Raw genomic sequence first — 57671 nt, forward strand, 5'->3', positions numbered from 1 at the left:
GTCTCGGTCTCGGTCTCGGTCTCGGTCTCGGTCTCGGTCTCGGTCTCGGTCTCGGTCTCGGTCTCGGTCTCGGTCTCGGTCTCGGTCTCGGTCTCGGTCTCGCGGGCGGCGTACGCGCCGGACCCCCGAAGGAGTAGCGCGACCCCGGCGCGTGCGGGGGAATAGCGCCCGCACGCGCACCGTTCCGTTACGGGCTGCCGCCGCGCGACAATGGACGGCGGCCACGGCCGTGCGGCGCGGCCCGGAGCAGCCGCCGCCCACCCCCACCGAGACCCGGAGGTGTCCGTTCATGCCCGACTCCCACACGAAGGCGTCCGACCACGGCGGTCAGGCCGACCCCGCGCGGCGTCTGCGTCCGGTGCAGCTGCTGTTCGAGCCGCAGTCCGCCGAACCGGAGCCGGAACGATTCTTCGATCTGGAGTCGATCGACGACCCCGCGGACCTGCTGCGCCGCTCCACCGAGCTGGCCCTGGCCTTCCGGATGGCCGCCGAGCGGGCCACCGACTTCCAGGCGGTCGCCGCCGCGCAGCTGGCGGACCCGCGCCGCTTCGACGCGCTGTCCGACGCCGAGATCGCGCAGCGGGCGGACTGGACCCCCGACTACGCGGCCAAGATGATCGAGTACGGCCGCGGGCTGCTCCAGCCCCGCCGCCACGAGGACTGAGCGCAGCCGGACACGAGGCGCCGGAGCGGCAGGCCCCGGCGCTCCGGCGCCCCGGCATCGGCCGCTGGCATATGCACGAGCGGGGAAGGGTACGCGGTTCCCCGTCGTCCTGTCCGGCAAACCGCGCTTTCCCTCCCACCCGGCCCGCGGACGGCACAGGCTGCTGTCCGTGGACATCTGGACGTATCAGTCGGTGGAGTACGTCACCGTGGCCGGCGAGGCCTGGCTCGCCTCCGCCAGCGAGTACCCGCGCAGCATGCGCGCCCTCTGGGAGACCCGGCCGTGGGCGCCCTCGGTGCTGCCCTGCGGGCGCGCCTTCGACGTGATCAGCATGCCGTCGCTGTTCGGCCGCCGGGTGCTGGACGAGCTGTGGGCCTCCGGGCCGGGCTGCGGGCCGGTCGCCTCCTACCGGGGGCGGACGCTGCTGTTCGTCCAGCCCGGCGCGGGGCCCCGGCTGCGCCGGCTGCTGGCCTGGGAGGAGTGGGCCCGGGACGTGCCGCCCCTGCTGTGCCACGGCAAGGGCGACGCGGTGACCGTGCCGCCGGTGCAGCGGATGGTGAACGGCCCGGACTCCCCCGGGCTGGGCTCCGGCCGGTGGATCGTCGCCCCGGAGGACCGGGAGCCGTGGCTGCCGGGCGCCTCGGTGGTGCTGTGGGCGTGCGTGCGGGCGGCCCGGGAGCCGGCCGCGGCCGTGCCGGCCGGCGCGGCGGCCGTGACCGGAGGGTGAACGGAGGACGGCCGGTATTCGATTTTGGCGCGGACCCCGGGCGCTGCTAAAGTCTTCTCTGTCAGCAGGCGCCGCTAGCTCAGTTGGTTAGAGCAGCTGACTCTTAATCAGCGGGTCCGGGGTTCGAGTCCCTGGCGGCGCACAGACAGCCGGAAGGCCCCTTGCGAAAGCGAGGGGCCTTCCGGCGTTTCCCGTGCGAACCGGCGAACCGGCGAACCGGCGAACAAGGAGGCAGGACCGGGCCGCCCGCCGGAGCGGACGGCCCGACCGGGGCTCAGCGGCCGCGCAGCGCGCGGTAGCGGGCGACCAGCTCGGCGGTGGAGCTGTCCAGCTGCTCGGCGCCCTCGCCGGTCAGCAGCACCGGCTCGATCCGCTTGGCGAGCACCTTGCCCAGCTCGACGCCCCACTGGTCGAAGGAGTCGATGTTCCAGATCGCGCCCTGGACGAAGACCTTGTGCTCGTAGAGCGCGACCAGCTGGCCGAGCACCGAGGGGGTCAGCTCGGCGGCCAGGATGGTGCTGGTCGGGTGGTTGCCCTGGAAGGTCTTGTGCGGGACGAGTTCCGCGGGCACGCCCTCGGCCGCCACCTCCTCCGGGGTCTTGCCGAAGGCCAGCGCCTGGGTCTGGGCGAAGAAGTTGGCCAGCAGCAGGTCGTGCTGGGCGACCAGGCCCGGGAGCAGGTCGGCGACCGGCTTGGCGAAGCCGATGAAGTCGGCCGGGATCAGCTTGGTGCCCTGGTGCAGCAGCTGGTAGTAGGCGTGCTGGCCGTTGGTACCGGGGGTGCCCCAGACCACCGGGCCGGTCTGCCAGGTCACCGGCGAGCCGTCGCGGGTCACCGACTTGCCGTTGGACTCCATGTCCAGCTGCTGGAGGTAGGCGGTGAACTTCGACAGGTAGTGCGAGTAGGGCAGCACGGCGTGCGCCTGGGCGTCGAAGAACGCGCCGTACCAGACGCCGAGCAGGCCGAGCAGCAGCGGGACGTTCTGCTCCGGCGGCGCGGTGCGGAAGTGCTCGTCGACCAGGTGGAAGCCGTCCAGCATCTCGCGGAAGGCGTCCGGGCCGATGGCGATCATCAGCGAGAGGCCGATCGCCGAGTCGTAGGAGTAGCGGCCGCCGACCCAGTCCCAGAACTCGAACATGTTGTCGGTGTCGATGCCGAAGTCCCGCACGCCCTCGGCGTTGGTGGACAGCGCGACGAAGTGCTTGGCCACCGCCTCGGTGCCGGCTCCCAGCCCGGTGAGCAGCCAGTCGCGGGCCGAGACCGCGTTGGTGATGGTCTCGATGGTGGTGAAGGTCTTCGAGGCGACGATGAACAGCGTCTCGGCCGGGTCGAGGTCGCGGACCGCCTCGTGCAGGTCGGCGCCGTCCACGTTGGAGACGAAGCGGACGTCGAGGTCGCGCTTGGCGAACGAGCGGAGCACCTCGTAGGCCATCGCGGGGCCGAGGTCGGAGCCGCCGATGCCGATGTTGACGACGGTGCGGATCGGCTTGCCGGTGTGGCCGCGCCACTCGCCGCCGCGGACCCGCTCGGCGAAGCCGGCCATCTTGTCGAGGACGGCGTGCACGGCGGGCACCACGTTCTCGCCGTCGACCTCGATCACGGCACCGCGCGGGGCGCGCAGCGCGGTGTGCAGGACGGCGCGGTGCTCGGTGTTGTTGATCTTCTCGCCGCGGAACATCGCGTCCCGCAGCTCGGCGACCCCGGTGGCCGCGGCGAGTTCGCGCAGCAGCTCCAGCGTCTCGTCGGTGACCAGGTGCTTGGCGTAGTCCACGTGCAGGTCGCCGACCTGGAGGGTGTAGCGGCGGCCGCGCTCCGGGTCGGCGGCGAACAGCTCGCGCAGGTGCGTCTCGCCCAGCGCGGCCCGGTGCTTGCCGAGGGCGGCCCACTGCGGGGTGCGATCGAGCGGGGTGCGGGCGTCGGCACGGGTCTCCGACATCGGTGGTTCCTCGATTCATCTGGGTGCGGAAACCGGCAGGGCCAGGCGGTGAGGGTCTCGCGAGGTCGTGCGGGTACTGGTGGTGCGCCGACTCCGTTGACGGCCTGCCCGGGCTCAGCCTATGCAACCGCGGAGCAGGTCGCGCACATTCCGCCCGGCGGGGCCGGACAGGCCGTCACTTGCGTTCCGAGCGCAGGTCCAGCCCCCGCAGCACCTGGTCGACCAGCTCCGGGTCGGCGCCGAGTTCGCTACGGGCGGCGAGCATCTCGCGCCGGGAGGCGGCGATCATCTCCTGTTCGACCTCCCGGGCGGCCCGCCACTGGCTGAGCCGCAGCTTGGCCTCGGCGGCCTCCTCCTCGGCGTAGTTCTCCGGGCAGAGCCGGGCCAGCCGGTCGTGCTGACGGTCCCGCAGGCGGTCGGCGACCTCGGCGGGCAGCCGGTCCTGCTCCTCCAGTTCGCCCAGCCGCCTGAGCCCGGCCTTGGCGGCCCGCCACCAGAGCTGGCGGACGGCCTGCTCGTGCTTGTCCTGGTCGATGTCCAGTTCGAACCGCTTGGCCAGCCAGGGCAGGGTGAGGCCCTGCACCAGCAGGGTGAACAGCACCACGCTGAAGGCGATGAAGACCAGGCGGCCGCGCTCGGGGAACTCCTCGCCGGAGTGGAGGGTGAGCGGGATGGCGAGGGCCAGGGCGACGGTGGCCACGCCGCGCATGCCGGACCACCAGAGGATCACGCTCTCCTTCCAGCTGAACGGGGTGTCCTCGTCGTCGCCGCTGCGCAGCTTCTTCGACAGCCAGCCGGCCGGCAGCAGCCAGAGCAGCCGGACCACCACGACCACGCCGATGACCACGGCGGCGTCGCCGATGAAGCCGGTCCAGCCGCGGCCGGCCTCCTTGAGCACGGTGGCCAGCTCCAGGCCGATCAGGCCGAAGGCGACGCCGGTGATCAGGATCTCGACGACCTCCCAGAAGGCGTTGCCGACCAGCCGGAAGGAGACGGCGTCGGCGTCGGAGGCCCGCTCGGCGAGGTAGAGCGCGCAGACCACGACGGCGAGCACGCCGGAGCCGTGGATCTCCTCGGCGATGGCGTAGGCGGCGAAGGGCACCAGCAGGTTGAGCGCGACCTGCTGGGTCGGGTCGTCCAGTCGCTCGGCGAGCTTGGTGTTGACCCAGCCGAGGGCGATGCCGACGACCACGGCGAGCACCGCGGACAGGATGAAGCGCAGCACCGCGTGGCCGACCGAGAAGTCGCCGCTGACCACGGCCTCGATGGCCAGCGAGTAGACGACGATCGCGGTGACGTCGTTGAACAGGCCCTCGCTCTCCAGGATCGACACCAGGCGCCGGGGCAGGCCGACGCTGCCGGCCACCGCGACGGCGGCCACCGGGTCGGGCGGGGAGACCAGCGCGCCGACCGCGATCGCGGCGGCGACCGGCAGGGCGGGCAGCAGCCAGTGCACCGCCCCGGCCACGGCGGCCGTGGTGACCACCACCAGGGCGACGGCCAGCAGCAGGATCGAGCGGACGTTGGCCTTGAAGTAGCGCACCGAGGAGCGCCGGGCGACCGCGAAGATCAGCGGCGGCAGGACCAGCGGGAGGATCAGCTCGGGCTCGATGGTGACGTCCGGGATCTGCGGGACGAGCGCCATGACGATGCCGAGCAGGGTCATCAGGACCGGTTGCGGTACTCCGGTCTTGCGTGCGAGCGGCATGGTCACCACGGAGGCGAGCAGCACCAGGAAGAACAGGGGCAGCTGGCCCACGGAAACGTTCCTCTCCACAACGGACGGCTGAGCGCCGCCCAGGATAAATCTGACAATGCGCCCATCAGTGAAGACACGCCGAACAATGGCTTGACCTCAAGCGGACTTCAGGTCTGAGGATCGGGGGTGGCCGAACAGTTGATTCGAACAGTCAAGCGGTCGGATGTCGAACATTCGAGAGGGCGGGAGCAGACATGAAGGCGGTCACCGTGACGCGGTCCGGCGGTCCGGAGGTCCTGCGGGTCACCGAGGTGTCCGCCCCGGAACCCGGGCCGGGCGAGGTGCGGGTGCGGGTCTTCGCGGCCGGGGTGCAGCCGGTCGACCTCGCGATCCGGGAGGGCTTCCGCCCGCCGGGGGCCGTCGCCGAGCCGCCGTTCGTTCTCGGCAACGAGTTCGCCGGAGTGGTGGACCGGCTCGGACCGGACGGCTCCGGCTGGCAGGTCGGCGACGAGGTGCTGGGCTTCCGTCTCCTGGAGAGCCAGGCCGAGCTCGTCACGGTGGACGCCGCCCAGCTGGTGGCCAAGCCCGCCGGCATGCCCTGGGAGCAGGCCGGCTCGCTCTCCGCCTCCGGCCAGACCGCGCACCTGGCGCTCACCCTGCTCGCGGTCGGCCCCGGCGACACCGTCCTGGTGCACGGCGCCTCCGGCGGGGTCGGCACCGTCGCCGTCCAGCTCGCCCGGGCCTGGGGCGCCACCGTGATCGGCACCGCGAGCGAGCGCAACCACGACTACCTGCGCGGCCTGGGCGCGATCCCGGTCGCGTACGGCGAGGGGCTGGTCGAGCGGGTCCGGGCGGTGGCGCCGCAGGGCGTGGACGCCGCCTTCGACGCCGCCGGGCGGGGCGCGCTGGCCGCCTCCGTCGAGCTGGTCGCCGACCGGAGCCGGATCGGCACCGTGGTCGACTACGCGGAGGCCGAGCGGCTGGGCGCACGGGGGCTGCGGGGGCCGCGCACGGCCGCGCGGCTGACCGAGCTGGTGCGGCTGTGGGAGGCGGGCGGGCTGCGGCTGAAGATCGCCGAGGCGCTGCCGCTGGAGCGGGCCGCCGAGGCCCACCGGCTGGTCGGCGCCGGGCACGTCCGGGGCAAGGTGGTCCTGGTGCCGTGACGGCCCGCGCGCGGCCGCCCGGGCCGATTGTGTGTTTCGGCTGCTGACCAGGTAATGTTCTCCGCGTCAGCAGGCGCCGCTAGCTCAGTTGGTTAGAGCAGCTGACTCTTAATCAGCGGGTCCGGGGTTCGAGTCCCTGGCGGCGCACAGACAGCCGGAAGGCCCTTCGCGAGAGCGAGGGGCCTTCCGGCGTTTCCGCGCTCCCCACCGGCGCCACCGCCGACACCCCGCCGGCATCCCCCGCCAGCCGTGGCAGGAAAGGTGGGAAACGGGTCATTGCTGCCACTGCGGCCCGGTGACAGGCTGGTCGCATGAGAGCGCGCAGCGTGGTCGTCGTCCTCTACGAGGGCGTGCAGAGCCTCGACGTGGCCGGTCCCGTGGAGGTCTTCACGGGGGCGGGCGCGGCCGCCGGGCAGCCGGGGGCGTACCGGGTGACCACCGCCTCCCCGGGCGGCGGGCCGGTGCGCAGCCACAGCGGACTGCGGCTGCTGCCGGACGCGGATCTGGCCGAGGTCGGGCCGGTGCACACCCTGCTGGTCCCCGGCGGGCTGGGCAGCGGTCTCCCGGACGGTGCGCTGGTCGCACGGATCCGGGAGCTGGCCGGCCGGGCCGAGCGGGTGGTGTCGGTGTGCACCGGGGCCTTCCTGCTCGCCGAGGCCGGGCTGCTGGCCGGGCGCCGGGCGACCACGCACTGGGCGTACTGCGAGGAGCTGGCCCGGCGGTTCCCGGACGTCGAGGTGGACCCGGACCCGATCCACGTCCGGGACGGGAACGTCGCCACCTCGGCCGGGGTCACCGCCGGGATCGACCTGGCGCTGGCCCTGGTCGAGGAGGACCTGGGACGCGACGCCGCGCTGCTGATCGCCCGCCACCTGGTGGTCTTCCTGCGCCGACCGGGCAACCAGGCCCAGTTCAGCACCCAGCTGGCCGCCCAGGTGGCGGTCCGGCAGCCGCTGCGCGAGGTGCAGCGGTGGATCGCCGAGCACCCCGAGGCCGACCTGTCGGTCGAGGCGCTGGCCCGCAGGTCGGCGCTGTCACCGCGGCACTTCGCCCGGGCCTTCGCCACCGAGGTGGGGGTGACCCCGGGCCGGTACGTGGACGGGGTCCGGCTGGAGGCCGCCCGGCGGCTGCTGGAGGACACCGCCGACGGCATCGAGGAGATCGCGCGCTCCTGCGGCTACGGCACCCCGGAGGCGATGCGGCGCGCCTTCGTCCGGTCCCTGGCCGCCTCGCCCGCCGAGTACCGACGCCGCTTCCGACCCGATCCTGCTGGAGGACACTGATGCGCATCGCCGTTCTGCTCTACGACGAGTTCACCGCCCTGGACGCCGTCGGCCCCTGCGAGGTGCTGTCCCGCATCCCCGGCGCCGAGGTGGTGTTCACCGCCGCGAAGCGCGGCCCGGTCCGCACCGACATGAAGACCCTGTCGCTGACCGCGGAGGCCGCCCTGGACGAGGTGGACGCGGCCGACGTGCTGCTCGTCCCGGGCGGGCCCGGGACGGAGGCCCGGCTGGCCGACCAGGCCGTGCTGGAGTGGGTGCGCGCGGTGGACGCCACCACCACCTGGACCACCTCGGTCTGCTCGGGCTCCCTGCTGCTGGGCGCCGCCGGGCTGCTGGCGGGGCGCCGGGCCACCTCGCACTGGTGCTGCCTCGACGCGCTGAAGAAGTTCGGGGCGGAGCCGACCGGGACGGAACGGGTCGTGGTCGACGGCAAGTACGCGACCGCGGCCGGGGTCTCGGCCGGGATCGACCTCGCGCTGACGCTGACCGGCCTGATGGCCGGGGACGCGACCGCGGAGGCGATCCAGCTGGTCATCGAGTACGACCCGCAGCCGCCGTACTCGGCGGGCTCGGTCGCGTCGGCCCGGCCCGAGCTGGTCGCCGAGCTGCTGGCCAACGGGCTGCAGCTGCGCTAACCACGATCGGCCGGGAAGCCGTGTCGGCGGGCGCCGGTGACCACTGCCAGGACGGGCAGCATCAGGGCGAGCACCGTCCAGGGCAGGGCGCCGGTGCCCAGGCGGCCCAGCACCAGGCCGCCGACCACGCCGCCGCCCGCCATCGCGGCGTTCCACAGGGTGACCAGCACCGCCTGGGCGGCGTCCGCCCGCTCGCCGCCCGCGTCGCCGACGGCGGTCTGCAGCAGGGTCGGGGCGCCGCCCCAGCCCAGGCCCCAGAGCGCGGCGGCGGTGTACACCAGCGGTGTGCTGTGCGACCAGAGGCCGAGCAGGCCCGCGGTCAGGGCGACCAGCAGCGCGCCGCCGATCGTCAACCGCCGTAGCCGGCGGTGGATGTGGGCGCCGGTGAACCAGATGCTCGCCAGCGAGGCCAGGCCGAAGACCAGCAGTACGGTGTCGGTCGCGTCGCCGAGGCCGGTCCGGTCGAGGAAGGGCGCGATGTAGGTGAACAGGACGGTGTGGGCGAGCACGAGGAGCACCGTCACGGCGAGCACCGGCGCCACCCCGGGCACGGTGAGCACGGTCCGCACCGGGGCGCGCTCACCGGCGCATTGTCCGGGCTGGTCCGGCAGCAGGGCCGCGATCGAGCCGATCACGCCGAGCGCCAGTGCCGTCATGGCCAGGAAGGGCACCCACCAGGCGAGCGCCCGGCCGAGGAAGGCGCCGACCGGCACTCCCAGCGACAGCGCCACCGGCACGCCCGCCATCGCCACGGCCATGGCCCGGCCCTGCCGTTCGACCGGCACCAGCCGGCGCGCGTACCCGGCCAGCAGCGCCCAGGCGAGGCCGGCCGCGACGCCCGCGAGGAAGCGGGCGGCCAGGGTGAGCGGGTAGTTCGTGGAGGCCGCGGTGACGGTGTTGGCGGCGGCGAAGCCGGCCATCGCGGTGAGCAGCAGCCGCTTGCGGCCCCAGCCGGCGGTGGCTGCGGTGAGCGGGATCGCGGTGGCGGCGGTCCCGAGCGCGTAGACGGTGACGGTCTGCCCGGCGGCCGACTCGCTGACGCCGAGGGCGCCGCTCATCCCGGGCAGCACGCCGGCGGGCAGGGTCTCGGTGAGCGCGGTGACGAAGACGGCGGTGGCCAGGGCGAGCAGGGCGGGCAGCGGAAAGGGGCTGCGGGCTGCGGGAGTCGGGAGCTGTGTGGTCGCCATGGGAACCATGCTCGATCCTCACACCGGTGTCAGGTTCAAGCACGGTTCCCGGCGACGTCACCTCAGCGGCGGAAGTAGCTGTCGAAGTTCTTGGAGAACTCCCGGCCGCCGAACTGGTCCCAGTTGACGGACCAGGTCATCAGCCCGCGCAGGTTCGGCTGGGCGCCCGAACGCGGCACGTACGAACCGCAGTTGGCCAGCCTGGTGAGGCAGTCCAGGGCCTTGTTCACCTCGGCCGGGGCGACGTAGCCGTTGCCGGCGTTGGTGGTGGCCGGCATGCCGATGGCCACCTTGGAGGCGGGCAGCGGCGGGAACACGTTGTTCGCGTTGCCCGCCACCGGGAAGCCGTTGAGCAGCAGGTCGGTCATCGCGACGTGGAAGTCGGCGCCGCCCATCGAGTGGTACTGGTTGTCCAGGCCCATGATGGAGCCGGAGTTGTAGTCCTGGACGTGCAGCAGGGTGAGGTCGTCGCGCAGCGCGTAGATGACCGGCAGGTACGCCCCGGCGCGCGGGTCCTGGCCGCCCCAGGGGCCGGAACCGTAGTACTGGTAGCCGAGTTGGACGAAGAAGGTCTCCGGCGCCATGGTCAGCACGAAGCCCGGGCCGTACTTGGCCTTGAGGGTCTTCAGCGCGGAGATCAGGTTGACGATGACCGGGCTGGTCGGGTTCTTGAAGTCGTTGTCACCGGTGTTGAGGGAGAGCGAGTGCCCCTCGAAGTCGATGTCCAGGCCGTCCAGGCCCCACTTGTCGATGATCGCCGAGACCGAGCTGACGAAGGTGTCGCGGGCGGCGGTGGTGGTCAGCTGGACCTGGCCGTTCTGGCCGCCGATCGAGATCAGCACCTTCTTGCCCTGGGCCCGCTTGGCGGCGATGGCGGCCTTGAAGTCGGCGTCGGACTCCACGGTCGGGCAGTCGGTGACGGAGCAGCGGTTGAACCGGATGTCGCCGGAGGTGACGGAGGTGGGCTCGCCGAAGGAGAGGTCGATGAAGTCCCAGGAGTTCGGGACGTCGGCCATCCGGGTGTAGCCGGCGCCGTTGGCGAAGCTGGCGTGCAGGTAGCCGACCAGGGCGTGGCTGCCGGGCGGCGGCGGGGTGGTCGGGGTGCCGGTGGGGGTCCCGGTGGGGGTCCCGGTGGGGGTCCCCGTCGGCGTCCCGGTGGGGGTGCCGGTGGGCGTTCCCGTCGGGGTCCCGGTCGGGGTGCCGGTGGGCGTCGCGGTCGGCGTGGGCGTCGGGGACCCGGTGGGCGTCGGCGTCGGGCTGGGGGCGCCCGGCCCGTCCAGCGAGACGTCGTCCGCGTAGTAGGTCCCCTGGCCGTACCAGCCGTGGGTGTAGACGGTGGCGCTGGTCTGGGTGGCGCCGGTGGTGAAGCTGACGCTGAGCTTCTGGTAGCCGCCGCCGGTGCCGGGGGTCCAGGTGCTGGGGCCGCCGCCGTCGACGCCCAGGTAGACGTACGAGCCGTTGACGTACGCGCTGAGCGTGTACGTGGTGCCGGGGGCGACGGTGACGGTCTGGCCGCACTGGGCGGTGTCGCCCGCGGTGGCCGCGGCGGCGAGGGCGTAGCCGCCGCCGTGCACCGGGCTGGTGACGACGCTGCCGGAGTTGCCGGTGCAGCTCCAGGGGCCGAGCGAGCCGGACTCGAAGCCGCCGTTGACCAGGAACTCGCCGGCCGAGGCGGCGGGCGCCAGGCCCAGGGTGACGCCGACCAGGGTGGCCGCGGCGACGGCGGAGGCGGTGCCGGCGGCGAGCAGGGTGCGGGACTGCTTCCGGCGGGCGGGGGCGGGTACGGGTGTGGTTCTGCGCATGCGGGGGCTCCTGCGATGGCGCGGTCGTGGGGGACGTCCGAGGGCACGCCGGAGCACGCGCCAGTGGGGGGAGGAACGGCCCGGCCTGGCACCCAAGTTGGACTAGACCACTGAAGTGGATTCGACACTGCGGTGTCAATGGTCCAGACCGGTCAGCGGCCTACGCACCGACCGCCGGGCGGCCCCGACGGGCCGCCCCGGTTGCCGGGGGTGACACCCCGTCGAAGGATGGAGGGGTGACCCCGCCCGGCTACCTCCGCTACCCCCACCTGCACGGCGGACTGCTCGCCTTCACCGCCGAGGACGACATCTGGATCGCCCCGCTGGACGCCGACGGCGCCACCGGCCGGGCCTGGCGGGTCAGCTGCGACCGCACCCGGGTCAGCCACCCCCGCTTCTCCCCCGACGGCCGCACCCTCGCCTGGACCAGCTGGCTGAACCTGACCCCCGAGGTGTGGACCGCCCCCGTCGAGGGCGGCGAGGCCGAACGGCTCAGCCACTGGGGCAGCCAGGACACCCGGGTGCGCGGCTGGCTCCCGGACGGCGAGGTACTGGCCGTCACCTCCTACCACGAGCCGTTCGGCCACTACACCTGGGCGCACGCCCTGCCGCCCGACGGCTCCCCCGGCCACCGGATGCCCTGGGGCCCCGTCGGCGACGCCCAGATGAGCCGCGAACGCACCGTGCTGCTCACCGGCGCCGCCCCGCACGAGCCCGCCGCCTGGAAGCGCTACCGGGGCGGCGCCACCGGCCGGCTCTGGGCGGACGGCGAACAGATCCTGGCCGGACACCCCGGCCACCTCGCCTCACCCATGCCCGTCGCCGGGCGGATCGCCTTCCTCTCCGACCACGAGGGCATCGGCAACGTCTACTCCTGCCGCCCCGACGGCACCGACCTGCGCCGGCACACCGACCACGCCTCCTACTACGCCCGCGAGGCCGCCACCGACGGCACCCGGATCGTCTACCAGCACGCCGGCGACCTCTGGCTGCTGGAGAGCCTGGACGCCCCCGCCCCGCGCCGGCTCGCCGTCCCGCTCGGCGGCGCCCGGGCCGGCCGCCGCCCGTACCAGGTCAACGCCGCCTCCCAGGTCAAGGACCTGGCCTGCGACCAGAGCGGCCGGGCCGGGGTGATCACCGTGCGCGGCAGCCAGTACTGGCTCACCCACAAGGACGGCCCGGCCCGCGCGCTCGCCGACACCCCCGGGGTGCGGACCCGGCTGCCGGTGATCCTCGGACACACCGGCGAAGCCGCCTGGATCACCGACGCCGAGGGCGCCGACGCGATCGAGGTGATGCCGCTGCCGGGGCACGAGGACACGGAGAAGCACCGCCACCGGGTGCTCGCCGCCGACCGGATCGGCCGCGTCCTGGAACTCACCGCCTCCCCCGACGGCGCCCACCTCGCCGTCGCCGCCTCCGACGGGCGACTGCTGCTGGTCGCCGCCGCCGACGGCGCCGTCCGCGAACTCGCCGCCTCCGGCTACGGGCCGGTCTCCAGTGCCCGCTTCTCCCCCGACTCGCACTGGATCGCCTGGTCCCAGCCGGTCGCCGGGCGCTCGCTGCGCCGGATCCGGCTCACCCGCACCGAAGCACCCGGGCCGGTCACCGAAGTCACCGACGGCCGCTTCGAGGACGAGCAGCCGGTGTTCACCCGGGACGGCCGCTACCTGGCTTTCCTGTCCTGGCGCGGCTTCGACCCCGTCCACGACGTGCACACCGGCGACCTCTCCTTCCCGCTCGGCTGCCGCCCCTACCTCGTCCCGCTCACCGCCGACACGCCGTCCCCGTTCGCCGCGCCCGCCGAGGACGGCGCCCCGCGCGGCGACGGCGGCGGCGACGGCACCGTCCGCGTCGACCCGCAGGGCATCGGCGAGCGGCTGCTGCAGTTCCCCGTGATCGCCTCCAAGTACTCGGCCACCGACGCGGTGCGCGGCGGCCTGGTCTGGCTGCGCTGGCCGATCTCCGGCACCCTCGGGCAGACCTTCGCCAGCCCCGACGACACCTCCGGCCGCCCCTCGCTGGAGTACTTCGACCTCGCCCGGGGCACCCGCACCACCCTCGTCGACAAGCTGGACGGCTACGCCGTCTCCGGGGACGGCGGCTCGATCGCGGTCTACTCGGCCGGGACCCTGCGGATCGTCCCGGTCACCGGCGGCGCCGGCAGCACCGTCGACCTGCGGCGGATCACCCACACCGTGCACCCCGCCGCCGAGTGGCGCCAGGCCTACCACGAGGCCGCCCGGATCGTCCGGGACCAGTTCTGGGACGAACGGATGTCCGGCCTGGACTGGCCCGCCCTGACCTCCCAGTACGAGCCGCTGCTGGAGCGGGTCTGCTCACCCGACGACTTCGCCGACCTGCTGCGCGAACTCCTCGGCGAACTCGGCACCTCGCACGCCTACGTCACCCCGTCCCGGCGCGCCGAGGGGCCCTCGCTCGGCCAGCAGCCGCTCGGCCTGCTCGGCGCCAACGCGCACCGCTCCCCCGACGGACGCTGGCTGGTCGAGCGGGTGCTGCCCGGCGAGACCTCCGACCCGCGCGCCCGCGCCCCGCTCGCCGCCCAGGGCGTCCGGGACGGCGACGAACTGCTCGCCGTCGGCGGCCGCCCGGTGGACCCGGTGCGCGGCCCGCTGCCGCTGCTGGCCGGCACCGGCGGCACCACCGTCGAACTGGCCCTGCGCGGCAGCCCGGACGGCCCGGTACGGCGGATCACCGTCACCCCGCTGACCGACGAACGGGCCGTCCGCTACCAGGACTGGGTGGCCAAACGCCGCCTCCTGGTCCGGGAGTTCAGCGACGGCCGGTGCGGCTACCTGCACATCCCGGACCTCGGCGGCTCCGGCTGGGCGCAGTTCAACCGCGACCTGCGGCGCGAGCTGGACAAGCCCGCACTCGTCCTGGACGTGCGCGGCAACGCCGGCGGCAACGTCTCCGAACTCGTGCTGGAGAAACTCACCCGGCACGTCCTCGCCTGGGACTTCGGCCGGGACCGCCAGCCGGTCCGCTGGCCCCGGCACGCACTGCGCGGCCCGCTCGTGGCGCTCGCCGACGAGGCGACCAGCTCGGACGGCGACGTGGTCATCGCGGCGATCAAACTGCTCGGCCTCGGCCCCGTCGTCGGGAACCGGACCTGGGGCGGGGTCGTCGGGATGACCGGGCGGCACACCCTCGGCGACGGCACCCGGATCTCGGTGCCCAAGAACGCCTCCTGGTTCGAGGGCGGACTCGGCTGGTCGGTGGAGAACCACGGCGTCGAACCGGACGTGCACGTGCTGCGCACCCCGCGCGACTGGGCCCGCGGGCGCCACCCCGAGCTGGTCGCCGCCGTCCAGCTGGCGCTGGACCTGCTGGAGGACGCGCCCGCCGCGGCGCCCCCGCCGCAGGACACCCCCCGGCCGGACCTGCGGCGCCCGCCGCTGCCGCCGCGGGCACGGTGACCTGGGGGCCGGGGGCCGGGGGCCGGGGCTTGAGACTCGGGGGCTCGGGGGTCTTCCGGGGTTTCAGCCCCAGGGGTCGCCCTCGGCCGTCATGTTCTCGGCCGCGCGCCGGTCCGCCTCCTCCTGGGCGACACGGGCACGCCGCTCCGACTCACGGGCCTCCTGGGTCTCGCGGGCCCGCTCGATCTCCGGGCTGTACGCGTCCACGGCCTCGTCGTGGGCGATGGCGGCACGCTCGGCGGCGTCCTGCCCGGTCCCCTCGTGCGCCTTGTGGCGGAACCTGTCGAAGATGCCCATGACTCCTCCTCCGAACGGATACCGGGCTTCCCCCACTCTCACACCGGGCACCCGGAGCCGCACGTTGAGCCTTTGGTCCCTGGTGAACGCGCCCAACGGCCGTGGCGCGGAGGTGGCCACCCGGCGCAGATTGGAGCCGTCGGCCGAACTGACGCCACCGTCTGGAGCCCACCGTGACCGTCGTACCTTCCGCCCGCCAAGCCCGGCGCCCCGCCGAGGACCCCCACGACGGGCCGCGCCGGCGGGTCGGGCCGCTGGCCGTGCTGGACGGGCGGCTGCCCGGCACCCACGACCTGCTGCTGATGCAGTGCCCCAGTTCGCTGCACCCGCTGGCGGGCGGCGAACTGCCGGACTGGGCGCGCGCCGTCCTGCGGGTGCACCCGTGGGTGACGGTCGGCCGGGCCCCCTCCCTGGTCGGCGCCCCGGCGGACGTACCGCACCCGCAACGCTGCACCCGGGACCGGGAGGCCGCGCCCGAACAGTGGATCCCGGTGACCGTGCGCGGCCCGCGCCCCGGGCAGCGACTGGACGCCCTGGCGCCCTGGGCCGCAGTCGCCCGCACGCTGCGCCCCGAGCAGTTGGCCGGGCGGTGCGGGCGGCTCGACCCCGAGCGGGTCGCCGGAATCCCGGCACTGGCCCTGCTCCCGGCGGTCGGCCGGATCGTCGCGGACCACCGGCTGTCCTGGGGCCCGATCGGCGCGGTCGGCTACGAGCTGGGCACCGGCGTACCCGTCGCCGGGCCGCTGAGCCCGCTGCGACTGGTCCTGCGCACCCCGCACCCGATCAGCCGCCGGGACGCGCTGCAACTGCGGCGGGCGCTCAGCAGGCTGCCGGTCCCGGTGCAGGCCGAACTGGAGACCCGCTACGGCTCGGTCCAGCTCGCCGAGTACGCGGCCTCGCCGTACACCCTCACCCTGCTGACGCCGGACGGGCCCCGGGAGGTCCGCGATCCGTGGTTCCCGCGCGGCCCGTTCGTCTGAGCCGTCAGGTCAGTCGGGCCGGTTGGCCGGTTGGGCGGTTGGGACGCCGGCCGGCGCTGAGCCACCAGCAGGCGGCCCGGGCCTCACGCATCAGGCCGAGGACCGCGCGGCCGAACCTCGGCATCACGGTTCACCACCGTCCGGACCTTCCGGCGCCCGAGGACGACCAAGGGGTCTTCGAACGGCTGGTTCGCCAGGTAGCCCGCCGACCAGGCGACGCCCCACCGGGAACAGTTCGGGCAGTTCCACGTCCGTCCGGCGGCGTTGGCGTCGTCGAACAGATCGACCGGGGCGCAGCAGTCCGGTGCGGGACAGGAGGGGTGGTCGGTCATCGGCGGCGGCCCCGGCCGAGTCGCCGCCAGGTGGCCCGCCGGATGGGGGACTCGGACGCGACGATGCCGAGGGCCGGTCGGCGCTTCACGCGGTCCGGCCACGGGGCTCGGCGGGGACGCCCACGTGGACGACCTCCTTGTCGGCCGTCCCGTCCTTGACCAACTTGACCGACTCGCCGACCTGCAGGCGGCAGAGCGGCCCGGTCGGGGACTTCTCGCCCATCACGACTGACTCCGTTCCGTAGCTTGATGACTACCCGGGGTCGTCACTGTCCTCTAGCATTGGACGTCCTTCAACCTCTCAAACGTGCCTGGAGAGTGGCCCATGAACAAGGCCGAGCTGGACCCCGGCTCGTCTCCAACCGCCGAGTTCGGTGCATTCCTCCGCAGCTCACGAGGGGTAAGGGGTTGGCGGCAGGAGGATCCGGCAAGCGCCATCGACTATTCACCCACGCACGCGTCGACCGTGGAAACCGGTCGACGTCACCCGACAGAGCGCCTCGCTCGCGAACTTGACGAGGCCTTCGGACTGGTGCTGACCGTCGTCCCACTGCGCGGCGATCGGGATGCCCGCGGCGGCGGCCTGGAACCAGCCGGGCTCGTCCACGCCGCGGTCGACGAGGTGCAGGCGGTGGGCGGGTGACCGTACTGCGGGAGCGGACCCGCGACGACTCCGCCGTCCGATCCCCCTGTTCGGTCCGCCCAAGACCCCACTGCCCGGCGAGGCGGGCAGTGGGGTCTCCGTTCTACGTAGCAGCGACCGTCAGCCGGTGACGCTGGAGGTGCCCGTCTCCAGGTGGCCGGTGAAGCGCTGGGACCAGGTGCTGTCGGCGTCGACCGTCACCGTGAAGTCGTACCAGCCGTTGTTGTAGGCCACGGCGTTGAAGAAATCGGTGACGTTGCCGCCGGCGGGGACCTGGTACGTCCAGGGGCCGTCCGTGCGGTAGTTGTTGGAGGCGATGGTGAAGGTCATCGGCGTCGCACCGGAGTTGGCGAGCTTGAAGTAGACCGCCGGCTTGCCCGTCCCCGGCTCGACCGCGTACGAGGCGGTGACGGCCGCGTTCTTGCCGGCCTTGGTGGCGTCGCCCTTGAAGCGGCGCAGGAAGCGGTTGGGGCCGACGACGGTGAGGTCGTAGGGGCCGCCGCCGAAGTTGGTGCCGCAGTTGAAGAAGTCGCTGGTGGTGCCGCCCGGGTCGACGGTGTACTGCCAGGGGCCGCCGCTGCGGTAGGCGTTGGCGTAGGCGGCGAAGTGGGCGGACTTCGCCGCTGCCGCGCCGCCGTTGTCCATCGCGATCCAGACCTTCATCACGCCGCCGGAGCCGAACTCCAGGTGGTCCAGGTTGGCGTTCGGCTGGTACGGCAGGGCGCGGGCCGGCCGGGTGCCGGTCTCCTGGATCGGGAGCTGGTTGTTGACCGGGGCCGGGTTGGGCAGCGGGCCGCACGCCGACAGGCCGATGGTCTGCGAGGTGTCGGGCAGCCCGGGCAGGCCGTAGACGGGGTTGGCGAAGTCGAACGCGCTGGTCAGGTCGCCGCAGACGCGGCGGCGCCAGTCGCTGATGTTCCGGCATTGCGCGGGCGTGCCGAGGGCGGCGGTCCAGGTCTCCAGGAAGCGCAGCACGGAGGTGTGGTCGAAGGTCTCGGAGTTGACCCAGCCGCCGCGGGTCCAGGGTGAGACGGCGATCATGGGGACGCGGAAGCCGAGGCCGATGTTGGTGCCGTTGTAGAACTCGCCCGGGGTGCCGGCGGGGGCGGCCGGCGGCGGGACGTGGTCGAAGAAGCCGTCGTTCTCGTCGTAGTTGATGAACAGGACGGACGAGTTGAAGACGTTCGGGTCGGCGTTCAGCGCGTCGATCACCAGGTGGACGAAGTGCGCGCCGTCGGCCGGGGTGGCGTACGGGTGTTCGGAGGAGGCCTGGTCGGGGACGATCCAGGAGACCTGCGGGAGGGTGCCGTTCAGCACGTCGGCCTTGATCGCGGCGGCGATGTCGTCCGGGGTCCTGCCGGTGGCCTTGGGCACCGAGCCCATGCCCTTGACGGCCAGCGGGCTGCCGGCCGGGGCACCGGAGAACTGGGTGAAGTACGCGAGGGCGTTGTCGCCGTAGTTGTCGGCGGCGTTCTGGTAAACCTTCCAACTGACGCCGGCGCTCTCCAGCGCCTCCGCGTAGGTCTGCCAGCGCAGGCCCTTCTCGTCGCCGCCGTCGTACGCGGGGCCGCCGGCGCTGCCGGCCGGGTCGATCTGGCCGGACCAGTGGTAGGTGCGGTTGGGGCCGGTCGCGCTGAGCACGGAGCAGTGGTAGGCGTCGCAGATGGTCCAGTTCTCGGCCAGCGCGTAGTGGAACGGGATGTCCTGGCGGGTGAGGAAACCGAGGGTGCGGACGTTGCCCTTGGCGGCGACCCAGGAGTCCATCTTGCCGCTGTTCCAGGCCTTGTGCTGATCGCTCCAACCGTGGCTGAGGTCGCCATTGCACTGGGCGAGGCGCTCGGGGTCGGCGCCGCCGGCCGGCTTGGTCTGGCTGAACTGCCACGGGTACTGGCGGCCGAGCAGGCCGTTGGGCTGGTTGAAGACGCTGTAGCCGCCGGCTATCTGGATGGCGCTGCGGTCGGCGAAGCCGCGCACGCCGCGCAGTGTGCCGAAGTAGTGGTCGAAGCTGCGGTTCTCCTGCATCAGGATCACCACGTGCTGCACGTCGTTGATGGTGCCGGTCTGCCGGAGCGTGGCGGTGGAGGCCACCGCGGGCGCGCCGGGGGCGGCCCCTGCGGCGCTGGTGCCGGCCACGGCGAGTCCCGCCGCGGCGGCACCGGACAGTGTGACGAACTTCCTACGACTCAGCTCGGCCATCAGCCCGGCCCGTCCCTTCGTTGGCGATCTGGCGATCTTGCGATGTTGTGTACACAAGTCGGGGCTCATCGATCGCGCAGCATCTTCCACCCCGGCCGGAGGCGCCCACCAGATGCGCGCGGCAGGGTTGGCGGACTGTTCGTCCGGGTGTCACCGAGCGACGCCGGGCTGAACGGGCGGCGGAAACGCCGGGGAGGGACGGGGCGGGCGGCTGGTCAGCGGTCCTTGACCTCGATTCCCAGCGCGTGGGCGAACTGCGGTGCCAGTTCCAGCAGTTGGGTGGAGCTGATGACCGCGCCGCGCAGCCCCTGGTGGCCGTCCGCGAGTCCGAGCCGGGCGGCCCCGCGCAGGTCGGTCTTCTTCAGGGTGGCACCGCGCAGCCGGACCTCCTCCAGCGTGGAGCCGGGGAAGGACACCTCGGTCAGCTTGGCCTCGCCGAAGTCCACGTCGCGCAGCAGGCAGTCCTCGAACACGACGTCCCGCAGCACGGCCGCCCGCAGGTTGACCGCCTCCAGCTTGCAGCCGCGGAACACCACCCGGCGCAGCGCCGAGCCGTACCCGGCGACCCCGGCCAGCACGCCGCCGACGAAGGCGCTGTCCTGCCACTCGGTGTCGCTCAGGTCGCAGGCCACCCAGCGGCCGGCCTGCACCCAGACCTCGTTGAACCGGGCCTGGCGCAGCTTGACCCCGCTGAGCGCGACCCCGGTGAAGGCGCACTCCAGGAACGCCGCCCCGGCCGCCGACTCGTCGGTGTGCTCGCCGCCGTCGAAGTGCGTGGTGTCGTACCGCTCGTCGCTGCGCAGCCGCCCGGTGTGGGGGCGGAGCAGGTCCGCGTACGGCAGGTCGGTGAGCTGGTCGGGGGCGGAACGCGGCATGGCGGCGGCACCTCACGGTCGGGGGCGAACGGGTCTCGCCCGCATGCTCGCACGCGGCACCGACAACACCCGGGACGACCACCCGCCGAGGGGCGACGGCCACCAGACGGCGGCGCCCCGGCCCGGCCGCTGCGGACTGCGGCCGGACCGGGACGCCTGCCGGACGATCAGCCGCGCGCCCAGAGGGAGTTGACGCGGCTGCGCTCGGTGCTGTTCGGGTACGGGTTGGTGCAGGAGGTGCCCGGGCCGCCGCCGGACATCAGCTCGCTGCACGGCCCGGAGTAGTGGTCCGGCAGGCCGAGCACGTGCCCGGTCTCGTGCGCGGTCACCCGGACCGAGTTGTACTGCCGGTTCTGCTGGTAGTCGAGGAAGACGTAGCCGCGCCCGTGGCCGTCGGTGCTGGCGTAGGAGCCGCGGCTGTCGTTGCCCTCGTAGTACGAGAAGTCGCCGCCCGAGCCGGCCCGCAGCTGGACGTTGCTGACCGAGCTGTTCCAGATCTGCGCGGCGTTGGCTATCTGGGTGCGGAAGGTCGGTGCCGAGCTGGCGTCGTAGGTGACGACGACGGTCGCCAGGTTCGGGCTGGCGGCCTGCTTGGCCTTGGCGGAGGCCATCACGGCCTGGAAGAACGCCTGGTTGTTCGCGGCCTCGGCGGCCGAACCGGCGTACGTCGAGGCGGTGTAGCCCTGGACGGCCGGGCCGGGGGTGGCCGCGGACGCGGCGGTGGCGGGCAGCACGGCGAGACCGGCCGCGAGGGCCAGGCCGAGGGTCGCGGACAGCACGGATCGCTTCATGTGGGGGCTCCGATTCCGGTGGTGCCGTGGCCGGTTGGGGGCCGGCCCTGGGGGACACCTGGTCAGCGGGTGATGTCCCCAGAGCTTCGGGCAGCCCGGCGGGCGGGCGGATGATGTCAACCCGCGATAGCTTCGATCAATACCCCTTGCCGTAAAGGGATTTGAGATGTCTTTAACCGGCCTTGACTCATGCGTGCCCCTGGCATTCCGCTCCACCGGCGGTTAGGCTCCCGATCGGGGAAGCAACCGAGCGGCGGGCCACCCGATTCCGGCCGGGCGGCCCGCCGCACCCGAAGGGCATCGGCAACTTCCCTGGCGACGCGACGAGTTCGCGGGCTTGCCTAGTTCACGGACTCGACGCCGTTCGACCAGAGGCTGTCGACCTGGCCGCGCTCGTTGCTGTCGGGGTAGGGGTTGGTGCAGGACGGGCCGGGGCCGCCGCCGGACATCAGCTCGCTGCATGGCCCGGAGTAGTTGTCGGGCAGGCCGAGCACGTGGCCGGTCTCGTGCGCGGTGACGCGCAGCGAGCTGTACTGCTGGTTCTGCTGGTAGTCGAGGAAGACGTAGCCGTGGCCGTGGCCGTCGGTGCTGGCGTAGGAGCCGCGGCTGTCGTTGCCCTCGTAGTACGAGAAGTCGCCGGTGCCGCTGCTCGCCTGGAGCCGGACGTTGCTGACCGAGCTGTTCCAGATCTGCGCGGCCTGGGATATCTGACTGGTGAAGGAGGGCGCACTGGCGGTGTCGTAGGTGACGGTGACGGTCTGCAGCCACGGGTCGGCGGCCTGCTTGGCCTTGGCGGAGGCCATCACGGCGTGGAAGAACGCCTGGTTGTCGGCGGCCTCGGCGGCCGAACCTGCGTACGTCGAGGGGGTGTAACCCTGGACGGCCGGGCCGGGGGTGGCCGCGGACGCGGCGGTGGCGGGCAGCACGGCGAGACCGGCCGCGAGGGCCAGGCCGAGGGTCGCGGACAGCACGGATCGCTTCATGTGGGGGCTCCGGATTCGCGGTACGCCGAATCGCCGGGGCCGGTGGGGGCCGGACACGGCTGCGGCGACGGTGGGGGCGCCCCGGTGGGGCCGGGGCGGATTCGCTGCCCCTGAGCTTCGACCCGACCTGGCCCGCGGCGGATGATGTCAACCGGCGATAGCACCGCCGCATAGCGGCGGGGCCCGCCACGTGCCCTCCTGCCGCGTTTTGTTCTGTCATGTCCTTGGCGATATAGCCGGGTGGCGTCTATGCTCCGGGCGTGGAGCTCGACGTGAGACACCTCCGGGTGGTGTGCGCTATCGCCGACACCGGCAGCCTCCGCAAGGCCGCGCTCCAGCTCGGCATGACCCAGCCCTCCCTCACCACCCAGCTGCACCGCATCGAACGGGCCATCGGCGGCACCCTGTTCACCCGCGAGCAGACCGGCAGCCGACCCACCGCGCTCGGCCACTCGGTGCTGTCCCGGGCCCGGCCGGTGATCACCGAGATGGCCGCGCTGGTGGCCGCCGCCCGCCAGGAGGCCCGCGACGCGGCCGGCCCCGGGCGGCAGCGCCGGCTGCGGATCGGCAGCGTCGGCAGCCGGGCCGTCGCCGCCTGGCTGCGCCGGGTGCACGAACGGCTCCCGGACACCGACACCACCATCCACGTCGACGTCTCGGCCAGCGCCCTGCTGCGGATGGTCGCCGCCGACCAGCTGGACGTGGCCTTCGTCTACGAGAGCGAGGGCTTCCCGCTACGGGTGCCGCCGGACGCCGAGCACCGGGTGCTGATGTCCCGTGAGCCGCAGTTCGTCGCGCTCGCCGCCGGACACCCGGCCGCCGCCCGCCCGGTCGTCCACCTGACCGACCTCGCCGAGGACACCTGGATGGTCGACCCGACCGCCGACCACGAGTACGCGGCGATGCGCCGGGTGTTCAGCGATGCCGGGCTCAACCCCCGGGTGGTCCAGGTGCGGGACAACGCCACCGCCGCCGAACTGGTCGCCTCCGGCGAGGCCGTCCGCCCCTGTCAGCCGACCTCCGCCCCCGGGCCCGGCACGGTGGTGCGCCCCGTGCACGGGGACCCGCTGGCCGTCCGACTGCTGCTCACCTGGCGCCCGCGCGCGCTCAGCCAGCCCGCACTGGACGCGCTGTACGGCGAACTGCGCGCCGCCTACCTGGACCTGGCCAAGGTCAACCCGGCCTACCTGGCCTGGCTGGCCCGGCACGAGCCGATCCTGCTGGACTGCGCCTGAGCATCAGCCCCCGTCAGCCCTCCCGGCTGTACAGCAGCACGCCCACCGCCACGGTCAGCGCGCAGACCAGGCCCGCCGCCAACACACCGGAGCCGCCGAGCGCGGTGCAGGCCAGCACCAGCACCGCCGCCGTCGGGGCCAGCGCCTGCGCCAGGCCGGTCTTGGTGTGCCGGGAGTGCAGCAGCCAGACCGTGAGCAGGTAGAGCGCGGTGGGCACGGTGACCGTCGCGGTGGCGGCCGTCGCGGAGATCTCCGCCTGGTGCACGGCCGACTCCACCGCCACCTCCAGCCCGGTGCCGACCGCGGCGGCCGCGCCGAACACCAGGTAGTGGCCGTACCCCCAGGCGAAGGCCTGCCGGTTGGAGCGCAGGTGCCCGTGGACCGGCCGGGCGAAGTAGATCCACCAGGCCGCGAAACAGATCAGCAGGCCGCCGACCGCCACCGGCAGCAGCCGGCCCAGCTCCTCGTGCTCGTCCACCGCCGACTGCACTGCGACCGTCGCGGCCGCCACCGTCTCGCCGAGCACGATCAGGGTGAACAGCCCGTACCGCTCGGCGATGTGGTGCGGGTGCCAGGAGGTCTGCATCCGCAGTTCGGCGACCACCGGCACGGCCAGCTCGCACAGCACCCCGAGCGGGATTGCCACCGGCCGAACGGCGTCCGGCAGCAGCACCACCACCACCCAGCCCACCTGGCAGAGCGCGATCCCGACCGCGTACCGCACGGCGACCCGGCGCGCCTCGCCCTGCTCGCTGGCCGCCGCGCGCAGCCACTGGGTGACCATCGCCAGGCGCATCACCACGTACCCGGTGATCGCCAGCGTCAGGTCCTGGGTGGCGAACAGCCGTGGCACCCCGGCCGCGAGGACCAGCACCCCGGCGATCTGCACCAGCGTGGTGACCCGGTACGGCACGTCGTCGCAGTCGTAGGCGGAGGCGAACCAGGTGAAGTTCATCCAGGCCCACCAGATCGCGAAGAAGGCGATCGAGTAGCCGCGCAGACCGTCGCCGTAGTGCCCGGCCGCCAGGGAGTGGGCGAGTTCGCGCCCGGCCTGGCCGACGGCGACCACGAAGCAGAGGTCGAAGAAGAGTTCCAGCGGGGTGGCGACCCGGTGCGGCTCGTCCCGCTCGCGCGGGACCATCCGGCGCACCGGGGGCGGGTCGACGGGGCGCGGGTGGGGGGCGGCGGCGGACTCGCTGGCCATCGGTGCTGCTCCGGGGTCGGGAGGGCTGGCTGTCCCGCGCATCCTGGCAGTGGTCCGGGCCCCGCGCACGCACCGCCGCGACGGGCGCAGCGGTTCGCGATCCCGGGATCGATTGCGCCTTTCGTCCCCTTTTTTCCTTGCCGTCAGCCGTAGTTGACGCCCCGGTGCGCGAACCGGGTGACAGCGCGGCGGGTTTCCGGGCGCGCCCCGCGCGCTGCGCCGCGGCCGGCCGGACGGCCCCGCTAGATTCGTCCCCGGTTGGAAGCGAGCGCGGGCCTTGCGGGGCCCCACGACACGGGCGGCCTGCGGGCAACGCGGAAGGTCAAGGCCGGTGGCAGGAGAGCGGGGGCGGCGGAGCCGACCTTCCCGTGTCCGTACCACCGGCCTCGTGATCACCGCGCTGCTCGCCAGCGCCTGCCGCCCGGTCGCTCTCGCCGCGTGCGCGGCGGGGGCTACTTCTCCCAGCCGACCTTGGCGTAGTCCTCCCCGGCCAGGCCGAAGGCGCCGTAGTTGGCGAGGCCCTTGCGCGTCGCCACCACGGTCGGCCGCTGGTAGAGCTCGACGGTGTGGCCGAGCTCCCAGATCTTCGCGTCGGCCTGGTTGTAGAGCTTCGCGGCCTCCACCGGGTCGACCGTCCCGGCCGCCTTCTTGAGCAGGTCGTCGACCTCCGGGCTGCCGATCCGCGAGGGGTTGTTGAAGGTGTTGTCCCCCACCGGCAGGCGGAAGTTGCCCAGGCTCTTGGAGAGCGGGAACGAGTCGGTGTTGCGCCAGCTCGCGATCTCGAACTTGCCCGGGTTCACGTACTTGGTGAAGAAGTCGTTGGCGGGCACCTTGTCCAGGCTCACCTTGACCCCGGCCTGCAGCCACATCGCGGCGGCGGCGGTGGCCAGGTCGATCTGGGCCTGCGGGGTGGACTCGTTGACCGTCCAGTGCAGTTGCAGCGACTGGCCGTCCTTGGTGCGCGGCTGGCCGGCGCCCGCCTCCTTCCAACCGGCGTCGTCCAGCAGCTTCTTGGCGGCGGGCACGTCGAACTTCGCCCACTCGCCCGAGTTGTCCTGGTAACCGGTCTGGTTGGGCATGAAGATGTGGTTGCCGAGCGGCTTGAACTCCACCGGCACGCCGTTGTTGGCGATCTTGATCAGCGCGGACCGGTCGAGCGCCTTGCCGAGCGCCTGGCGGACCTTCTGGTCGGCCAGCGCCCCGCCGGAGCCGAAGGAGATGTGCACCTCGTCCCACGGGCTGGCGGCCCGGATCGCGGTGTCCTTGGCATCCTTGAGCTGCCCGTACGCGGCGGCGGTGCCGGCCGTGGCGAGGTCGATCTCGTTGTTGAGGTACGACTGGGTGGTCGCGGACTGGGTCATCACCCGGAAGGTGATCTTGTCCGCCTTGGCCTTGGTGCCCCACCAGGCCGGGTCCGGGACGAGCGTGAGGGTCTGCGCGGTCTTGTCCGCCACGCCGATCTTCAGCGCGCCCGCAGTGATCGGGATCTTCTCCACCCAGCCCTTGTTGAAGTCGTCCGGGGTGGCGATGCCGGCCGCCGGGATCAGCGGGCGGAACAGGTTCTGCCAGTCCGCGTACGGCTCGGAGAAGGTGACCTTCACCTCGCTCGGGTCGGCCCCCTGCTCGACGGCGGAGATCTGCTCGTAGCCGGACGGGTCGGCAATGTTGTACGCCGGGTCCTTGCCGTTGCTGGCCTGCCAGTCGGCCTTGAAGTCCAGGTAGCTGAGCGGCTTGCCGTCCGACCACTTGGCCTTGGGGTTGAGCTTGTAGGTGATCACCTCGGGCGAGGTCGAGGTGACCTTGGCGTCCAGCAGGTAGTCGGTGTCGGGCTGGAAGGTGCCGGAGGCGTCCGTGTTGAAGAGCGACGGTTCCAGGGCGCGCATGATCGAGACCGCGTCGCCGTAGGTACCGTCCACCTGGAACGGGTTCCACTGGGTGATCCACTGGTACAGCGGGAACCGCACCTCGCCGCCGTCCTTGACCTGGTCCAGCGGTCTGGCGTTGATGTCCTGGGAGTCCTGCCGGGGCGGCTCGCTCTTCGCCACCTTGTCGGCCGAACCGCCCCCGCCCGAGGTGCACGCGGTGACCGCCAGCGCGACGGCGACGGCGAGGGCCGTCGCCCGGCCGAGGCGGCGGGCCGTGGTGGAAGCGTCCATGGAATCCCCCTGGTGTGGTCTTCGAAACGGGCGGTAACGGGCAGTTGTGCCGCGCGAGGTGTGGCGGGGCTTGAGCGTGGGCAGCCAAGTCGGCACCGGGCCAGCAGAACGTAACAGCCGATCAGTTCCGTCACCAGGGGGAGGACCGCACACCTGATCCAGAAGTCATCCGCGGCAACACTGCCGCAACACCCCGGCCGCGCACCGCTGCCAGACTCTGACCTGCGCTTTCCCCGTACCGCCTCGTCCTCCTGCCGTCCGAAGGCCTGAACGGGCCCCGACCGAAGGCCACCACCCGATGCCCACCAGACGCGTCGGCCCCTCCCCCACCCCGGGCGGCCGTTGATGCTCCGTTACCTGGCGAAGCGCCTGAGCTACTACGCGGTGCTGCTGATCGCCGCCGTCTTCCTGGCGTACGCGATCTCCGCGACCGCCCTCCAGCCGCGCACCTACTTCGACGCCAAGGTGCCCCGCCCGGCCGCCGAGTCGGTCGAGCGCCAGCTCACCGCGCTCAACCTGAACGACCGCACCCCGGTCGTCGAACGCTTCGGCCACTGGGCCGACGGGCTGCTCCACGGCGACCTCGGCCGGACCATCCACGACACCCCGGTCACCGACGACTTCGGCCGCCGGGTCTGGGTCTCGCTGCGGCTGCTGCTGCTCGGCAGCCTGCTCGGCATCGTCCTCGGCATCGCCGCCGGGGCCTGGAGCGCCGTCCGCCAGTACCGGATCTCCGACCGGCTGCTCACCGTGCTCTCCTTCGTCCTGCTCTCCACCCCGGTCTTCCTGGTCGCGCTGTTCCTCAAGAACGGCGCCATCGCCGCCAAGGACGCGGCCGGCCACGACGTCATCCCGTTCACCGGCTACGAGACCCCCGGACTGACCGGCGGCCTCGGCGCCCACCTCGCCGACTGGGCGCTGCACCTGCTGCTGCCCACCATCTCGCTCGCGCTCGGCGGCCTCGCCACCTACAGCCGCTACCAGCGCGGCACCATGCTCGACGTGCTCGGCTCCGACTACCTGCGCACCGCCGAGGCCAAGGGGCTCACCCGCCGCCGGGCGCTGGTCAAGCACGGGCTGCGGACCGCGGTGATCCCGATGTCGACCATGTTCGCCTACAGCTTCCTGGGCATCTTCACCGGCGCGATCTTCACCGAGACGATCTTCGGCTGGCACGGCATGGGCGAGTGGCTGATCCAGTCGATCAACGAACAGGACGTCAACTCGGTCGTCGCCGTCAACCTGTTCACCGCCGTCGTCGTCCTCGCCTCCGGCTTCCTCGCCGACACCCTGCACGCCGCCCTCGATCCGCGCGTGCGGTCCTGACCGGAGGTGAACTGACGTGACCACCGTCGCCGTGGAACCGGCCGCCCCGGCCGCCGCCCCCCGCACCACCGGCCGGGCCCGGCTCGTCCTCGCCCGGCTGCTGGCCGCCCGCGGGGCCGTCGCCGGAGCCGTGATCGTCCTGCTGCTGTTCGCGCTCGCCTTCGGCGGGCCGTACCTCACACCCTGGGACTACGCCGCCCCCGACTTCGGCGCGCTGCACCAACCGCCGTCCGCCGAGCACTGGTTCGGCACCAACGGGATCGGCCAGGACGTCTTCGCGCAGACCGTCCGCGGCCTGCAGAAGTCGCTGGTCATCGGCCTGCTGGTAGCCCTGTTCTCCACCGTACTGGCCTCCCTGGTCGGCGCCTGCGCCGGCTACTTCGGCGGCTGGGCCGACCGCGCGCTGATGTTCGCGGTGGACCTGCTGCTGGTCTTCCCCAGCTTCCTGATCATCACCATCGTCTCGCCCCGGCTGAAGAGCGCCGGCTGGATCGCCTTCGTGCTGCTGCTCGCCCTGTTCAACTGGATGATCACCGCCCGGGTGGTCCGCTCGATGACCATCTCGCTGCGCGAGCGCGAATTCGTCCGCGCCGCACGGTTCATGGGAGTGCGGCCGCTGCGGATCATCACCCGCCACATCCTGCCGAACGTCGCCTCCTTCCTCATCATCGACGCCACCATCGCGGTCGGCGGCGCCGTGATGAGCGAGACCGCGCTCTCCTACTTCGGCTTCGGCGTCAAACCGCCGGACGTCTCGCTCGGCACCCTGCTCGCCGCCGGAACCAGCGAAGCCCCGGTGTTCCCCTGGCTGTTCTACTTCGCCGCCGGGCTGCTGGTGCTCTTCGTCCTCGCCGTCAACCTGATCGGCGACGGGCTGCGCGACGCCCTCGACCCCACCGCCGGGGGCGCGCCCCGCCGCCGCTCCGCCCGGAGGAAGAAGCCGTGACCACCACCGTCGACACCCCGCTGCTCGCCGTCAGCGACCTGCGGGTGGACTTCGCCGGGCCGCACGGCCCCGTCCCCGCCGTCCGCGGGGTGGACCTCACCCTGCGGCGCGGCGAGACCCTCGGCATCGTCGGCGAGTCCGGCTCCGGAAAGTCCGTCACCGCGCTGTCCGTGCTCGGACTGCTGCCGAGGACGGCCGGCGTCCAGGGCTCGGTGCGACTGGACGGGCGGGAACTGGTCGGGCTGCCCGGCAAGGAACTCGCCGCGATCCGCGGCCGCCGGATCGCCATGGTCTTCCAGGACCCGCTGTCCGCCTTCACCCCGGTCTACCGGATCGGCGACCAGATCGCCGAGGCCGTCCGCATCCACCAGCGGGTCGACCGGGCCGCCGCCCGCCGCCGGGCCGCCGAACTCCTCGACCTGGTGGGCATCCCGGCCCCCGAACGGGCCCTGGACAGCTTCCCGCACGAGTTCTCCGGCGGCATGCGCCAGCGCGCGATGATCGCCATGGCGATCGCCAACGACCCCGACATCCTGCTCGCCGACGAACCGACCACCGCGCTGGACGTCACCATCCAGGCCCAGGTGCTGGACGTGCTGCGCACCGCGCAGCGGGAGACCGGCGCCGCCCTCGTCCTGGTCAGCCACGACCTCGGGGTGATCGCCGGGATGGCCGACCGGGTCGCGGTGATGTACGCGGGGCGGGTGGTCGAGACCGCCGGGGTGGACGAGCTGTTCGCGGCCCCGCGCCACCCGTACACGCTCGGCCTGATCGGCGCGGTGCCCCGGCTGGACGGGCTCGGCGGCCCGCTCGTCCCGATCCCCGGCGCACCCGCCCCGATGGCCGACCTGCCGCCGGGCTGCCCGTTCGCCGCCCGCTGTCCGCTGGCGGAGGAGCGCTGCTCGGCGGCGGAGCCGGAACTGGCCGGGGGCGACGGTCACCTGGCGGCCTGCGTCCGGTCGGCGGAGCTGGCCGAGCGGCGGCCCGCACCGGCCGACGTCTACCCGGTGCCGGCGCTTCCCGCCCCGTCGGCCGCTCCGGAGGCGCGGGGGGAGCTGGGGGACCGGAGCTCGCGGGCGCCGGTGCTGGCGGTGAGCGGCCTTGGCAAAACGTTTCCGCTCCTCAAGGGCACGGTGTTCAAGCGCCGGGTCGGCGAGGTCTACGCCGTGGACGGCGTCGACCTGGACCTCCGGGAGGGCGAAACCCTCGGCCTGGTCGGGGAGTCCGGCTCCGGCAAGTCCACCACGCTGTTCGAACTGCTGAACCTCACCGCCCCCGAGACCGGCCGGATCGAACTGCTCGGCCACGACACCGCCGAACTCTCCCGCGCCGAGGCCCACCGGCTGCGCGCCCGACTGCAGATCGTCTTCCAGGACCCGATGGCCAGCCTCGACCCGCGGATGCCGATCGGCGACATCATCGCCGAACCACTGCGCGCCCAGCACGCCGCCCGCGAGGAGATCGCCCGCCGGGTGCCCGAACTGCTGCACCAGGTCGGCCTCGACCCGGACCACGCCGCCCGCTACCCGCACCAGTTCTCCGGCGGGCAGCGCCAGCGCGTCTCCATCGCCCGGGCCCTGGCCGTCCGGCCGAAACTGCTGGTCCTGGACGAACCGGTCTCCGCCCTGGACGTCTCCATCCAGGCCGGGGTGCTCAACCTGCTGCAAACCCTCAAGGCCGAACTCGGCCTCTCCTACCTGTTCGTCTCGCACGACCTCTCGGTGATCCGGCACCTCGCCGACCGGGTCAGCGTCATGTACCTCGGGCGGACGGTCGAACAGGGCGAGGTCTCCGCCGTCTTCGACCGCCCCCGGCACCCGTACACCCGCGCGCTGCTCTCCGCCGTCCCGCTGCCCGACCCCGCTGCCGAGCGCGCCCGCGACCGCATCCTGCTCGCCGGTGACCCACCCTCCCCCACCGAGCGCCGCACCGGCTGCTCCTTCCGCACCCGCTGCCCGGTGTACGCCCGCCTCGCCGACCCGGCCGCCCGCACGCGGTGCGAACAGGAACGGCCGGCGCTCCTCGGCGACACCCCGGCACAGGACCACCAGGCGGCCTGCCACTACCCGGACTCGTAGCCGGCCGCCCGCGATCGCCGTCTGCGATCACTACGGGCGGTCACCACGGGTGATCACTGCGGGTGACCACTCGAAAGCGATTCGGCGGATCGACCGGGTGCCGTGTAAAGTTCTCCGAGTCAGCAGGCGCCGCTAGCTCAGTTGGTTAGAGCAGCTGACTCTTAATCAGCGGGTCCGGGGTTCGAGTCCCTGGCGGCGCACATGGCAAGGTCTCAGGCCGCTCACTTCGGTGGGCGGCCTGAGGCGTTTCAGCGGGCGTTTCAGCGGGCTTCGCAGCGGGTGTCCGGCCTCAGGAGGTGCCCGGCCGGGGCGGGTGTCCGGCCTCAGCCGGTGTCCAGGACGGCGGAGGCCACCGCGTCCGGGCGGTCGAACATCACCAGGTGCCCGGCCGGGGCGGTGGTCCGGTAGTCGGCCCCGAGCAGCGCCGCGAGCTCCCGCTGGCCGGCCAGCCACTCCTCGGTACGGCGGCTGCGGCAGCCGTCGTCGGCGGCGAGCACGGTGACCGGCAGGCCCTCGGGCAGCGGCCGGGTGCGCCGCAGCCCGTCCACCTCGGCGGCCAGGTCGAGGTAGCGCGCGTTCTCCCGCAACAGGGCTCGCAGGGCCCGGCCGGTGCGGTAGCAGTGCCGCACCAACGGCGCCGGGGCGAGGTCCTCGCGGCAGACCGTGGACAGCCGGGCCGTCAGCCGGCGGGCGGCCGGACCGAGCAGGTACGGCACGGCGACGGCGGTGGCGGCGCCCGCGAGCGCCCGGGCCGCCAGGTCGCGCGCGGCGGGGGCCGGGTACGGCCGGGCCGCCGGTTCGACGCTGCCGTCCACCAGGACCAGCCCGGCGGCCCGGTCGGGGTGCAGCCGGGCGAAGGCCTCGACGTGGAAGCCGGCCAGCGAGTGGCCGACGACGGTGCAGGGCCCGCGCAGCCCGAGGCCGTCCAGCACCGCGCGGATCCGCTCGGCCTCGCCGGCGGCCGTCGGGGCGGGCCGCCCGGTGGCGGGCTCGGGGGCGCTCAGCCCGTAGCCGGGCCGGTCGAAGCGGACCACGGTGCGGTAGGGCGTGAGGAAGGGGACGACCAGGTCCCAGTCGAACCAGCTGCTGCCGAGGCCCCCGGTGAGCAGGCAGACCGGGCCGCTGCCCTCGGTGCGGACGTGCAGCGGGACGCCGTCCACGCGCAGGAAGCGCGCCCGGGTGCGGGGGTCGTCGGGTGCGGTCATGCCGGCTCCCGGCCCGGGGGCCGCCCGGCCGGCCGGGCCCCCCGGTGCGGCGGAGAAGCGTCGGACCAGGTGGATTCGTCGGACGGCACCCCCGCGGGGAGGGCCAGGCTCAGTGCCAGGACAGCCAGCCAGAGCGCCACCAGCAGCACCTGGAGCCGCTGGCCGGCCCCGAGCGCCCAGGTGCCACGCCCAGCCTCGAAGGCGGCGATCGCGGCCAGGCTCCAGCCGGTGGCCAGCAGTTCGGCGCCGAGCAGCCAGGGCCCGATCCGGCGCACCGGCGGCCACCAGCCGTAGCGGCGGGCGGCGACGGTGAGCGCGGCCAGCCCGGTGAGCGCACCGAGCATGGCGAGGCTGCTGGTGACGGCGTGCGCGGTGTGGGTGGCGGGGACGAGCCCGGCGGTCTCACGGGCGGCGCACATCTCGTCGCTGGTGGGGGCGCAGCTGAGCGGCAGCCGGGAGTCGGCGGCGGTCGCCGCACCGAACAGGGCGAGGGCGGACCAGCCGACCACCGCCCACCCGCGCCGGGCACCGCGCGGCCCGGCCTGCCCGCCGGCGAGGGCGGTGACGGCGGCGGCGAGCACGCAGAGCCCGGCGACCAGGTCGGTGGCCCGGAACAGGCCGCCCAGCGGCTGGTCCTCGGCCGCGAGTTCGCTGATGTACGCCTGCACCGGGTCGAGTCCGGTGCTCAGCACGACCTCCAGCACCCACGCGGTGTACGCCGTGGCGCTCAGCATCAGCAGCGCGGCGACCGCCTTCCGCGCGTTCGGGTGTCCGGGCTTGGGGCTGGGCACCGTTCCACCCTAACCGGCGGCGAACTGCACCCCAACCGGGCGGAAACGGACACCTCGGCGGCGGGTCGGTTCCCGCGCGGCCGCGGGCGGTTCCGGGCGGTTCGAGGCACCCGCCGGGACCGTGTATTGTTTTCCAGGTCAGCAGGCGCCGCTAGCTCAGTTGGTTAGAGCAGCTGACTCTTAATCAGCGGGTCCGGGGTTCGAGTCCCTGGCGGCGCACAGACATTTGGGGAGCCTCTCGCAGCAGCGAGGGGCTCCTCAATTTTTTGGCCCTCGACGTCCGTTTTGCGTGTGATGTCGGTCTCGATTGCCGTTCCGGTGGAGCCAATCGGCCCGCCCCGCTCGTCCAGGGCAGTAAACCGGAATCGGGACAAAGGTCCCTAACCGCCGATGTCCCCGTCCGTGCAGGCTGACCCGGTCCGCCCGCAGGAAAGGCCGCGCCTTGTCCGAGAACGCCCAGAGCGGCCGTCGCACGCCGTCGACAGGCCTCCGACCGGTCAAACGCTTCAAGCGCGCCGCCCCCGTGACCGGCGGCAGGAAGCCCCGCCGCCCGAAGCGCACCGGCTGGCGCCGGCTGATCCCCACCTGGCGGATGAGCCTGCTCGGCCTCGCCGCGGCCCTGCTGCTCGGTGTCGGCCTGTTCGTGCTCGGGGTCACGCTGGTGAAGGTCCCCGACGCGCACGCCGCCGCGACCGCGCAGAGCAACACCTGGCTCTACGCCGACGGCTCCGTGATCACCCGCACCGGCCAGACCAACCGGCAGAACGTCAGCCTGGACAAGGTCTCCCCCGCCGCCCAGCACGCCGCACTGGCCGCCGAGGACCGCAACTTCTACCACGAGGGCGCCGTCAACGTGCAGGGCCTGCTCCGGGCCGCGGTCAACACCGCCAAGGGCGCGGGCACCCAGGGCGGCTCCACGATCACCCAGCAGTACGTGAAGAACACGTACCTGAACCAGAAGCAGTCGGTCACCCGCAAGGTGAAGGAACTCTTCATAGCCATCAAGGTGGACGCCACCGAGAGCAAGGACGACGTCCTCTCCGGCTACCTGAACACCTCCTACTACGGCCGCGGCGCCTACGGCATCCAGGCCGCCGCCCACGCGTACTTCGGCGTCGACGCCTCCGCGCTCACCCCCGCCCAGGGCGCCTACCTGGCCACCCTGCTGAACGCCCCGAGCGCCTACGACGTGGCCACCGCGACCCCGGCCGGCAAGCAGAACGCCGTCAACCGCTGGAACTACGTGCTGGACGGCATGGTCAAGGAGGGCTGGCTCTCCGCCGAGGAACGGTCCGCCACCACCTTCCCGGACGTCAAGGACCCGCAGCCCAACCCGGGCCTGTCCGGCCAGACCGGCTACCTGGTGAACGAGGCCACCCAGTACCTCACCTCGAACCAGGTCATCAGCGAGACCGAGCTGGCCAAGGGCGGCTACACGATCAAGCTGAGCATCGACCCGGCCCGCCAGCAGGCCCTCCAGGACTCCGTCCAGGCGCAGCTGCGCGACACCCTGAACCCGGACAAGCGGAAGAAGGACGCGGCCGCCCAGGCCGGCGCGGTCTCCGTGGACCCGAAGACCGGCGCGGTCGTCGCCCTCTACGGCGGCGTCGACTACGTCAAGCACTACGTCGACAACGCGACCCGGCGGGACTACCAGGCCGGCTCGACCTTCAAGGCGATCGCCCTGGCGGCCGCGTTCGAGAACAACGCCAAGACCCAGGACGGCCGGACCGTCACCCCGCGCACCGTCTACGACGGCACCAGCGGCCGCAAGGTCCGCGGCGGCAAGGGCACCCCGTACGCGCCGCCGAACGAGGGCGACCGGAGCTACGGCCAGATCTCCCTCCAGCAGGCCACCGACTGGTCGGTCAACTCGGCGTTCGCCCAGCTGGCCCAGGACACCGGGCTCCAGAAGGTCAAGGACACCGGCATCGCGCTGGGCCTGCCCGGCAGCACCCCGGGCCTCGACCCGGTGCCGTCCATCCCGCTCGGCGCGGCCACCCCGAGCGTGCTCGACATGGCCGGCGTGTACGCGGCGCTGGACAACGGCGGCAAGCAGATCACCCCGTGGCTGGTGCAGTCCGTGGACCGCGAGGGCGAGGCCGTCCCGCTGCCCGCGCACAAGACCACGCAGGCGATCAGCACGGACACCGCGAACCAGGTCACCTCGATGCTCCAGGGCGTGGTGACCGACCCGGGCGGCACCGGCTGGCGGGCCAAGGCACTGGGCCGCCCGGTGGCCGGCAAGACCGGCACCACCGACGACCAGAAGTCGGTCTGGTTCGTCGGCTACACCCCCGAGCTGGTCACCTCGGTGGCCCTGTTCGGCCAGGACCCGGGCAGCGGGGCCCAGGTCAGCCTGAGCGGCGTCGGCGGGATCGACGGCGCGGCGGGCGGCCAGTTCCCGGCGCAGATCTGGACCAGCTACATGAAGGCGGCGCTCAAGGGCGTGCCGGTCAGCGACTTCCAGACCCCGGCCGACGGCGGCGACTCCTCCGGCGCCGCCGATCTGCCGACGGCCCCGTCCTCGCCGAGCAGCACCCCGTCGACCGGGACCGGCTCGAACGGCGCCTCGACCGCCCCCGCGGCGCCGACCACCCCGCCGAGCGACGGCGCCGGCCCCGGGGCCGGCTCGGGCCCGACCACGCCGACCGGCGGCTCGAACTCCGGCGGCGGCGGCGGTGTGACCAGCCCGCCGACCGCGCCCCCGGCCACCCAGCAGCCGACCACCCCGCCGCCGACGCGGCCCACCGGGCGGCCCACCGGAAGGCCGACCTCCTCCACCGGCCCGACCACGGCGCCGACCACGCAGCCGACCACCCAGCCCACGGGCGGGTCGGACACGCTCACCGGGGCGGGGGCGAACGCCGGGTAGCGGCGGCGGGGGCGCCCGGGCGAAGCGAGGGGGCGCCCGGGCGGCGCGGGGTCGGGCGCGGCCCGGGTGAGTGCGCCGCTGCGCACAGTTCCGTGCAGGACCAAATGACGGAATGGCACCTTACTGAACGCCCGGTATGACTGTCACAATGCGTCGGTGCACAGATCAACGGCCTCGCCCACCCTCCCCACGGGCAGAACCCTCGGCCTCAGCCTCGCGCTGGTCTCCGCGTTCGCCTTCGGCGGCTCCGGCACCGCCGCGAAACCGCTGATCGAGGCCGGCCTCTCACCGCTGCACGTGGTGTGGCTCCGGGTCACCGGCGCCGCCGTGGCCCTGCTCCCCATCGCCTACCGCCACCGGGACGCCGTCCTGCGCCGCCCCGGCCTGCTGATCGGGTTCGGCCTGCTCGCCGTGGCCGGCGTCCAGGCCTGTTACTTCGCGGCGATCTCCCGCATCCCGGTCGGCGTCGCCCTGCTCATCGAGTACCTCGGACCGCCACTGCTCATCGGCTACGTCAAGCTCGTCCAGCGCAAGCCGATCGGCCGGGGCGCCGCGATCGGCGCCGGCGTCGCGGTCGCCGGGCTGGCCTGCGTGGTGGAGGTCTGGAACGGCCTGAGCTTCGACGCGCTGGGCGTGCTCTTCGCCCTCGGCGCGGCCTGCTGCCAGGTCGGCTACTTCGTGCTCGCCGACGCCGGACGCCGGGGCGAGCACCCGGTCGACCCGCTGGCGGTCAGCGCGTTCGGACTGCTGATCGGCGCCGTCCTGCTCACCGTCTTCACCCGGCCCTGGCAGGCCGACTGGAGCACGCTCGGCGGATCCGTGGTGATGAACGGGCACACCCTGCCCGCGCTGTTCCCAGCCGCCTGGATGATCCTGATCGCGACCGTGCTCGCCTACCTGACCGGCGTGATCGCCGTCGGGCACCTCTCGCCCCCGGTCGCCGGGGTGGTGGCCAACCTGGAGGCGGTCGTCGCCACCGTGCTGGCCTGGGTACTGCTCGGCGAGCACCTCGGTCTGCCGCAGATCGCGGGCGGCCTGCTCGTGCTGACCGGCGCCTTCGCGGCGCAGACCGGCAAGCCGGCGGCCGCGGACGCCCGGGGTGCTCGGGATCCTCGGAACGCTCCGGACGCCCGGGACGCCCCGGATGCTCCGGGCACCCCGGAGCGGGTCGCCGCCGAACGGCAGGTCAGCGGCCGACCCAGCCGAACCAGTCGAGGTGATTGAGCGGCCACACCACGGCCGACACCGGCCCGACCACGTTGTCCACCGGCACGGCCCCGCCCCCCGGACCGCGCTGGTGGTAGCGGGAGTCCGCCGAGTCGCTCCGGTGGTCGCCCTCGACCCAGACGTGGCCCGAGGGCACCGTCACCGGCCCGAAGTCCAGGCCCGCGCAGGAGTCGTCACCGGGGTGCAGGTACGGCTCGTCGACCTTCTTCCCGTCGACGGTCAGCGTGGTGCCCGTGCACTGCACGGTCTGGCCGCCGGTCGCGATGACCCGCTTGACCAGGTAGTTGTCGTCCTTCGGCGGCACCAGGCCGACGAAGCTCAGCACCGAGCTGACCGTGTTGGTGAACGGGTTCGAGTCGACGGGCTGCGGCGGGAGCCAGCCACCCGGATCCTTGAACACCACCGGCTGCCCGGGTTCCGGCTTCCAGCCGGTCAGCGGCGCCAGCTTGTTCACGCCCACCCGGTCACCGATCCGCAGCGTGTTCTCCATCGAGCCGGACGGGATGGTGAACACCTGGAACAGGCAGGTCTTGATCAGCAGCGCGACCACCAGGCCCACCGCCGCCATCGCCGGGATCTCGATCCACCAGGGCCGGGGCCTGCGCCCGGTCCGCCGGGCCTTGCGCCCGCGCGAACCGCGCGCACGGCGGCGGGCCTCGGCGCGGCCTCCGGGCGCGTCAGGGGCGTCGGAAGCACCGGGGCCGCGTCCGGCGGCGGGGGCCGGACCGGACCCGGCATCGCTCGGCGTTTCGGGCAGGTTCACCGCCATCGTCGCTGCTCCACCTCTCCGGCTGGGGGAACCTGCACGCTACGCCAACCCCGGAGCCTCACGAAATCCGGCGTTTAGCCGCCCCCGACAAGTCCGGACCGGGCGACGCCGGGGCCGTCCTCGACGGCTCACCACCGGCCCCCTCAGAGGTGCTCTCAAGCGCGGGCGATGGCCTCGTGGTGCCGGATGACCTCGGCGATGATGAAAGTCAGGAACTTCTCGGCGAAGACCGGGTCCAGCTTGGCCCCGGCGGCCAGCTCCCGCAGCCGCTTGATCTGGTCGCGCTCACGCGCCGGATCGGCCGGCGGCAGCTTGTGCTCGGCCTTGAGCCGGCCGACCCGCTGGGTCGCCTTGAAGCGCTCGGCCAGCATGTGGACCACCGCGGCATCGATGTTGTCGATGCTCTCGCGCAGGCTGGTCAGCTCCGCCCGCACGGCGGCGTCGACCCCGTCGGTCGGGCCTGCGTCGGGGGTCGTGGGGTGGTCCGTCATCGGGGCGGCTCCCGGTGTCTGAAATGGGCACCCGGCCGTACGGCGGCCGGGCTCGGGCCCGGGCAAATCTAACAGGGCCCCCGTGGTGGAGCCTCACCTTTTGGCGGATCCGTCCACAATCCGGACATTGCCCGCCCCGCCCGGCGCCCCGCCCCGCGCCTCGCCGATCCGGGCCCGTGCCGCCCCGGGCCGAACCGGGGCCGCCCCGTAGGCTGGTGCGCGCATGACCGGAAGTGACGACTCAGCAGTCCCTCAGTAATGGAGGTACCGATCGTGGCAACCACCCGCACCGCCCGCACCGCTTGGGAAGGCAACCTGCTCGACGGCAAGGGGCAGGTGACCTTCGCCTCGTCCGGGATCGGCGAGTACCCCGTCTCCTGGCCGGCCCGGGCCGAACAGCCCAACGGCAAGACCAGCCCGGAGGAGCTGATCGCCGCCGCTCACTCCGCGTGCTTCTCGATGGCCCTCTCGCACGGCCTGACCGGCGCCGGCACCCCGCCCGTCAAGCTGGACACCCAGGCCGACGTCACCTTCCAGCCCGGCACCGGCATCACCGGCATCCACCTGACCGTCACCGGCGAGGTGCCCGGACTGGACGAGGCCGACTTCACCAAGGCCGCCGAGGACGCCAAGGCCAACTGCCCGGTCAGCAAGGCGCTCACCGGCACCACCATCACCCTCACCGCCAAGCTGGCCTGACGCCCCGACGGGTCCCGACGGATCCCAGCGCGCTCCGGCCGCTCCGGGCGCGCGGTCGGCGCCCGGGGGCGCGATCTCGGCGCACGCGCCCCTGGCGCACATCATGTGATGTGCACCGGGGGCGTCTGCACGTACCGCCGCACATGATCACAAAGCGGGCGAATCACCCTGGCGGCGGTCACCGCGCGTTGCCGCCGCGGCCTATGATCGGCCGCAGCGCCCTGTTCTTCACGCGGGTCTCCGCGCGACAGCGCCCCACGGCGGGCGCCCCGCACCGGACCGACTCCGAGGACCTCGACAGAGTGCGGAGCCGGCCGCCGGAGTCCCGATTGGCCGGCCGGACCAGCATCCAGCGTCAGCAGCGGACGGGAGCATGCCGTGCCGGGCCAGAACGAGGGGGCCGACGCACACCACCCGGGCGTGCGGCACGAGGAAACACCGCACCACCGACACCTCACAACACCCCTCCTGGGCCCGAACATCAGCACCGTCGGTCCGGCCAGTCCGGTTGGTTCGGCCAGTCCGGTCGGTCCGATCGGCGTCGCCGGTTCCGTCACGGCCGTCGGTGCTGCCGCGACCGGCGGCCGGGCCGTCGGCACGGCGGGTGCGACGAGAACCGTGCTGGACGACCCCGGGATGCTGCTCTGCCCCACCTGCTCGGCACCGCTGACCGACGGCCCCCACCGGAGCGCCGTCGACGGCCCCGGCCAGGAGAACGGCGGGAACGACCGGCTGCTGGCCGCGCTGCGGGCCAGCGAATCCCGATTCCGGGCCGCCTTCTGCGACGCGGTCATCGGGATGGCCCTGATCGACCCCGAGGACCGGATCATCGAGGTCAACCCCGCCTTCGCCGCCCTGATCGGACGCGGCGTCGGCGAACTGGTCCGCACCCACCTGCACGAGATCATCGATCCGGAGGGCATGCCACACCGGCTCTTCCCCGAACTCGTCCACGGCGGGCGGGAGCGGTTCCGCGTGGAAAAGCAGCTCAAGCACCGCGAGGGCCGCACCGTCTGGAGCAAGGTCACGGTCTCGCTGATCCGGGACGGCGCCGGCCAGCCGCTCTACACCCTCGCGCTGGTGGAGGACATCACCGAGCAGCGCCGCCTCGGTGACCGTCTGGAGTACCAGGCCCTGCACGACCCGCTCACCCGGCTGCCCAACCGGACGTCCTTCTTCGAACGGCTCGACGCCGCCTGCGTCACGGCCACCGGGGCCACCGGAACTGCCGAACCCGCCGAGGCTCCCGACACCGCCGGCACTACTGACGCCACCGACACCACCGACACCAGCGACACCGTCCTCGCAGCGGCGGACGGGCGCCGGGTCGGCGTCTGCTACCTGGACCTCGACGGCTTCGCGGCGATCAACGAGACGCTCGGGCACCACATCGGCGACCAGTTGCTGATCGCCGTCGCCGCCCGGCTGCGCGGCGGGTTCTCCGGGCACGACGCCCACCTGGTGGCCCGGATGGGCGGTGACGAGTTCGCCGTCCTGGTCACCGACAGCCGGGGCAGCGACCAACTGACCGACCTGGCCGCCCGAATCCTCCAGGAACTGGAACACCCCTTCGACATCGCCGGACACCGGCTGGTCATCACGGCCAGCGTCGGCGTCGTCGAACGGTCCGTGCACGAGACCACCCCCACCGACCTGGTCAAGGACGCCGACGCCACGCTCTACTGGTCCAAGGCCGACGGCCGCGCCCGCTGGACCCTCTACGACCCGGACCGCGGCGCCCACCAGCTGACCCGCCAGCTCCTCGCCACCGCACTGCGGCCCGCCCTGGAGCGCGGCGAGTTCACCATCGAGTACCAGCCGCTGGTCGGCCTGGCCGACGGAGCCGTCCACGGCGCGGAGGCCCTCGTCCGCTGGCGCCACCCCCGCTACGGGACGCTCTCGCCGGACCGCTTCATCCCGCTCGCCGAGGAGACCGGCGCGATCGTTCCCCTCGGCACCTGGGTACTGGAGGAGTCCTGCCGTCAGGCCCGGCAGTGGCTCACCGAGTTCCCCGAGACCGAGACCTTCGTGAGCGTCAATCTGGCCGCCCGCCAGATCTGGGACTCCGACGTGGTCGCCGACGTCGCCCGCGCCCTCGAACGCACCGGACTGCCGGCCCGGCTGCTCCAGCTGGAGATCACCGAGAGCGCCCTGCTCGGCCCCGGCGGACGGCCGTTGCAGGCGCTCCAGGCGCTCGCGGACATGGGCGTGCGGATCGCGATCGACGACTTCGGCACCGGCTACTCCAACCTGGCCTACCTCTCCCGGCTGCCGGTGCACGTCCTGAAGCTCGACGGCACCTTCATCGAGGGGTTCCGCGACCCGGCCCCGGCGACGAACCCTTCGGAGCTCCCCGAGCTCGGCTCCCGCCGCAGCGACGCCGACGAGCAGATCGTGGGCGCGATGGTACAGCTGGCCCACACCCTCGGCCTGACCGTCACCGCCGAGGGCATCGAGAGCGCCGCGCAGGCCGAACGGCTACGACTGACCGGCTGCGACACCGCCCAGGGCTGGTACTTCGCCCGGCCGGGGGAGGCCGAGCTCGTCGCCGCCATACTCCGCGAGGGCCGCCCCGGCCCGGACACCAGCCGGTAACCCGGGACCGGTCCGGCCTCCCGCGTCCAGACCTCCCGTGCTCGGGCCTCGGCCGTCAGACTTCCGCCGTCAGGCCGTACGCCTCGGCGATCAGGCCGTAGGAGCGGAGCCGGGCCTCGTGGCCGTGGATGTGCGAGGTGACCATCAGCTCGTCCACGCCCGTCCGCTTGCGCAGGGCCTCCAGCCCGTCCGCGACCTCGCCCGGGGCGCCGAGCACCACGTTGTCGAGCCAGCTGTCGATGAACTCCGCCTCGGCTGGGCTGTACGGGTAGGCCTCGGCCTCCTCCGGGGTGGGGATCGGGCCGGGGTTGCCGCGCCGCAGCCGGAGCATGCCGAGGGCCGCGGAGCGGGCGAGGCGACGGGCCGCGCCCTCGTCCTCGGCGGCGACCGCGCTCACACCGATCAGCGCGTAGGGCTCGGCGAGCACCGCGGAGGGCCGGAAGGACTCCCGGTAGAGGTCGAGCGCCGGGATGGTGTTGACGCTGCTGAAGTGGTGGGCGAAGGCGAACGGCAGGCCGAGGCGGCCGGCCAGCTGGGCGCTGAAGCCGGAGGACCCGAGCAGCCAGACCGGCGGGCGCCCGTCGCCCTGGGGAACGGCGGTCAGCTGGGCGTAGGGGTGGCCGGAGGGGAAGTCGCCGTCGAGGAAGTGGGTCAGCTCGGCGAGCTGCTGCGGGAAGTCGTCGGCGCCCTCGGCGCGACCGCGGCGCAGCGCCCGGGCGGTGGCCGGGTCGGTGCCGGGGGCGCGGCCGAGCCCCAGGTCGATCCGGCCCGGGTGCAGGGCCTCCAGCAGGCCGAACTGCTCGGCGATGGCCAGCGGGGCGTGGTTGGGGAGCATCACCCCGCCCGAGCCCAGCCGCAGGGTCGTGGTGTTGGCGCCGAGGTGGGCGAGCAGGACGGCCGGGGTGGAGCTGGCCACTCCCGGCATGCCGTGGTGCTCGGCCACCCAGAAGCGGTGGTAGCCCCACTGCTCGGCGTTGCGGGCCAGCGTGGTGGTCGCGGCCAGGGCCTCGGCGGGCGTGTAGCCGACGCCCACGGTGGCCAGGTCGAGGATGGAGAGCGGGGCGGGCGCCGTGCCGCGGGCTGTGCCCCGGATCGCCGCGCCGGTCCGCGGTTCGGTCGGGTGCTCCTGCTGGTCCTCGGTGGTCATGCCGTCCGCCCTTCTGGCTTTCGTGAGCCGGCCCTGGTGGGCGACCGCGGGTCTCGGGTGGCCCGGCGGTCGCTGCTGCCGACCGGGGTCAACCACCGCGCCGGGCCGGCTGTTCCCGCATCCGGCCACGTTCCGGCCTGCACGCCGGCCTCGCTCGGGCCCTGCTCGGCGCCGGCGGGCACGGTCCGGTACGGTGCCGCCGACCGACCATTCGGATGACGGAGAGCCAGCGCGCGGACACGCCTGGCGACTTCACGCCAGCGCCGGAAGTCGCCAGGCGGAGGGCTCGCGGCCGGCGGTCGGCGTCCGGCAGGCTGGTCGACAGGACCGGATCGCCCAAACAGGATCCGCGCTCCGCCAGCAAGATCGTCGGGCTGGACCAGCGCCGATCGATCCCCGCGAGCCCCCGGAGCGGCACCCCGCTCCGGGGGCTCGCGCCTTTGCGCAGGTCGGGGCCGGGGCCTGTGACCCATGGCATACCGGGGTGCTTCATGGCATGAAAAGTCGAGGCGCTAGCGTTGACCTCAGCAGCCACCTGCTCCCCCGGGCGGCGTGGAGGGAGTACAGGCCTTGAACTTCGTGGCGGCGATCGGATCCTCGTGGATCTGCGCCCTGGCGCTCTTCGCCGTGCTCGGAGACGCCCTCCTCCCCTTCATCCCCAGCGGGACACTGGTCATCCTGGCGGTGCTCAAGACGGCGCGGATCGACGGCGCCCCGGTGCTGCTCGGCCTGGGCGTGGCAGTGGCCTCGTTCCTCGGCGACCTCCTCCTCCTGCACCTCGCCCGGCGCGGCGCCCCGCTGCTCCAACGCCGGCTCGCCCAACGCCCGGAACTGGCGGCCAGCGTGACCAGGGTCCAACAGGCCCTGGTCGAACGCCCCCACGGGGCGGCCGCGGCCATGGTGGTGGTCGCCCGGTTCGTCCCGGCCGGGCGGACCGTCCTGGACGTGGCCATCGGCCACTCCCCCGCACACCCGCACCGCTTCCTGCACTGGTCGGCACTGGCGGCGCTGGTCTGGGCCGCCTACATCGTGACGCTGGGCTGGCTGAACAGCCACTGGTTCGACACCGCCTGGCTGAGCCTCGCGGTGTCCTGCACCGCCGCCACCATCGTCAGCACCGCGATCGCGCGAATAGTGCGCCGCAACCGGCGACTCGCCGCGCTCTGACCGCTGCACCTCGGCCTGCACCTCCGGCCCCGGGCACCCCGGCCACCCCTCGCCGCACCCCCACCATGGGCGCGATCTGCCCGGACGGGCGACGAGCCGTACCGAGCGATGACGAACTCTGACCCACCCCGCCGGACCGGCGGTACCGTACTCCCCTGGCGGCGCGAGGAGCGAAGCGTCACAGGACGGCAACAGACGACGAATCCTTGCAGCCCAGGCCGGCCCTGCTGACGTGTTGACTCTCGTAGAGGGTCGACGGCCTTGGTGGCCGCTGCGGCCACATGGCATGCTAACGGCGGAAAATTCATCAATTGCCCGATTTGACCGGTGCGGCCCCGGGCCGCCCTCACCACCGGCATCGGCACCCAGGGGAGACCATGACCAGCATCTCGCGCAGGACGGTGCTCAGTGCGACCGCTGCGACCGCGGCCCTCGGCGCGGTCGCGGCCTGTTCCAGCAGCGGATCCGGTTCGAGCCAGAACTCCTCCTCCCCCACGACCGGCGACAGCCCCGGCACCACCCCGGCGGGCACGACCGACCCGACCAAGACGGGGGTGCCCAAGGGCACTCCGATCGGCGACGGCTCCAATGCCGACACCGGCCCGCAGCCGAACCAGCCGAAGCCCGAGAAGCTCAAGCCCGGTGAGCGGCCGCCGCAGTTCGTGGTGTTCTCCTGGGACGGCGCGGGTGGCACCGACGACGGCCAGTTCCCCCGCTTCCTCAAGCTGGCGGAGCAGTACAAGGCCACGATGACCTTCTTCCTCTCCGGGATCTACGCCCTGCCCAAGGGCAAGGCCGACCTGTACCACCCGCCGAAGCACTCGGTCGGCGCCTCCGACATCCCGTACCTGTCGGACGGCGCGGTCAAGAGCACGCTCAAGCTCGTCAGCCAGGCGTGGCTGGCCGGGCACGAGATCGGCACCCACTTCAACGGGCACTTCTGCTCCAGCCGCCCGGACAAGAACGGGGTCAACATGTGGACCCCGGAGGACTGGCAGAGCGAGATCGACCAGGCGATCGGCTTCGTGACCCAGTGGCGGACCAACACGGGCTTCACCGACGTCGACCCGCTGCCCTTCGACTACAAGAAGGAGCTCATCGGCGGCCGCACCCCCTGTCTGGAAGGTCAGAAGGCGCTCCTGCCGACCGTCGCGAAGCTGGGCTGGAAGTACGACGCCAGTTCCTCCGGCGGCCTGCAGATATGGCCGCAGAAGGTGCAGGACGGCAAGGTCTGGGACTTCCCGCTGCAGTCCATCCCGTTCCCCGGGCACACCTTCCAGGTGCTGTCGATGGACTACAACATCCTGGCCAACCAGTCCGCGGGCAGCACCAAGGGTGACCCGTCCAAGTACAACGACTGGCGCACCCAGGCCAAGGACTCCTACTTGGCCGGCTTCGACCGCGCCTACAACAGCAACCGTGCGCCGTTCTTCATCGGCAACCACTTCGAGCAGTGGAACGGCGGCATCTACATGGACGCCGTCGAGGAGACCCTCAAGACCATCGCGGGCAAGCCGGACGTCCGGCTGGTCTCCTTCAGGCAGCTGGTCGAGTGGCTGGAGGTGCAGGACCAGTCCACCCTGCGCAAGCTGCGCACGCTCAACGTCGGCCAGGCGCCGAGCGGCGGTTGGGAGACCTTCCTCGGCACCGCGGGCTGAGACGGGCCGACCGAACAGGGGCGGACCGAGCAGGGCAGAAGGAGACGGGTGCGGCCGGTGGGGTGGACGGACCCCACCGGCCGCCGTCGTCGGGGCCGGGCCAGCTACCCCGCAGCGGTGACGTCCGCGAGCAGGCCGCGAACGATGCGCTCGGCCCCCGGCTCTCCCCAGAGGATCGAGTAGTGGTTGGTGTCCGGCACCAGCGAGGCCGGCACCCGCTCCTGGTCCAGCCCGGCCAGCCCGATCCGCTGGTGGTCGTAGAGGCCCTGGGGCTCGTCGAGCAGACCGCGCTCGGCCCAGAGCAGTTCGGCCGGGCAGGGCAGCCGGTGCACGGCGGTGGCCGCGTCCCGGTCCAGCAGGACCTCGGCGCCGTCGGTCTGTACGGCTTCCAGCACGCAGGAGGAGCGCAGTTCGGGCTCGACGCCGACCAGGTCCCGCTGGGTGTAGGCGTCGATCTCCGCCGACCAGGCCGTCCCGAAGGCCGGATGCCGCTGCCAGAACTCCCGGTAGGCATCCCGGTCCGGGAAGGTCATCGACAGCCGGGCCAGCGCGGGGCCGAGCACCGCGGCCAGCGCGTCCTCCTCGCAGATGCCCTCCGGCAGCGGGAAGGTCAGCGCGCCGTCCACCAGCAGCACCCGGCGGACGAGTTCCGGGTACCGGACGGCGGCCAGGGCGGTGACCCAGGCGCCCATCGAGTGGCCGACCACGGTGGTCGGGCCCGTGCCGAGAGCCGTGATCAATACGGCCACGTCGTCGGCGTGCCGGGCCAGCCCGTACGGCCCGGCGACCGCACGGCTCCCGCCGCGCCCCCGCAGGTCGGGCGCGAGCAGGGTGACCCGCCCGGCGAGTTGGCGGGCGACCTCGTACCAGGCGAGGCCGTTGGCGGTGATGCCGTGCACCGCCACGACCGTCGGGGCGTCCGGCTCGGCGGCGGGCCAGCGCAGGACCGCCAGCTCCCCTCCGGGCACGGCGACGGTCAACTCCTCGGGCTTCAGGGGCGACTGGCTCACGCGGGGGTACCTCCGGTGGGACGGGCGGTCCGAGCGGCGGCCGGAGTGCGGACCGCACGGGCGGATCGGGCGGCGCGGATGCGGGCAGGCAGTCTAGCCAGGCCACCGGGCAGCAGGTAGACCACCGCGACGAACAGGGAGCCCAGCAGGAACAGGGGTTGGGAGAGCGGCACCCGCAGGACCGCGGGCAGGTCCGCGATCGTCGTCGAGTTGGCGAGGTCGCCGAGCCGGTGGCTGGCCCAGGTGTAGAGGACACCGCCGAGCAGCGGACCCCAGCGTGTCCCCGAGCCTCCGAGCACGACCATCACCAGCAGGGCGAGCGTGGCGTCGGAGCCGGCGGCCTGCGGGGTGGCGCCGCCGGTCAGCAGCAGGTAGACCACTCCGCCCAGCCCGGCGAGACCGCCGGCGAGGACGAAGGCGACCAACTTGTAGCCGTAGGGCCGCAGTCCGAGCACCTCCACCCGGCGCTCGTTCTCCTTGATCCCCTCCCAGACCCGGCCGGCCGGCGAGTTGACGGCCCAGTGGACCACGGCGACCGTCAGCACCAGGTAGCCGACGGCGATCCAGTAGAGGTTGGCGGTGTTCTCGATCCCGAGCAGGCCGGGGGGCAGCAGGTCGGCCGGGGCGGAGCGGCCCTCCTCACCGCCGGTGACGCCACCGGGGTTGCGCTGGACGAGGATCGAGCCGGCCTGGGCGAAGGCGAGGGTGACCATGGAGAAGCCGATGCCGGTGACGCGGAGGCTGACCGAGCCGAGCAGCAGGGCCAGCGCGACGGTGCAGGCGACGCCGAATACCGCCGCGGCGGCGAACGGCAGTCGCAGTTCCAGCATGCCGAGGTCGGTGGCGTAGAGGCCGGTCGCGAAGTAGAGAGCGTGGCCGAAGGAGAGCAGTCCGGTACGGCCGAGCAGGAGGTCGTAGCCGGAGGCGAGGGCCCCGTAGAGCAGGCACAGGGCGAGCAGTTGCAGGCTTCCGGGGCTGCCGAGCGGGCCGTCGAGCAGTCCCGGGACGGGAAGCGCACTATATGGGGCGACAAGGAGCGTGATCAGCAGGGCGATCGGCCACCAGCGTAGCGCTCTGTGCACCGGTGTCCAGCGATTAGTGACTGAATCACCTGTTCGAGGGATGGCGCCGAGGTCGGCCGTGTGTTCACAATGGGTCCCGGCAAGGCTGGTGTCAGTCCCCCTTGCCACAGTGACGGTGTTGGCGGAGCCGGTGTCAGTCCCCTCTGCCAGCATGGCGGTCATGGCAGGGCTGGTGTCAGTCCCCCCTGCCATGGTGGCGGCGCTGCGGTCGGCCGCGGGGCCACCGGTGCTCGTGATCGGAGTTTCGGCGCTCACGCGAGCCTCCCGGTGAGTCCACGGGGTCGGACGAGAAGCAGGACGGCGAGCAGGACGACGACCGAGAGGTCGCCGAGCCCGGCGCCGGTGTAGTAGTTGGCGAACTGCTGGACGAGACCAACGCCCACGGAGGCGACGGCGGCCCCGGTGACGGAGCCCATGCCGCCCATCACCACGACGACGAAGGCGAAGATGAGCAGCCCGGTCCCCTGGCCGGGATTGACCGAACCGAAGTAGAGGCCACCGAGGGCACCGCCGAGCGCGGCGGCTGCCCCGCCGATGGCGAAGACGAGGGTGAACGCCTTCCGGACGTCGATGCCGAGCGCAGTGACCATCGCCCGGTCCTCGACCCCGGCCCGGACGATCAGCCCGTAGCGGGTACGGGCGAGGAACAACCGAAGAGCGAGCAGCAGCAGCGCGGCCGCGGCCACGAGCACGAAGCGGTTGACCGGGACGGTCGCACCGAGCACGTGCCAGGTGCCGGAGAGCACGGCGGGCTGGGGGAAGGGGCGGGCGTCCGCGCCCCAGATCCCCATCAGGAGGGCGGGCACGGCGAGCCCGACCCCGACGGTGGCGAGGATCTGATCGCGCGGCCGGCTGTAGAGCGGGCGGATCAGGAAGAGCTCCAGCAGGACGGCGGCGGCCGTTCCGACCAGGGTGCCGAACGGCACCGCGAGCCAGAAGGAGAGGCTGGCCTCGGTGCCGGCCCACCAGGTGGCATAGGCGCCGATGGAGAGCAGGGCGCCGTGCGCGAAGTTGAGCACGTCCATCAGACCGAAGATCAACGACAGGCCGGAGGCGACCAGGAAGTACAGCGCACCAAGACCGAGTCCGGTACAGGAGAGGAGGACGACGGTGTCCATCAGGGCTTCACCTCCGCGGTGACGACAGGGGCGGCCGGAGATGCGGCGGGCCGGGGTCCGCCGGCGAGCGGGTGACGGGAGCCGACGCCGAGCAGGCGGCGGGCGGCCTCCTCGTCGGCCAACAGCTCGGCGGTGTCACCCCGGTGGGCGGTACGGCCGTCGGCCAGGACGGCGCAGGTGCCGGCCAGCCGTCGGACGAGGGCGAGGTTCTGCTCGACCAGGAGAACGGGCACGGCCTCGGCCGCTCGCGCCAGCACCTCGGCCACCTCGGCGACGATCTTCGGAGCCAGGCCCTTGGTGGGCTCGTCGGCGATGATCAACCGGTTGCGGTTGAGCAGCGTCCGGCCTATCGCCACCATCTGCTGCTGGCCGCCGGAGAGTGTCCCGGCCAACTGGCTGGCCCGCTGCTTGAGTTCGGGAAAGAGCTCGTGGACGAGTGGATAGTTCGGCTCGCCCGTCTCACCCTCGCTCCGGACGGCACGCTCTGCGAGGCGGAGGTTCTCGGCGACCGTCAGGCTGGCGAAGATCCCTCGGTCCTCGGGCGCGTAGCCGATGCCATGACGGACTACCAGGTGTGTGGGAAGGGAGGCGAGTTCGGCACCGGAGAAGCGGACGCTTCCGGTGCGCGGCACCAGGCCCATCACGGCCCTGACCGTGGTGGTCTTGCCGGCGCCGTTGCGGCCGAGGAGCGCGGTGACCCCGGCGGGGGCCACGTCGAGGTCGACACCGTGCAGGATGTGCAGCCCGCCGATGACCACCCGCAGATCGCGAACGGAGAGGAGAGGGGCGACAGGAGACGTAGGCACGGCCGCAGAGGCAGAGGTAGAGGTAGAGGTAGAGGCGGAAACGGGCGAGGGGAGCGGAGAGGAGGTCACAGCGCCTCGCCCAGGTAGGCCTGTTGCACGGTCGGGTCGGCCATCACGGCCTCGGGGGTGTCCAGCGCGAGCAGCGTGCCGTGGTGCATCACCGCGAGGCGGTCGGCCAGCCCGAGCAGGACGTCCATGTGGTGCTCGACCATCAGGACGGTCCGGCCCAGGTCTCGGTGCACGGACCGGATCAGCTCGGTGAGGGCCGGTACCTCCTCGGCGCTGACCCCGGCCATCGGCTCGTCCAGCAGGATCAACCGCGGATCGGAGACGAGGAGGACGGCCAGTTCCAGTTTGCGCTTCTCGCCGTGCGAGAGCGCGCCCGCCAAGGTGTCCGCGCGGTGGCTGAGTTCGGTGCGGTGGAGGGTCTCGGCCAGCTGCTCCTGGTACCGGTCGGCACGGCGCCAGAGCCGGTACGAGGCGCGCGGTCCCGCCGCTGCCTGGGCTGCCAGTCGGACGTGGTCGGCGACCGTCATCCCCGGCCAGAGGGAGGAGGTCTGGAAGGTGCGGCCGAGACCGCGGCGCGCCCGGGCGTGCACGGCCTCGGCGGTGACGTCCACACCGTCGAGGTGGAGACTGCCGTGGCTCGCCGGGTAGATGCCGGAGATCAGGTTGAAAAGGGACGTCTTGCCGGCGCCGTTGGGGCCGATGAAGGCGATGAACTCGCCTTCGCCGACCGAGAAGGAGACGTCCTCGACGATCGGCACCCCGCGGACGGACCAGCCGAGTCCGTCCAGCCGCAGCACCGGGGCGGGCGAGGCCGTGGCCGAGGCCGGGAAACCGGCCGGGGAAGGAGTGGGGGCGGTGGGAGCGGGCATCGGGATCAGCCCGCCATCGGGGTGACCGGGGGCGCCACCTCGTCCGCGGTCAGGGCCTTCTCCACCGAGGGCCTGGCGGCGGCCCCGGTACCGGTCAGCCGGGCCTGGAACATCGGCTGGAGGAGGGCGTGGTCCTCGGCGCGCACCGTGGTGCGTCCCTTCACCCCGTCGAAGCTCCAGCCCTCCAGCGCCTTGACCAGGGCCGACGTGTCATCGGCGGAACCGTGGTTGGCCTCGACGGCGTGCACGATCATCTGGGCGGCGGTGAAGCCGTCGGGCGTGAAGATGTCGGTCTTCCCGCCGGAGGCGGTGACGGCCTCGTCCATGGCCTTCTCCACCGGGGTGCCGGCGGCTCCGCCGAAGTAGTGGTTCAGGAAGGAGATCTTCTCGGCCGCCGGGCCGAACAGCGGATAGGAGGCGGCCAGGTCCAGGCCGGTGACGACCTTGGTGTCGGCGAACACGTCCTGCTGGTTGAGCGCCGTCCACAGGGCCGAGGAGGAGTCGCCGGCCCAGGCGACGAACAGCAGGTCGGGCTTGGCGGTCTTGGCCTGGGTGGCGAACGGGGTGAGGTCGGTGGCGCTCGGCGGGGCGAGCACCTGGTCGACCGTCGCGCCCTGGGCGCCGAGCACGGCCTTGACGGCAGCCACGTTGGCCTGCCCGAAGGCGTTGTCCTGAGCGAGCACGGTGACCTTCTTGCCCTTGGCGTCACCGATGAACGAGGCCGCGGTACGGATGTCCTGGAAGGACTGGCGGCCGGAACGGAAGGTGTACTTGTTCAAGCCGGTGACCTTGTCGGCGGCGGCCGGGCCGCTGATGAAGAGCACCTTGTTCTGGGCGGCGATCGGGCCGACCTGGAGGGCGACGCCCGAGGCGGTGGAGCCGGCCAGGACCTTGTAGCCCTTGCCGATCAGGTCCTTGGCGGCGGACACCGCCTTGGCCGGGTCGCCCGCGTCGTCCTGCTCCTCGAAATCGACCTTGTGTCCGTCGACCGCGCCGGTGCCCTTGGTCGCGTAGCTCAGCCCCGCCTTGAAGCCCTCCAGGTACTGCTTGCCGTAGGCGGCCAGCGGTCCGGTCTTGGAGTACACCAGGCCGACCTTGACCGGGCTCTTCGCGCCACCGCCGCCCGCCGAGGCCGTCCCGGCGGTGCCGGCCTTGGCGCAGCCCGCGGCGAGCAGGACGCACGCCGCGACGGCGGCGAGCTTCCGGGCCGGACCGCCGGTCAGGGTCTCGCCCGGGCGGGCGCCGGAGGCGGGCCGAGTGGGGGCTGTCGAGCTGCGCATGGTGACCGACTCCTGAGGGTGCGGCGGGGTGGATGCCGGAACCGTAGGTGTGCGGTGGGACTGGCGACATGTGCCCGGGCGACGCATCGGCCCATCATGATGTGGCTCCGGCCGACATACCACCCGGGCGGCGCCGTCCCCCGGACGTCCGGGTGTGGCCGGCCGACACGGGCTCGTACCCGCCCATGGCGGGAGCCGCCATGGCTGCGGCGGCCCGCGTCCGGTGACGGTGGAGGGGCTCGGCAGCCGTCCGGCGGCGGCCGCCGGGTCTTCCCGCCGAACCCTCCCGCCGGGTCTTCCCGCCGGGCCCGGCCCGGGCGTGCCCTCTCCCGTATCCCACTCCTCACGAGGTGATCCCTTGGACAAGGTCCTGGACTCCCCCGCCGACGCGGTCGGGGACATCCCCGACGGCGCGGTGCTGGCCGTCGGCGGCTTCGGCCTCTGCGGCATCCCGAGCACCCTGATCGGCGCCCTGGCGGACACCGGCACCACCGGACTCCAGGTGGTCTCGAACAACTGCGGGGTGGACGACTGGGGGCTCGGCCTGCTGCTGCGGGCGGGCCGGATCGCCCGGATGACGTCCTCGTACGTCGGCGAGAACAAGGAGTTCGCCCGGCAGTACCTCTCCGGCGAGCTGGAGGTGGAGCTCACCCCGCAGGGCACGCTGGCCGAGCGGCTGCGGGCCGGCGGCGCCGGCGTCCCCGCGTTCTACACCCCGGCCGGGGTCGGCACCCAGGTCGAGGAGGGAGGGCTGCCCTGGCGCTACGCGGCGGACGGCTCGGTGGCGCTGGCCTCACCGGCCAAGGAGGTCCGGGAGTTCGGCGGCCGCCGGTACCTGCTGGAGGAGGCCATCACGGCGGACTTCGCGCTGGTCCGGGCCGAGGTGGCGGACCGGCACGGTAACTGCGTGTTCCACGCCGCCGCCCGCAACTTCAATCCGCTCTGCGCGACGGCGGGCCGGATCACCCTGGTCGAGGCGGACCGGATCGTCGAGGCGGGCGAGCTCGCCCCGGACGCCGTGCACCTGCCCGGCGTGTACGTGGACCGGGTGGTGGCCGCCGATCCCGCGGACCGCCGCATCGAGCGCCGGACCGTCCGCCCCACACTCCAGGAGGCCTGAACCGATGTCCACCCCGACCAGCACCCGGCCCCCCGCGCCCACCTCGCGGCCCGGCCTCGACCCGCGCAACGCCCTGGCCGCCCGGGCCGCCCGCGAACTGCGCGACGGCCAGTACGTGAACCTGGGCATCGGCCTGCCCACCCTGATCCCCAGTCATCTCCCGCCGGGCGTCGAGGTGGTGCTGCACTCGGAGAACGGCATCCTGGGCGTCGGCCCGTACCCGGTCGAGGGCGCGGAGCACGCCGATCTGATCAACGCCGGGAAGGAGACGGTGACGGTCGCCCCCGGCGCCTCGTACTTCGACTCGGCCTTCTCCTTCGGCATGATCCGGGCCGGCCGGATCGACGTCTCGGTGCTCGGCGCCATGCAGGTCTCGGCGGCCGGCGACCTCGCCAACTGGATGATCCCCGGCAAGATGGTCAAGGGCATGGGCGGCGCGATGGACCTCGTGCACGGGGCCCGCCGACTGATCGTGGTCATGGAGCACACCGCCCGGGACGGCTCCCCGAAGATCGTCGAGGAGCTCTCACTTCCCGCCACCGGCAGGGGAGTTGTCAACCGGATCGTGACCGATCTGGCCGTGATCGACGTGACGCCGGACGGACTGCGGGTGGTGGAGACGGCCCCTGGCGCGGGGTTCGCGGACGTCCAGGCCGCGACGGGCGCCGCCCTCCTTCCACCGCTCTGACCGGACCGGACCGGGCTGGACCCGGCTGGACCCGGCTGGACCCGGCTGGACCGGACGCACCGAACCCGCCCCGCAGCAGCGGCCGGGCCTCCCGTCGGGGAGGTCCGGCCGTTCGCGTTGCCCCCGCGGCGCCGCTACCGCCACCTCGCCCGCCGAATTCGCCGCATTAGCACCACCGCGGTGCGGATTGGCCGGGAACCGCAGGATCTTCATGCTTGCGCGGTGATCATTTCCCGGACAGCTTGCGATCACGGTTGCCCTCCGGGAGAGTTGGGGGCGCTGTGGATCCCGCGTGTCCGGAGGGGAAGCCGGGAGCGCACCGGGATCCGCATTCGAAGTCCCCGCAGGCGCGCAATGAATTCCGCTCGCAAACGCCCACCGGCACAAGCGGACGCATGACGCGAATGACAGCCCGAAAACCGCTTGGAAACAACGGCGGTCCACCGGGTGGTGTTTCACGGGGGAGGCTTTCGAGGCACGAGGCAAGGCGAAGCAAGGCTCCGGGGGGAGCGGACCAGCCCCGCCGAACGCGGCCGGCCAGGCGCACCGCGGGACGGCGGATCGCATACCCCCGGTCTGAACACGTACCAACGGGCCCGCCGCCACGGCCGGGCCCCGGCCGGGGGGAGCAGACGATGACCATGCCGTTCGCGCGACAGAAGGACGCCGGGACGGCCGGCGGGCGAGGCGCCGGACGGCGGCTCGACGACGACCTGGCCACCGTTGCCGCACCCGAAGCCCCGTACGACTACGGTCACTTCAGTCGGCTGGCAGGCCCGGCACACGACCCGGACGAGGAGGACGACCTCGGCGGCGGCGTCTACCGGCCCGAGCCCGCCCACCACCACGGAGCCGCGCCCACACCGTGGCACGCGCACGAGGCCGCCCAAGAGTCCGACCCCACCGCCCCCTACCGCGTCCAGTACCGCAGCCTGCTGCGCCGCGAGCCGCACCGGATCCGCGCCGCCCTGCTGATGGTGGCGGCCCCCCTGGTGGAGGTGGTGCTGCTGGTCTGGCTGCTGCTGCCGGAGCACTGGCCGGAGCGCCCCGGCGAGACGCACACCCTGGTGCTGCTGGGCGACAAGGTGATGATCGGGATCGTCGCCGTGGTCGAGGTGTTCCGGCTGGTCAACGTCGTGTCCAACACCCACGCCACGCTCGTCGCCCGCGATCCGATACCGGTGACGCCGGAGTCCGGCACCCGGGTCGCGTTCGTCACCGCCTGCGTGCCGGGCAAGGAGCCGGCGGAGATGGTGCGGGCCACGCTGGTCGCGGCGCGCGCCGTCCGGCACGACGGCCCGTACGACGTCTGGCTGCTGGACGAGGGAAACGATCCTGCGATGCAGGCGCTCTGCACCGAGCTGGGCGTCCGCCACTTCAGCCGCTTCGGCCGCCCGTACTGGAACCAGCCCAAGGGCCGGTTCCGCACCGGCACCAAGCACGGCAACTACAACGCCTGGTTGCAGGCGCACGGCGACGACTACGACTTCTGGGTCTCGGTGGACACCGACCACGCCCCGCTGCCGGACTTCTGCGAGCGGATGCTCGGCTACTTCCGTGACCCCGACGTGGCATTCGTGGTCGGGCCCCAGGTGTACGGGAACTACCGCAGCTCGGGATCGGCCGTCACCAAATTCTCCGAGAGCCAGCAGTACCTCTTCCACGCACTCATCCAGCGCGCCGGAAACCGTTACGGCGCGCCCATGTTCGTCGGCACCAACAACGCCGTCAGAATCCGTGCACTCCAGTCGATCGGCGGGTTGTACGACTCCATCACGGAGGACATGGCGACCGGCCTGGAGTTCCACCGGAGCCGGAACGCCGAGACCGGTGAACGCTGGAAATCCGTGTACACCCCGGACGTGCTCGCGGTCGGCGAGGGCCCGTCCTCCTGGACCGACTTCTTCTCCCAGCAGCTGCGCTGGAGCCGCGGCACCTACGAGACCCTGCTCACCCAGTACTGGCGGGTGCTCTGGCGGCTGTCGCCCGGGCGGCTGCTCAACTACTCGCTGATGGTGGGCTTCTACCCGATGGCGGCGCTCACCTGGCTGCTCGGCGGTCTGTCCAGCGTGCTCTACCTGGTGTTCGGCGCCTCGGGGGTCCATGTGTCCTCCGAGATCTGGATGATGCTGTACAGCGACGCCGCCGCGCTCCAACTGCTGCTCTACACCTGGAACCGCAAGCACAACGTCAGCCCGCACGAGCCGGCCGGCTCCTCCGGGGTCGCGGGCATGCTGATGTCCGCGCTCTGCGGCCCGGTCTACGCGGCCTCGCTCGTGCAGGCGCTGTTTCGGCGGCGCAGCCGCTTCGTGGTGACGCCGAAGGGCCGTTCGGCCAGCGCGGACCGGGTGAGCACGTTCCGCTTCCACCTGTTCTGGACGCTGGTGTTCGGCGGCGCGATAGCGGCTTCCTTCTTCACCGGCTACGACCACGTCGCGATGCGCACCTGGGCCTGGATCGCCCTGGTCCTGACCGTGCTGCCGATCCTGGTGCTGGCCGGCGACGCCGTCCGCCGCCGACGCGCCCGGCCCACGGCCACGCTCACCGTCACCGGCGGTCCGGCGGCGACCCCGAGGGTCGTCCTGGAGAAGCGCCGTCCCCGGCACGCCCGCGACCCCCGGCGCGGTGCGACCGCACCGGTCGCACCGATCACACCGGCCGCGCCGCCGGGCGCCCCCGCAGTGCCCGACCGGGCGGAGCGCACCACCACCCGCTGAAGCCGCCCCGCCAGCACCCCGAACCGCCAGCACCCCCGACCCGCCAGCACCCCCGAACCTCACGAGCTCCCGAACCTCACGAGGGGACCAACCACCGTGAAGATCCACAAGACCGGCCGGACCAAGCGCTTCGCCCTCGGCAGCACCGTCGCGCTGACCGTCGCCGGGATGAACGCGCCCGCCGTCCTCGGCTTCGCCAGCCAGCAGTACCACCAGTACGTGATCAACCGCCCCGACTACAAGGCGGAGTACGGCCACTGGCAGACCCTCACGCTCCCCGCCGAGTTCCGGGTCAACGCCGTCCACGCCACGCTGCTGCGCACCGGCAAGGTCCTCATCGTGGCCGGCTCCGGCAACGACGAGAAGCGCTTCGACGCGGGCAGCTTCCGCAGCCTGCTCTGGGACCCGGCCGCGAACACCTACAAGCTGATACCCACCCCGGCCGACATGTTCTGCGGCGGCCACGCCTCGCTGCCGGACGGCCGCGTCCTGGTGGCCGGCGGCACCCAGCGGTACGAGAAGCTGGCGGGCGTGGTGAAGAGGGCGGCCGGCGTCATGCGGGTGCGCAACGAGAGCCCCGAGCGCGCCAGGACGTTCCCCAAGGGCACCGTCTTCGTCGGCCCGAACGGGCGGGAGTACGCCTCCACCGTGCCGGTGACCGTCCCGGCCGCGGTGAAGACCGGCGCCGGCAAGCAGACCGTCGTCACCGCCGGCGAGCAGCACGTGTTCGTCGAGGCGGTCGGCGAGGGCGCCGACTACGTCACCGACGCCCCCGCCCAGTACCGGATCAAGGGCCTGGCCGGGGCCGACGCCCGCAACCTGTACGGGCAGGGCACGAAGCTGACCCTGGACAAACAGGAGTACCAGGGCATCCGCTCCGCGTTCGAGTTCAACCCGGACACCGAGCTGTACGAGCAGGTCACCGACATGGCGTACGCCCGCTGGTACCCGACGCTCACCGGGCTGGGCGACGGGCGGGTGGTCACCGTCTCGGGCCTGGACGACACCGGGGAGATCCTCAACGGCAACGACAACGAGATCTACGACCCGAAGAACAAGACCTGGTCCAAGGGCCCGGACCGCTATTTCCCGACCTACCCGTCGATCTTCCTGACCGCCTCCGGCAAGCTCTTCTACTCGGGCTCCAACGGCGGCTACGGCCCGGCCGACAAGGGTCGCGACCCCGGGGTGTGGGACCTGTCGAACGACGGCTTCCAGCCCGTCCCCGGCCTGCGCGACCCCGCCCTCACCGAGACCTCGTCCTCGGTGCTGCTGCCGCCCGCGCAGGCCCAGAAGGTGATGGTGCTCGGCGGCGGGGGCGTCGGCGAGTCGCCGCTGTCCACCGCCCGCACCGACATCGTCGACCTCTCCGCCGCCAAGCCCGCCTTCACCCCGGGCCCGGACCTGCCGGCCGGCGGCACCCGCTACCTGAACAGCGTGATCCTCCCGGACGACACCGTGTTCACCACCGGCGGCTCCAGCGGCTACCGGGGCCGGGGCGCCAGCGACCTGCTCAAGGCGCAGGTGTACCACCCGGACACCAACAGCTTCAGCACCGCCGCCGAGCCCGCCGTCGGCCGCAACTACCACTCCGAGGCGCTGCTGCTGCCGGACGGCCGGGTGGCCGTACTCGGTTCCAACCCGCTGTTCGCGGACAAGGCCGAGACCACGCCGGGCGGCTTCGAGCAGCGCATCGAGATCTACACCCCGCCGTACCTGTTCCACGGCGACCGCCCGCAGGTGGCCGCCGCACCGGGGGCCGCGAAGCTC

General features: G+C 72.9%; 45 protein-coding genes and 4 tRNA genes (1 of these 49 cut by a window edge). 26 read left to right on the forward strand and 23 right to left on the reverse strand.

The features are described from left to right. Positions 1-289 precede the first annotated feature (289 nt). The 3 genes from ABT015_RS24635 to ABT015_RS24645 all read left to right on the forward strand — a co-directional run bounded on the left by ABT015_RS24635 (position 290) and on the right by ABT015_RS24645 (position 1533). Positions 290-664, forward strand: a complete 375-nt coding sequence (locus ABT015_RS24635) for a DUF8844 domain-containing protein (RefSeq protein ID WP_350882564.1) — start codon at positions 290-292, stop codon at positions 662-664. A 169-nt stretch (positions 665-833) separates the two neighbouring features. Further along, entirely contained in the window at positions 834-1391 is a 558-nt protein-coding gene (locus ABT015_RS24640; protein ID WP_502897391.1) for a bifunctional DNA primase/polymerase, read from the forward strand. A 68-nt stretch (positions 1392-1459) separates the two neighbouring features. Beyond that, positions 1460-1533: transfer RNA gene (locus tag ABT015_RS24645), tRNA-Lys, on the forward strand. Positions 1534-1665: 132 nt separating this feature from the next. Here ABT015_RS24645 and pgi read toward each other — a convergent pair. Both pgi and ABT015_RS24655 read right to left on the reverse strand, forming a co-directional pair. Further along, entirely contained in the window at positions 1666-3327 is a 1662-nt protein-coding gene (gene pgi, locus ABT015_RS24650) for a glucose-6-phosphate isomerase (RefSeq protein WP_350882566.1), read from the reverse strand. Between the two features lie 175 nt (positions 3328-3502). Continuing rightward, the gene (locus ABT015_RS24655; protein WP_167745871.1) at positions 3503-5086 is read right to left on the reverse strand and encodes a Na+/H+ antiporter; all 1584 of its coding nucleotides are present in this window, start codon (positions 5084-5086) and stop codon (positions 3503-3505) included. A 194-nt stretch (positions 5087-5280) separates the two neighbouring features. Here ABT015_RS24655 and ABT015_RS24660 point away from each other — a divergent pair, with 194 nt between their 5' ends. The 4 genes from ABT015_RS24660 (at position 5281) to ABT015_RS24675 (ending at position 8107) form a co-directional block, all read left to right on the forward strand. Next, a complete protein-coding gene (locus tag ABT015_RS24660) occupies positions 5281-6189 on the forward strand; it encodes an NADP-dependent oxidoreductase (RefSeq protein WP_350882568.1) in 909 nt (302 codons plus the stop codon). A 73-nt stretch (positions 6190-6262) separates the two neighbouring features. Beyond that, positions 6263-6336, forward strand: a tRNA-Lys gene (locus ABT015_RS24665). 164 nt (positions 6337-6500) lie between these two features. After that, positions 6501-7472, forward strand: coding sequence for a GlxA family transcriptional regulator (locus ABT015_RS24670; RefSeq protein ID WP_350882570.1), 972 nt, complete (start codon positions 6501-6503; stop codon positions 7470-7472). Further along, positions 7472-8107, forward strand: coding sequence for a DJ-1/PfpI family protein (locus tag ABT015_RS24675; protein WP_350882572.1), 636 nt, complete (start codon positions 7472-7474; stop codon positions 8105-8107). Before ABT015_RS24670 ends, ABT015_RS24675 begins: the two co-directional genes overlap by 1 nt. On the opposite strand, the gene ABT015_RS24680 is transcribed toward ABT015_RS24675, so the two are convergent. Both ABT015_RS24680 and ABT015_RS24685 read right to left on the reverse strand, forming a co-directional pair. Then, positions 8104-9294 (reverse strand): MFS transporter, encoded by a 1191-nt coding sequence (locus tag ABT015_RS24680; protein ID WP_350882574.1) that lies wholly within the window; start codon positions 9292-9294, stop codon positions 8104-8106. The two genes, ABT015_RS24675 and ABT015_RS24680, sit on opposite strands and share 4 nt — an antisense overlap. A 62-nt stretch (positions 9295-9356) precedes the next feature. Then, positions 9357-11096, reverse strand: coding sequence for a chitinase (locus ABT015_RS24685; RefSeq protein ID WP_350882576.1), 1740 nt, complete (start codon positions 11094-11096; stop codon positions 9357-9359). Positions 11097-11332: 236 nt separating this feature from the next. Between ABT015_RS24685 and ABT015_RS24690 the strand changes: the two genes are divergently transcribed. Next, on the forward strand, positions 11333-14536 hold the full coding sequence (locus tag ABT015_RS24690; RefSeq protein WP_350882578.1) for a S41 family peptidase: 3204 nt from the start codon (positions 11333-11335) through the stop codon (positions 14534-14536). A gap of 63 nt (positions 14537-14599) precedes the next feature. On the opposite strand, the gene ABT015_RS24695 is transcribed toward ABT015_RS24690, so the two are convergent. Then, positions 14600-14833, reverse strand: a complete 234-nt coding sequence (locus tag ABT015_RS24695; RefSeq protein WP_350882580.1) for a hypothetical protein — start codon at positions 14831-14833, stop codon at positions 14600-14602. A gap of 173 nt (positions 14834-15006) precedes the next feature. Between ABT015_RS24695 and ABT015_RS24700 the strand changes: the two genes are divergently transcribed. Continuing rightward, complete coding sequence (locus tag ABT015_RS24700; RefSeq protein ID WP_350882582.1) at positions 15007-15813, forward strand: phosphoribosyl-dephospho-CoA transferase MdcG domain-containing protein; 807 nt, start codon at positions 15007-15009, stop codon at positions 15811-15813. Positions 15814-16230: 417 nt separating this feature from the next. Here ABT015_RS24700 and ABT015_RS24705 read toward each other — a convergent pair whose 3' ends face one another. Next, on the reverse strand, positions 16231-16368 hold the full coding sequence (locus tag ABT015_RS24705; protein WP_350882584.1) for a hypothetical protein: 138 nt from the start codon (positions 16366-16368) through the stop codon (positions 16231-16233). A 102-nt stretch (positions 16369-16470) separates the two neighbouring features. On the opposite strand from ABT015_RS24705, the gene ABT015_RS24710 reads away from it, so the two are divergent. After that, on the forward strand, positions 16471-16788 hold the full coding sequence (locus ABT015_RS24710) for a helix-turn-helix domain-containing protein (RefSeq protein WP_350882586.1): 318 nt from the start codon (positions 16471-16473) through the stop codon (positions 16786-16788). A gap of 120 nt (positions 16789-16908) precedes the next feature. Here the strand turns inward: ABT015_RS24710 and ABT015_RS24715 are convergent, their stop codons facing one another. The 4 genes from ABT015_RS24715 to snpA (ABT015_RS24730) form a co-directional block, all read right to left on the reverse strand. Next, a complete protein-coding gene (locus ABT015_RS24715; protein ID WP_350882589.1) occupies positions 16909-18984 on the reverse strand; it encodes a phosphocholine-specific phospholipase C in 2076 nt (691 codons plus the stop codon). 215 nt (positions 18985-19199) lie between these two features. Further along, complete coding sequence (locus ABT015_RS24720) at positions 19200-19859, reverse strand: pentapeptide repeat-containing protein (RefSeq protein ID WP_350882591.1); 660 nt, start codon at positions 19857-19859, stop codon at positions 19200-19202. Positions 19860-20026: 167 nt separating this feature from the next. Then, a complete protein-coding gene (gene snpA, locus ABT015_RS24725) occupies positions 20027-20650 on the reverse strand; it encodes a snapalysin (protein ID WP_350882593.1) in 624 nt (207 codons plus the stop codon). A gap of 341 nt (positions 20651-20991) precedes the next feature. Further along, a complete protein-coding gene (gene snpA / locus ABT015_RS24730) occupies positions 20992-21633 on the reverse strand; it encodes a snapalysin (RefSeq protein ID WP_350882595.1) in 642 nt (213 codons plus the stop codon). 260 nt (positions 21634-21893) lie between these two features. Between snpA (ABT015_RS24730) and ABT015_RS24735 the strand changes: the two genes are divergently transcribed. After that, positions 21894-22868 (forward strand): LysR family transcriptional regulator, encoded by a 975-nt coding sequence (locus ABT015_RS24735; RefSeq protein ID WP_350882597.1) that lies wholly within the window; start codon positions 21894-21896, stop codon positions 22866-22868. 13 nt (positions 22869-22881) lie between these two features. Here the strand turns inward: ABT015_RS24735 and ABT015_RS24740 are convergent, their stop codons facing one another. Next, positions 22882-24072 carry a low temperature requirement protein A gene (locus ABT015_RS24740; RefSeq protein WP_350882599.1) on the reverse strand — a complete coding sequence of 397 codons (1191 nt, stop codon included), beginning with the start codon at positions 24070-24072 and terminating at the stop codon, positions 22882-22884. Positions 24073-24524: 452 nt separating this feature from the next. Further along, the gene (locus ABT015_RS24745; RefSeq protein ID WP_350882601.1) at positions 24525-26228 is read right to left on the reverse strand and encodes an ABC transporter family substrate-binding protein; all 1704 of its coding nucleotides are present in this window, start codon (positions 26226-26228) and stop codon (positions 24525-24527) included. A 345-nt stretch (positions 26229-26573) separates the two neighbouring features. Here ABT015_RS24745 and ABT015_RS24750 point away from each other — a divergent pair, with 345 nt between their 5' ends. The 4 genes from ABT015_RS24750 (at position 26574) to ABT015_RS24765 (ending at position 30778) form a co-directional block, all read left to right on the forward strand. Further along, a complete protein-coding gene (locus ABT015_RS24750; protein ID WP_350882603.1) occupies positions 26574-27554 on the forward strand; it encodes an ABC transporter permease in 981 nt (326 codons plus the stop codon). A 16-nt stretch (positions 27555-27570) separates the two neighbouring features. Further along, positions 27571-28500 (forward strand): ABC transporter permease, encoded by a 930-nt coding sequence (locus ABT015_RS24755; RefSeq protein ID WP_350882605.1) that lies wholly within the window; start codon positions 27571-27573, stop codon positions 28498-28500. Beyond that, positions 28497-30578 carry an ABC transporter ATP-binding protein gene (locus tag ABT015_RS24760; RefSeq protein WP_350882607.1) on the forward strand — a complete coding sequence of 694 codons (2082 nt, stop codon included), beginning with the start codon at positions 28497-28499 and terminating at the stop codon, positions 30576-30578. The genes ABT015_RS24755 and ABT015_RS24760 overlap by 4 nt, the downstream gene beginning before the upstream one ends. A gap of 126 nt (positions 30579-30704) precedes the next feature. Beyond that, positions 30705-30778: transfer RNA gene (locus tag ABT015_RS24765), tRNA-Lys, on the forward strand. Between the two features lie 123 nt (positions 30779-30901). Here ABT015_RS24765 and ABT015_RS24770 read toward each other — a convergent pair. Both ABT015_RS24770 and ABT015_RS24775 read right to left on the reverse strand, forming a co-directional pair. Beyond that, positions 30902-31783, reverse strand: a complete 882-nt coding sequence (locus ABT015_RS24770; protein WP_350882609.1) for an alpha/beta fold hydrolase — start codon at positions 31781-31783, stop codon at positions 30902-30904. Then, a complete protein-coding gene (locus ABT015_RS24775; protein ID WP_350882665.1) occupies positions 31780-32517 on the reverse strand; it encodes a DUF998 domain-containing protein in 738 nt (245 codons plus the stop codon). The genes ABT015_RS24770 and ABT015_RS24775 overlap by 4 nt, the downstream gene beginning before the upstream one ends. A gap of 202 nt (positions 32518-32719) precedes the next feature. On the opposite strand from ABT015_RS24775, the gene ABT015_RS24780 reads away from it, so the two are divergent. The 3 genes from ABT015_RS24780 to ABT015_RS24790 all read left to right on the forward strand — a co-directional run bounded on the left by ABT015_RS24780 (position 32720) and on the right by ABT015_RS24790 (position 36673). Then, positions 32720-32793, forward strand: a tRNA-Lys gene (locus ABT015_RS24780). A 223-nt stretch (positions 32794-33016) separates the two neighbouring features. Then, a complete protein-coding gene (locus tag ABT015_RS24785) occupies positions 33017-35449 on the forward strand; it encodes a transglycosylase domain-containing protein (RefSeq protein WP_350882611.1) in 2433 nt (810 codons plus the stop codon). 156 nt (positions 35450-35605) lie between these two features. After that, a complete protein-coding gene (locus tag ABT015_RS24790; protein ID WP_350882613.1) occupies positions 35606-36673 on the forward strand; it encodes an EamA family transporter in 1068 nt (355 codons plus the stop codon). Here the strand turns inward: ABT015_RS24790 and lepB are convergent. Continuing rightward, positions 36636-37445, reverse strand: a complete 810-nt coding sequence (gene lepB / locus ABT015_RS24795; RefSeq protein ID WP_350882615.1) for a signal peptidase I — start codon at positions 37443-37445, stop codon at positions 36636-36638. The genes ABT015_RS24790 and lepB overlap by 38 nt on opposite strands. A 155-nt stretch (positions 37446-37600) precedes the next feature. Next, a complete protein-coding gene (locus tag ABT015_RS24800; protein WP_350882617.1) occupies positions 37601-37936 on the reverse strand; it encodes a chorismate mutase in 336 nt (111 codons plus the stop codon). Between the two features lie 273 nt (positions 37937-38209). On the opposite strand from ABT015_RS24800, the gene ABT015_RS24805 reads away from it, so the two are divergent. Together ABT015_RS24805 and ABT015_RS24810 are read left to right on the forward strand one after the other, a co-directional pair. Then, on the forward strand, positions 38210-38635 hold the full coding sequence (locus ABT015_RS24805) for an OsmC family protein (RefSeq protein ID WP_063351385.1): 426 nt from the start codon (positions 38210-38212) through the stop codon (positions 38633-38635). Between the two features lie 636 nt (positions 38636-39271). Next, positions 39272-41230 carry a putative bifunctional diguanylate cyclase/phosphodiesterase gene (locus ABT015_RS24810; RefSeq protein WP_502897394.1) on the forward strand — a complete coding sequence of 653 codons (1959 nt, stop codon included), beginning with the start codon at positions 39272-39274 and terminating at the stop codon, positions 41228-41230. Positions 41231-41285: 55 nt separating this feature from the next. Here the strand turns inward: ABT015_RS24810 and ABT015_RS24815 are convergent, their stop codons facing one another. Then, complete coding sequence (locus tag ABT015_RS24815) at positions 41286-42377, reverse strand: LLM class flavin-dependent oxidoreductase (protein ID WP_350882621.1); 1092 nt, start codon at positions 42375-42377, stop codon at positions 41286-41288. Positions 42378-42956: 579 nt separating this feature from the next. On the opposite strand from ABT015_RS24815, the gene ABT015_RS24820 reads away from it, so the two are divergent. Next, positions 42957-43544 (forward strand): DedA family protein, encoded by a 588-nt coding sequence (locus tag ABT015_RS24820; RefSeq protein ID WP_350882667.1) that lies wholly within the window; start codon positions 42957-42959, stop codon positions 43542-43544. 377 nt (positions 43545-43921) lie between these two features. Further along, entirely contained in the window at positions 43922-45202 is a 1281-nt protein-coding gene (locus ABT015_RS24825; RefSeq protein ID WP_350882623.1) for a polysaccharide deacetylase family protein, read from the forward strand. A 104-nt stretch (positions 45203-45306) separates the two neighbouring features. On the opposite strand, the gene ABT015_RS24830 is transcribed toward ABT015_RS24825, so the two are convergent. The 6 genes from ABT015_RS24830 to ABT015_RS24855 all read right to left on the reverse strand — a co-directional run bounded on the left by ABT015_RS24830 (position 45307) and on the right by ABT015_RS24855 (position 51376). After that, a complete protein-coding gene (locus tag ABT015_RS24830) occupies positions 45307-46212 on the reverse strand; it encodes an alpha/beta hydrolase (RefSeq protein ID WP_350882625.1) in 906 nt (301 codons plus the stop codon). Continuing rightward, positions 46209-47294 (reverse strand): branched-chain amino acid ABC transporter permease, encoded by a 1086-nt coding sequence (locus ABT015_RS24835; RefSeq protein WP_350882627.1) that lies wholly within the window; start codon positions 47292-47294, stop codon positions 46209-46211. Before ABT015_RS24835 ends, ABT015_RS24830 begins: the two co-directional genes overlap by 4 nt. Positions 47295-47545: 251 nt before the next feature. After that, positions 47546-48412, reverse strand: coding sequence for a branched-chain amino acid ABC transporter permease (locus ABT015_RS24840; protein WP_350882629.1), 867 nt, complete (start codon positions 48410-48412; stop codon positions 47546-47548). Beyond that, positions 48412-49218, reverse strand: a complete 807-nt coding sequence (locus tag ABT015_RS24845) for an ABC transporter ATP-binding protein (protein ID WP_350882631.1) — start codon at positions 49216-49218, stop codon at positions 48412-48414. Before ABT015_RS24845 ends, ABT015_RS24840 begins: the two co-directional genes overlap by 1 nt. Positions 49219-49283: 65 nt before the next feature. Further along, positions 49284-50096, reverse strand: a complete 813-nt coding sequence (locus ABT015_RS24850) for an ABC transporter ATP-binding protein (RefSeq protein WP_350882633.1) — start codon at positions 50094-50096, stop codon at positions 49284-49286. Between the two features lie 5 nt (positions 50097-50101). Then, the gene (locus ABT015_RS24855; RefSeq protein ID WP_350882635.1) at positions 50102-51376 is read right to left on the reverse strand and encodes a substrate-binding domain-containing protein; all 1275 of its coding nucleotides are present in this window, start codon (positions 51374-51376) and stop codon (positions 50102-50104) included. Positions 51377-51734: 358 nt separating this feature from the next. Here ABT015_RS24855 and ABT015_RS24860 point away from each other — a divergent pair, with 358 nt between their 5' ends. From ABT015_RS24860 to glxA, 4 genes are all read left to right on the forward strand, one after another. Continuing rightward, positions 51735-52496 carry a CoA transferase subunit A gene (locus ABT015_RS24860; protein WP_350882637.1) on the forward strand — a complete coding sequence of 254 codons (762 nt, stop codon included), beginning with the start codon at positions 51735-51737 and terminating at the stop codon, positions 52494-52496. A 4-nt stretch (positions 52497-52500) separates the two neighbouring features. Then, positions 52501-53184, forward strand: a complete 684-nt coding sequence (locus ABT015_RS24865) for a 3-oxoacid CoA-transferase subunit B (protein ID WP_350882639.1) — start codon at positions 52501-52503, stop codon at positions 53182-53184. Between the two features lie 635 nt (positions 53185-53819). Then, positions 53820-55901: a glycosyltransferase family 2 protein gene (locus ABT015_RS24870; protein ID WP_350882641.1), complete on the forward strand. Its 2082-nt coding sequence runs from the start codon at positions 53820-53822 to the stop codon at positions 55899-55901. A gap of 96 nt (positions 55902-55997) precedes the next feature. Further along, positions 55998-57671: the 5' portion of a radical copper oxidase GlxA gene (gene glxA, locus ABT015_RS24875; RefSeq protein WP_502897393.1), read on the forward strand. 258 nt of this gene lie beyond the right edge of the window; only the first 1674 of its 1932 coding nucleotides appear in the window; its start codon is at positions 55998-56000; its stop codon lies off the right edge, out of view.

Source organism: Kitasatospora sp. NPDC094016, assembly GCF_040304045.1.
Lineage (GTDB): Bacteria > Actinomycetota > Actinomycetes > Streptomycetales > Streptomycetaceae > Kitasatospora.

What these genes read in the sequence shown, in the direction of transcription:
- ABT015_RS24865 (WP_350882639.1), top strand. Translation starts at nt 52,501, where the DNA reads ATGTCCACCCCGACCAGCACCCGGCCCCCCGCGCCCACCTCGCGGCCC.
- pgi (WP_350882566.1), bottom strand. Translation starts at nt 3,327, where the DNA reads ATGTCGGAGACCCGTGCCGACGCCCGCACCCCGCTCGATCGCACCCCG.
- ABT015_RS24680 (WP_350882574.1), bottom strand. Translation starts at nt 9,294, where the DNA reads ATGGCGACCACACAGCTCCCGACTCCCGCAGCCCGCAGCCCCTTTCCG.
- ABT015_RS24745 (WP_350882601.1), bottom strand. Translation starts at nt 26,228, where the DNA reads ATGGACGCTTCCACCACGGCCCGCCGCCTCGGCCGGGCGACGGCCCTC.
- ABT015_RS24840 (WP_350882629.1), bottom strand. Translation starts at nt 48,412, where the DNA reads ATGGACACCGTCGTCCTCCTCTCCTGTACCGGACTCGGTCTTGGTGCG.
- snpA (WP_350882595.1), bottom strand. Translation starts at nt 21,633, where the DNA reads ATGAAGCGATCCGTGCTGTCCGCGACCCTCGGCCTGGCCCTCGCGGCC.
- ABT015_RS24855 (WP_350882635.1), bottom strand. Translation starts at nt 51,376, where the DNA reads ATGCGCAGCTCGACAGCCCCCACTCGGCCCGCCTCCGGCGCCCGCCCG.
- ABT015_RS24850 (WP_350882633.1), bottom strand. Translation starts at nt 50,096, where the DNA reads ATGCCCGCTCCCACCGCCCCCACTCCTTCCCCGGCCGGTTTCCCGGCC.
- ABT015_RS24635 (WP_350882564.1), top strand. Translation starts at nt 290, where the DNA reads ATGCCCGACTCCCACACGAAGGCGTCCGACCACGGCGGTCAGGCCGAC.
- ABT015_RS24660 (WP_350882568.1), top strand. Translation starts at nt 5,281, where the DNA reads ATGAAGGCGGTCACCGTGACGCGGTCCGGCGGTCCGGAGGTCCTGCGG.
- ABT015_RS24750 (WP_350882603.1), top strand. Translation starts at nt 26,574, where the DNA reads ATGCTCCGTTACCTGGCGAAGCGCCTGAGCTACTACGCGGTGCTGCTG.
- ABT015_RS24740 (WP_350882599.1), bottom strand. Translation starts at nt 24,072, where the DNA reads ATGGCCAGCGAGTCCGCCGCCGCCCCCCACCCGCGCCCCGTCGACCCG.
- ABT015_RS24775 (WP_350882665.1), bottom strand. Translation starts at nt 32,517, where the DNA reads ATGCTGAGCGCCACGGCGTACACCGCGTGGGTGCTGGAGGTCGTGCTG.
- ABT015_RS24710 (WP_350882586.1), top strand. Translation starts at nt 16,471, where the DNA reads ATGAACAAGGCCGAGCTGGACCCCGGCTCGTCTCCAACCGCCGAGTTC.
- ABT015_RS24705 (WP_350882584.1), bottom strand. Translation starts at nt 16,368, where the DNA reads ATGGGCGAGAAGTCCCCGACCGGGCCGCTCTGCCGCCTGCAGGTCGGC.
- lepB (WP_350882615.1), bottom strand. Translation starts at nt 37,445, where the DNA reads ATGGCGGTGAACCTGCCCGAAACGCCGAGCGATGCCGGGTCCGGTCCG.
- ABT015_RS24815 (WP_350882621.1), bottom strand. Translation starts at nt 42,377, where the DNA reads ATGACCACCGAGGACCAGCAGGAGCACCCGACCGAACCGCGGACCGGC.
- ABT015_RS24770 (WP_350882609.1), bottom strand. Translation starts at nt 31,783, where the DNA reads ATGACCGCACCCGACGACCCCCGCACCCGGGCGCGCTTCCTGCGCGTG.
- ABT015_RS24870 (WP_350882641.1), top strand. Translation starts at nt 53,820, where the DNA reads ATGACCATGCCGTTCGCGCGACAGAAGGACGCCGGGACGGCCGGCGGG.
- ABT015_RS24675 (WP_350882572.1), top strand. Translation starts at nt 7,472, where the DNA reads ATGCGCATCGCCGTTCTGCTCTACGACGAGTTCACCGCCCTGGACGCC.
- ABT015_RS24720 (WP_350882591.1), bottom strand. Translation starts at nt 19,859, where the DNA reads ATGCCGCGTTCCGCCCCCGACCAGCTCACCGACCTGCCGTACGCGGAC.
- ABT015_RS24685 (WP_350882576.1), bottom strand. Translation starts at nt 11,096, where the DNA reads ATGCGCAGAACCACACCCGTACCCGCCCCCGCCCGCCGGAAGCAGTCC.
- snpA (WP_350882593.1), bottom strand. Translation starts at nt 20,650, where the DNA reads ATGAAGCGATCCGTGCTGTCCGCGACCCTCGGCCTGGCCCTCGCGGCC.
- ABT015_RS24825 (WP_350882623.1), top strand. Translation starts at nt 43,922, where the DNA reads ATGACCAGCATCTCGCGCAGGACGGTGCTCAGTGCGACCGCTGCGACC.
- ABT015_RS24695 (WP_350882580.1), bottom strand. Translation starts at nt 14,833, where the DNA reads ATGGGCATCTTCGACAGGTTCCGCCACAAGGCGCACGAGGGGACCGGG.
- ABT015_RS24670 (WP_350882570.1), top strand. Translation starts at nt 6,501, where the DNA reads ATGAGAGCGCGCAGCGTGGTCGTCGTCCTCTACGAGGGCGTGCAGAGC.
- ABT015_RS24800 (WP_350882617.1), bottom strand. Translation starts at nt 37,936, where the DNA reads ATGACGGACCACCCCACGACCCCCGACGCAGGCCCGACCGACGGGGTC.
- ABT015_RS24715 (WP_350882589.1), bottom strand. Translation starts at nt 18,984, where the DNA reads ATGGCCGAGCTGAGTCGTAGGAAGTTCGTCACACTGTCCGGTGCCGCC.
- ABT015_RS24810 (WP_502897394.1), top strand. Translation starts at nt 39,272, where the DNA reads ATGCTGCTCTGCCCCACCTGCTCGGCACCGCTGACCGACGGCCCCCAC.